The 41277-nt window shown below is 41.2% G+C and carries 25 protein-coding genes and 1 pseudogene; 15 read left to right on the top strand and 11 right to left on the bottom strand.

Annotated features, from left to right (window positions below):
• Nucleotides 1-345: 345 nt before the first annotated feature.
• Complete coding sequence (locus ACRD69_RS23095) at nt 346-846, bottom strand: DUF6155 family protein (RefSeq protein WP_430817526.1); 501 nt, start codon at nt 844-846, stop codon at nt 346-348.
• A gap of 137 nt (nt 847-983) precedes the next feature.
• On the opposite strand from ACRD69_RS23095, the gene ACRD69_RS23090 reads away from it, so the two are divergent.
• From ACRD69_RS23090 to ACRD69_RS23060, 7 genes are all read left to right on the top strand, one after another.
• A complete protein-coding gene (locus ACRD69_RS23090) occupies nt 984-1868 on the top strand; it encodes a M90 family metallopeptidase (protein ID WP_430817525.1) in 885 nt (294 codons plus the stop codon).
• Between the two features lie 81 nt (nt 1869-1949).
• Nucleotides 1950-2633, top strand: coding sequence for a M50 family metallopeptidase (locus ACRD69_RS23085; RefSeq protein WP_430817524.1), 684 nt, complete (start codon nt 1950-1952; stop codon nt 2631-2633).
• Between the two features lie 426 nt (nt 2634-3059).
• Entirely contained in the window at nt 3060-3758 is a 699-nt protein-coding gene (locus ACRD69_RS23080) for an NUDIX hydrolase (RefSeq protein WP_430817523.1), read from the top strand.
• A gap of 24 nt (nt 3759-3782) precedes the next feature.
• The gene (locus ACRD69_RS23075) at nt 3783-4829 is read left to right on the top strand and encodes a UDP-glucose--hexose-1-phosphate uridylyltransferase (protein WP_430817522.1); all 1047 of its coding nucleotides are present in this window, start codon (nt 3783-3785) and stop codon (nt 4827-4829) included.
• Nucleotides 4830-4901: 72 nt separating this feature from the next.
• Nucleotides 4902-6176, top strand: coding sequence for a galactokinase (locus tag ACRD69_RS23070; protein WP_430817521.1), 1275 nt, complete (start codon nt 4902-4904; stop codon nt 6174-6176).
• A gap of 191 nt (nt 6177-6367) precedes the next feature.
• Nucleotides 6368-7603, top strand: coding sequence for an MFS transporter (locus tag ACRD69_RS23065; protein ID WP_430817520.1), 1236 nt, complete (start codon nt 6368-6370; stop codon nt 7601-7603).
• Between the two features lie 31 nt (nt 7604-7634).
• Complete coding sequence (locus tag ACRD69_RS23060) at nt 7635-8657, top strand: aldose epimerase family protein (RefSeq protein WP_430817519.1); 1023 nt, start codon at nt 7635-7637, stop codon at nt 8655-8657.
• Nucleotides 8658-9062: 405 nt separating this feature from the next.
• Here ACRD69_RS23060 and ACRD69_RS23055 read toward each other — a convergent pair whose 3' ends face one another.
• The 3 genes from ACRD69_RS23055 to ACRD69_RS23045 form a co-directional block, all read right to left on the bottom strand.
• Entirely contained in the window at nt 9063-10607 is a 1545-nt protein-coding gene (locus tag ACRD69_RS23055; RefSeq protein ID WP_430817518.1) for a chondroitinase-B domain-containing protein, read from the bottom strand.
• A 9-nt stretch (nt 10608-10616) separates the two neighbouring features.
• The gene (locus tag ACRD69_RS23050; protein WP_430817517.1) at nt 10617-13778 is read right to left on the bottom strand and encodes a chondroitinase family polysaccharide lyase; all 3162 of its coding nucleotides are present in this window, start codon (nt 13776-13778) and stop codon (nt 10617-10619) included.
• A 101-nt stretch (nt 13779-13879) separates the two neighbouring features.
• Complete coding sequence (locus ACRD69_RS23045) at nt 13880-15403, bottom strand: T9SS type A sorting domain-containing protein (protein ID WP_430817516.1); 1524 nt, start codon at nt 15401-15403, stop codon at nt 13880-13882.
• Between the two features lie 56 nt (nt 15404-15459).
• Here ACRD69_RS23045 and ACRD69_RS23040 point away from each other — a divergent pair, with 56 nt between their 5' ends.
• Nucleotides 15460-15603, top strand: a complete 144-nt coding sequence (locus tag ACRD69_RS23040) for a hypothetical protein (protein WP_430817515.1) — start codon at nt 15460-15462, stop codon at nt 15601-15603.
• A gap of 455 nt (nt 15604-16058) precedes the next feature.
• Here the strand turns inward: ACRD69_RS23040 and ACRD69_RS23035 are convergent, their stop codons facing one another.
• The 3 genes from ACRD69_RS23035 to ACRD69_RS23025 are packed head-to-tail and all read right to left on the bottom strand — an operon-like array spanning nt 16059 to nt 22434.
• The gene (locus ACRD69_RS23035) at nt 16059-17723 is read right to left on the bottom strand and encodes a RagB/SusD family nutrient uptake outer membrane protein (protein WP_430817514.1); all 1665 of its coding nucleotides are present in this window, start codon (nt 17721-17723) and stop codon (nt 16059-16061) included.
• 34 nt (nt 17724-17757) lie between these two features.
• On the bottom strand, nt 17758-20883 hold the full coding sequence (locus ACRD69_RS23030) for a SusC/RagA family TonB-linked outer membrane protein (protein WP_430817513.1): 3126 nt from the start codon (nt 20881-20883) through the stop codon (nt 17758-17760).
• Between the two features lie 48 nt (nt 20884-20931).
• Nucleotides 20932-22434 (bottom strand): hypothetical protein, encoded by a 1503-nt coding sequence (locus ACRD69_RS23025; RefSeq protein ID WP_430817512.1) that lies wholly within the window; start codon nt 22432-22434, stop codon nt 20932-20934.
• A gap of 471 nt (nt 22435-22905) precedes the next feature.
• Between ACRD69_RS23025 and ACRD69_RS23020 the strand changes: the two genes are divergently transcribed.
• Nucleotides 22906-23634: a DUF6250 domain-containing protein gene (locus tag ACRD69_RS23020; protein WP_430817511.1), complete on the top strand. Its 729-nt coding sequence runs from the start codon at nt 22906-22908 to the stop codon at nt 23632-23634.
• 138 nt (nt 23635-23772) lie between these two features.
• Nucleotides 23773-25308, top strand: a complete 1536-nt coding sequence (locus ACRD69_RS23015; RefSeq protein ID WP_430817510.1) for a sulfatase family protein — start codon at nt 23773-23775, stop codon at nt 25306-25308.
• 492 nt (nt 25309-25800) lie between these two features.
• On the opposite strand, the gene ACRD69_RS23010 is transcribed toward ACRD69_RS23015, so the two are convergent.
• The 4 genes from ACRD69_RS23010 to ACRD69_RS22995 all read right to left on the bottom strand — a co-directional run bounded on the left by ACRD69_RS23010 (nt 25801) and on the right by ACRD69_RS22995 (nt 35615).
• Nucleotides 25801-28854 (bottom strand): chondroitinase family polysaccharide lyase, encoded by a 3054-nt coding sequence (locus ACRD69_RS23010; RefSeq protein ID WP_430817509.1) that lies wholly within the window; start codon nt 28852-28854, stop codon nt 25801-25803.
• A gap of 344 nt (nt 28855-29198) precedes the next feature.
• On the bottom strand, nt 29199-29810 hold the full coding sequence (locus ACRD69_RS23005; protein WP_430817508.1) for a CBM96 family carbohydrate-binding protein: 612 nt from the start codon (nt 29808-29810) through the stop codon (nt 29199-29201).
• A 17-nt stretch (nt 29811-29827) separates the two neighbouring features.
• Entirely contained in the window at nt 29828-31384 is a 1557-nt protein-coding gene (locus ACRD69_RS23000; RefSeq protein ID WP_430817507.1) for a DUF4955 domain-containing protein, read from the bottom strand.
• A 184-nt stretch (nt 31385-31568) separates the two neighbouring features.
• The gene (locus ACRD69_RS22995; protein ID WP_430817506.1) at nt 31569-35615 is read right to left on the bottom strand and encodes a hybrid sensor histidine kinase/response regulator transcription factor; all 4047 of its coding nucleotides are present in this window, start codon (nt 35613-35615) and stop codon (nt 31569-31571) included.
• A 296-nt stretch (nt 35616-35911) separates the two neighbouring features.
• Here ACRD69_RS22995 and ACRD69_RS22990 point away from each other — a divergent pair, with 296 nt between their 5' ends.
• The 5 genes and pseudogenes from ACRD69_RS22990 to ACRD69_RS22970 form a co-directional block, all read left to right on the top strand.
• On the top strand, nt 35912-37135 hold the full coding sequence (locus ACRD69_RS22990; protein ID WP_430817505.1) for a glycoside hydrolase family 88 protein: 1224 nt from the start codon (nt 35912-35914) through the stop codon (nt 37133-37135).
• Nucleotides 37136-37145: 10 nt separating this feature from the next.
• Nucleotides 37146-38693 (top strand): sulfatase family protein, encoded by a 1548-nt coding sequence (locus ACRD69_RS22985; protein ID WP_430817504.1) that lies wholly within the window; start codon nt 37146-37148, stop codon nt 38691-38693.
• Complete coding sequence (locus tag ACRD69_RS22980; RefSeq protein ID WP_430817503.1) at nt 38683-40083, top strand: sulfatase family protein; 1401 nt, start codon at nt 38683-38685, stop codon at nt 40081-40083. Before ACRD69_RS22985 ends, ACRD69_RS22980 begins: the two co-directional genes overlap by 11 nt.
• A 1-nt stretch (nt 40084) precedes the next feature.
• On the top strand, nt 40085-40708 hold the full coding sequence (locus ACRD69_RS22975; RefSeq protein ID WP_430817502.1) for a carbohydrate-binding family 9-like protein: 624 nt from the start codon (nt 40085-40087) through the stop codon (nt 40706-40708).
• Nucleotides 40709-41198: 490 nt separating this feature from the next.
• A pseudogene (locus ACRD69_RS22970) lies at nt 41199-41277 on the top strand (DUF559 domain-containing protein); the annotation flags it as partial.

Raw genomic sequence — 41277 nt, 5'->3', positions numbered from 1 at the left:
TGAACAATAATAACAGTAAAGAGTAGCTTTTTGTAAGGAGGAGAGCTGATTTACATGATGCATAGATCTATACGTTTATAAAACTTCTTTTCGAACACTAAAAGGCGTTGCCCCTTGTTGTGATGTTAAAGACCTTCAGTCTTTTATATAGATCGAATTATCTTAACCTAATGACATTGCCTTCAGAACAAACTTCCATTATGAAATGTATAACTGCAATAGTTCATCAGGAAGTTCGTATAAAATTAATATTGCCGGAACAACTTCATTATAAGTGACCCCTACTCCGCCTAATCCCTGAATGGGCTGAGCTACATGTATAAGCCTGAAATCATGTATATAATATTAAAGCACCCGCTCAAACCCCTGCCGGTTCATCCAGCGCTGCTCATTGGCCATATGGACAACCTGCTGAATACGCTCCATAAATTCTTTTCGTATTCCATGCTCATCGACGTACTGAAGCGCTTCTGTAAAGGCCTTAAGCATGGCTTTGTAAAATGCTTCCTGCCTGACAAATTGCTCTGATGAGTAGGTTTGTGCAATTTCAATGTGGTAAAACATTACATCAGCCACTAAAGATGGCTCAACACCCAGTCGATTAAAATGGCGAATATACTTTTGAGCTACCGACCGCCTCATCTTGGCTTTGCGTCCGCTAACCGGAAAATACTCCTTTGAGATCTTCAGTTTACACTCCTCCATTAACTTGCTTTCCTTTGGGTTGAATGCAAAATCGTAATACTCTTTTACCTCCTTAAAACGTGTGTATAAATCGATAATCTGGTCTTCCAGCTGCTCCTTATCCAGTTCGCGAAGGTATAGTTTCAGGTCTTTTTTACTCATGGGGTAAAAATAGTGATTAATAATAAGCTGATATATAACAATAATTTTCGACTCTGTATCTGCTTTTTTCTTTACTCACTTTATGAGATCCATTTTATAGTTTGGACTTCCTCCATTGATTATTTATTTTTATCAACATGAATATGTACCTAACCTTCTTTGGAATTGTCGCTCTTTGCGCTTACTTACTATATCGTTTCTACTGGAAATCAGAAAAATGGATTAAACCCAAGGGGAAAATGAAGCTCGAATGGCGCAAGATCCTCACTGAAAAGGTGAACTTTTATAACAGCCTAAACCCGAAAGAAAAGGAGTTATTTGAATTTAAAGTACGTGAATTCCTGGCCAATTGCCGCATTACCGGCATAGGAGTTGGCATTGATGATGTTGATAAGGTACTGGTGGCCTCCAGTGCCATTATTCCCATTTTTTCGTTTCCCCACTGGCGTTATCAGAACCTGGCAGAAGTACTGCTATACCCTTCTTCATTCAACCATAAGTTTGAGACAAGCGGAGAAGATACCAATATACTGGGAATGGTAGGCAGTGGCATTATGGAAGGCAAAATGATTTTGTCGAAACCGGCCTTACTACATGGCTTTGCCAATGAATCGGATAAGAAAAATACGGCCATTCATGAATTCGTTCACCTGATTGACAAATCAGATGGACAAGTAGATGGCGTTCCGGCTTTGCTCCTCGAAAAGCAATATACCATTCCATGGATTGACATGATCAATAAAAAGATTGATGACATCTATGAAGGTATGTCTGATATCAACCCATATGGAGCCACCAATAGAGCTGAATTCTTTTCAGTTATCAGCGAATATTTCTTTGAACGTCCTAAGTTGCTTTCTAAGAATCACCCTGAATTGTATAGCTTATTAGAAGAGATCTTTAATCATGATATGCATGATCGCGACCTGAATAAGAAGAATGGTAGAATCGGCAGGAATGATCCATGTCCGTGCAACAGTGGAAAGAAGTTCAAGAAATGCTGTGGAAAGGTCCATTTTTAGGAGGTTGATGCATTTTGAGCCGTATCGCCAAGGTTCTTTTTAAGGCAGATTTCGTTATTAATTCTAAAAGCTTGTATGAGAATGAGCAAAACCACAAAAGAAACATTGATCCTGATAGGCATGTTTATTATTGCCATATTACTATGGGATACTGTTGTTATCTACCCGATAAAGATCTTCGTGGTGATGTTGCACGAGATTAGTCATGGTTTAATGGCAGAGCTGATGGGTGGTGACATTGTTAAGATTGAGATCAACCATATGATTGGAGGGTCGTGCACCACTGCACACCCACCAGGTTTCTGGCCTGCATTTATGATTGCCAGCGCCGGTTATATAGGCAGTTTAATACTGGGGGCCATTATCTTTCTGACAGCCGCCCGCACAAACTATATAAAATTCCTTGCCGGAGTGATTGGCGTTGGATCTTTGATTATCACCTATTACGTTATTAAGTCGGGTGAACTATTTGGCATTTTATTCTGTGCCGGCTTTACGCTTTTTATGTTTGCATCTATTAAATACCTGCCCCTGAATATCCTCCAGTTCTTACTAAAATTCATTGGTTTAACCAGCTGCCTTTATGTGATACTTGATATTAAATCGGACTTAATCTCAAGGACTGGTATTGGCAGTGATGCCGACCAAATTGCCCAAATGACAGGCATCCCGTCCATCACCATCGGTATTTTGTGGCTTGTAATCGCAATAGTGGTTGTTTATTATATGTTGAAAAAGAGTGTGGCGAAAGGGAAGTCTTATTAATTAAATAACCTGGTAAAACAAATGTGCCACTATAGAGTGTAGCTTTATTCAAAATTTTCTTCTGCACTGCCGATTGATTCTTCAGTAAACAAACCCATACAATTGTCCATTCGTAACAAGTCGTTAAGCAATAATACCTTCGTAAGAACCTTTAAGCGGCTCTGGCTTGCTCTGCAGTTACATCACAAATTAAAATTATTGATCAAGCGCATTTTTCCAATCGTCTGTGGCTTCTTCAAGGCTTTTCATATAACCCGATTGCTGATAATCCCAGCTAATGTCTAAAATTTCAAATCCTATTTATAGACTTCCAACCACAATACACTTTCAACTTACTAACAATAAATTATAGACGCAGGTAATAAAAAGTAAATTTTACCTTTAAAATGCTTTAAAAGTAAAATTTACTTTTATATTTGTAGCGCTATGAACACAAATATTTACGATCAATACCAGGAAAATAAGCGCTTTGTATCAGTTGACTGCGTTATTTTTGGTTATGAAGAAGAAAAGCTAAAATTGCTGGTTTTTCAACGTGCCATTGAGCCTGCCAAAGGTGAATGGTCCTTACTGGGTGGTTGGGTTAACCACAATGAATCATCAGAAGATGCGGCACGGAGAGTATTGAATAAATTAACCGGCCTGCAAGATATTTTTCTTGAGCAGGTTCATACTTTTTCAGATCCTGAACGTGATCCGGGTGGTAGTGTAATAACCGTAGAATATTATGCACTCATAAAGATTGATGAAAAAGCCAGTAATCTTCTTGAAGATTATGGCGCCAAATGGTACACCCTTGAAGAGTTACCTCCCCTTATTTTTGATCATGACATACTGGTAGAGAAAGCCCTGGAGAAACTGCGTCAGCGATCAAGCTATGAAATTATTGGCCGTAAGTTATTACCTGAGAAATTTACCATTACACGCCTTCGTAATCTATATGATCAGATTTTTCAGAAGCAATTTGACCCTGGCAACTTCCGCAAGAAAATACTCTCATTAAAAGTTCTGGAGCAACTGGATGAGAAAGATATGTCTGAATCGAAGAAAGGAGCTTTTTACTTCAAATTTAAACCGAAGCAAGAGGGGGAATTCAATCACCCGATATTTAAGCGAACGATATAAAATAACTACTGCACAAATACTATTATGGAACAATTTGAATTTACAGAACATTCACACAGGCGCTATAACGCATTGACAGGCGACTGGGTATTGGTATCACCACACAGAACAAAACGTCCCTGGCAAGGTAAGGTAGAGAAGCCAGCCATTGAACAGCGTCCTGAGTACGATGAAAAATGTTACTTATGCCCTGGTAATGAAAGAGCAGGAGGTCATAAAAATCCTGAGTACAAAGATGTTTTTGTATTTCAGAATGACTTTAGCGCATTGGTTCCTGATATTCCGGAGGGTAACTACACCAATGGCGAGCTATTCCGGGCTGAGAGTGAACGTGGTTTTTGTAAAGTTATCTGCTTCTCTCCACGCCACGATTTGACGATTCCTGAAATGGAAGTGGAGAATATTAAGAAGGTGGTGGACCTATGGTGCGAGCAATATGAAGAAATTGGCGCATTGGATTATATCAAGCATGTTCAGATCTTTGAGAACAAAGGTGATATCATGGGTTGTAGTAACCCTCACCCACACGGTCAGATCTGGGGACAATATTCTGTACCCGTTGAACCTGCCAAGGAAGCGCTTAAGCAGAAGGAGTATTTCGACAAGCACGGTAAAACCCTCCTGGAAGACTATGTGGCTGATGAGTTAAAATCAGGCGAGCGTATTTTAGTGGAGAACGAGCACTTTGTTGCATTGGTACCATTCTGGGCTACCTGGCCTTTTGAAGCTATGATCGTAAGTAAGCGTGCCGTATCTAACTTAACTCAGTTAAGTGACGATGAACGTACTGCCCTGGCTGATGCATACAAAAAGCTGACAGTGATGTATGATAACCTGTTTGAGGTATCATTCCCTTATTCGGCAGGTATTCACCAGGCACCAACCGATGGTGAAGAGCATCCGGAGTGGCACCTGCACATGCATTTTTACCCGCCATTGCTTCGTTCGGCAACGGTTAAGAAATTTATGGTAGGCTATGAAATGATGGCCAACGCACAACGCGATATCACAGCAGAACAAGCTGCGCAGCGTTTGCGTGATTTACCGACAACACATTATAAAGCTAAATAAAATATGATAAGGCTGTCGGCTGTCTTCTGATAGCTGGCAGCTCATAACAATAACACTTAATTCAGTTTAGATATGCAGATTACAAGTTTAATTGAAAAGATTAACGGTGGTAACAATCCGTTTTTCAAAGAGATTTATGGTACTGACGAAGTCGTTTTACAAGAACAGGCTGATCGTTATATCAAATATATGAACGAGTTCAAAAGCATCTATGGAACGGATGATGTAATGCTTTTAAGCTCACCTGGCCGTACTGAGGTTGGTGGTAACCACACTGATCACCAGTTAGGTCGTGTTTTAGCAGGTGCTGTTAACCTTGACAACATTGCTGTTGCTGCACCTAACGGAACAAACAAAGTTCGCATCACATCAGTAGGATTCGATCCTTTCGAAGTGGACCTAAGCGAATTGGAAGTAACAGAATTTAAGTTGACACCTGATAATATTGTAAGAACCATTGCCAAGGAAATCAAAGGTATCGGGTTGGAAGTTGCAGGATTCGATGCAGTTATCCACGGTTGTGTGCCAGAAGGTTCAGGTTTGAGCTCATCTGCTTCATTTGAGGTATTGGTTGGTGCTATTTTCAGCAACCTTTTCAACGATGGAAAATTAGATCCTGTTGACAATGCCAAGTTTGGTCAGAAAGCTGAGCACGCCTGTAAAAAATTCTGTGGTTTAATGGATCAGACAGCTTGTGCGGTTGGTGGTTTCATCACCATTGACTTTGCTGACAAAGCTAATCCGGTTGTAAAAGCATTGGATTTCGACTTTGCCAAAACAGGTTATTCATTGGTAATTACCAACACAGGTGGTAGCCACGGCGGATTGGATGAAGAGTACAACGCCTTACCGGGTGAGATGAAGTCGGTAGCTCAGGAGCTTGGTCAGGAAGTATTACGCCCCTTATCAATGGAAGATGTAGTGAAAGGTATTCCTGCTATTCGCGAGAAAGTAGGTGACCGTGCCTTATTACGTTCTATCCACTTCCAGGCTGATAACTCACGTGTCGTATACCAGGTAGATGCATTGGAATCGGGTAACTTCGACAAATTCCTGGAATTGGTTGTTGAGTCAGGATTTAGCTCATACATGTATAACCAGAATATTTTTGTTGGTGGTGAAACCAGGCACCAGAATGTGGCATTAGCATTGGCTCTTTCTGAATTAGTATTGAAAGGTAAAGGTGCATGGCGCGTTCATGGCGGTGGATTTGCAGGTACTATCCAGGCATTTGTACCAAATGATCTGTTGGATGACTATATCTCAACCTTAGAATCTGTATTCGGTAAAGGTAACTGTCACAAGTTATTTATCCGTTCTAAAGGTGCCGTACAGGTTGAATTATAATATGATTAAAGAGGATGTCCTGAATCAATGATATTTCTCGCCAGGAAAGCATCAACGCAAAGTGCGCAAAGTATTGAAGCATAAACCCATTTACTTTGTGTTCTTTGCGTAATTCTTAGCGGTCCTGGCATGAAACTTAGATTTTGGACAGACCCTTTTTCCTTTTACTAACTACACCAATTTTTATTAAAATGGGAAATTCAAAAACAAACTATACGGTACCCTTCGCTATTATGTCCTTCCTGCTTTTCCTGCTTGGATTTGTAACATGGATTAACAACATTCTGGTACCATTTATGAAAGTCCAGTTTTCTATCTCAGAAAGCCAGGCTCAATTGGTAAGTGCAGCCTTCTTTAGTGCTTACATCATCTCCATTCCGGTTGGCGGGGTGGTTAAGAAAATAGGATATAAAATGAGTGTTATCATCGGTTCTGTTATTACCGGAATAGGTTGCGCCATTTTTGTTCCTGCACTAAGCATTGGCTATTCAATGGTGCTGGCAGGTTTATTTGTAACCGCTATTGGCGTTGTTGTATTGCAGGTTGCCGCCAATCCTTATGTTATTGCATTAGGCACACCTGAAACATCAGCGTCACGATTAACATTGGCTATGGCCATTAACTCACTGGCAGCTGTGTTAGCTCCGGTAATCGGAGGATATATTTTATCATCAAGTAATGGTGATGTATCGGTTAATGAAGGCCTGGCAAAAACGATGTTTATCGCACTGGCTGGTATTTCAATCGGTACAGCTGTTTTACTGGTATTTATGAACTTACCGGCTATTGAAGATGAGTCAGATGATGGCGCAAAGGGTGAAGGTCGAAGTGCGTGGAGTTATCCTCACTTGATTCTTGGCTTTATCGCCATTGGCATGTACATGGGACTTGAAGTTGGCGTTGGTAACTACTTCTTAAACTATGTCGAATACAATGTGGAAGGTAAGACGATGGATTTTGCTTCCAAGATTCTTGGATTCTATCCATTAGGCTTCTTTATTGGTCGATTGGCAGGTGCCGGATTATTAAAGAAATACGAGGCTTCAAAGGTGTTGCTTGTTAACTCGGTTATTTGTGTGGCTTTACTGGCAACATTCTTCTTAACTAAAGGATCTGCTTTCTCAATATGGCCATTGATCGCACAGGGTTTATTCTTATCTATTATGTGGTCTGTTTTATTCGACTTATCGATGAAAGATATCCCTGCCTCTGCTGCTAAATTGGGTTCAGGAATTATTTGTACAGGTGTTGTATTCACAGGCATGTGGATGTTCATTATGGGTAAAGTTGTTGATTCAACAGCTACCGTTACCAATGGAGTTGCCGATCCTGCTACGGCCAACTATGGTATTGCCTATGCGTTCTTCTTTTTCTTTTACGCCTACATTATATTCTTTGCTCTAAAAGGATCGAAGATCAGAAGATAAGTACAATCTATTAACCTTATATTTTACAGAGATGACAAAAGCATCTGATGTTTTTACATTAAAAAATAGCAAAGGCGTTGAAGTAACGTTTATTGCACGCGGCGGTCAGGTGACCGGCATAAAAGTACCAAATACGAAAGGTGAAATTGCTGATGTTGTGATCGGATACGAAACAACGGAAGGAGCATTGGCAGGTGATGCCTATTTTGGCGCATTGTGTGGCCGTTATGCTAACCGAATTGTTAAAGGTCAGTTTGAGTTAAACGGAGAAACAATTCAATTGGACGTTAACAATGGTCCTAACCACCTACATGGTGGTAATGATGGTTTTAACATGCGCACATGGGAGGTAGAAGAAGTTGAGCTTCCTCAATTTGCACAAGCCTATAACCTTTCTTTGGTCAGCCCTGATGGCGATCAGAATTACCCTGGTGAGCTGACAACTATTGTTACCTATGGTTTAACAGAAGACAATGAATTTGTTATTGAATATGATGCTGTATCAACAAAAGATACCATCATTAACCTGACTTCTCATGCCTACTTCAACCTTGAAGGTGCAGGAACAGGTACTGTGGCAGAGCACGAGTTGTTATTAAATGCAGAGAAGTTCACTCCTATTGATGGTGAGATTGGTACCGTAACAGGTGAAATAAGCGAGGTAAAAGGAACTGGTATGGATTTTACTTCTGCAAAGAAAATTGGTGAGACTTTAACAGCCGATTGTCCACAAGTGAAGTTGGTTGATGGTATCGACCACAACTTTGTGATCAACGGTTATGATGGTTCATTGAAGCTGGCAGCCCGCTTGGAGCACAAAGGAGCAGGACGTACCATGGAAGTGTACACCGATCAGCCGGGTGTTCAGATATACACCGGTAGCCATTTTGATGGTTCAGAGAAAGGAAAACTGGGTGCTCCCATTGAAAAATGGGCTGGTGTTGCATTAGAAACACAGATCTTCCCTGATTCACCAAACAAAGCGAACTTTCCGAATGCCACACTGAAGGCAGAAGAGCATTATAAGCATACATGCGTTTATAAGTTTATTTAAGAGCTTGTATGGATGAAAGCAAAAAGCTGCGATCAAAAAATTGATCGCAGCTTTTTTTTGTGATTAACTCACCGGATGAGTTGTTCAAATTAATTATGTATTTGTCACGATCGGGCATTTGCCCATCGCTACCCTTTGCCCCGGGCTATTATATGGCAGACCTACAGCCTGCTATTGACAGCTTGGTAATTAATAATGGCGCAGTCATTATAATCCGTAAATTAAAAATCAGCAAAGCTAAATTTGTGGATTAAATACTGACTGACAATCATCTCTTTCATCAGTTCAACGATTCGACAAATCGACAAATCGACCAATAGATCATTAGATCATTAGGTCGTTATACCATTCAACTAATAAACTCTTCAACGATTTAACAATTCGACGATTCGACAAATAGACAAATCAGCGTTTCTTATTCGTTCTTTTACTTATCACTTCCTTAAAGCGTTGCTGTACATCCTTGCTTAGTTTGCCGGTTTGAGCATAGGTACCTGGAATCTCAGTCAACCAATGTGGTCCTACCTCTTCAAACGTCAGGGGTTTATTATCTATAAAGCTATTTGCTTTCATAAAAACGTATTCGGGGATACCCGGGATATCAAATGTTCCTCCCTTTTCATAAACTACATAAGGCTGCTTATGCACCTTTCCTTTCTTGCATACCATTATGCCGTCCTTGACAGACATGCCAAAATTCTTTGTTGTGCTTATGTTACCGCTCCATTGAAGGGCATTCTTTTCCAGGTCATCATTTTTAAACAAGGTATATTCTCCTGTTGTCTTTGCAAAAGCATTGCTATATAAGCGTATATCGGAGGGGTATTCAAACTTCAGTTGTTTTGCGCTACAGGTTTCCATACGACGGTCTGTCAGGGGCTGAAAATGAATGGCATGGCCGTTTACAGGCCCAAAGGTATTATTACAAATACTAATATTAAAAGCCAATGCATGCTCTGAGGCCCTGGCACCTGGGTTTAAGTACAATGCCGCGTTACCTCTTGACTTAATGGTAGTGGGCAATTCAAAGTAATTAGCCGCAATCAGGTGTTCACTGCCCCATACAAACATACCACCATACTCGTACTTCGTATCGTCGCCTATAAAAAAGTTATTGATGGCCACCTGCTTATCCCCATGTCGAAAATTAAGTGTACCCCGGCAGTTTAGAAAGGTATTGGCGTAATAGACATTTTCGCGCGATTTACTGGTGATTATCTCCGGTTCTGAATCCTGTCGCATAAACAGGTTGGAGTCAACCAGGCAACGCCCATCATCCTTGCGCCAGTAGCCAATGCGGATACCACCTCCGGCATTGCCAGGTTTCTTTGGATTAGCAAAAAAACAGTGATCGATTCGATGGTACATGGGACCAGCAGCCTTAGCCCCTGGTGTTTTATCTGCTTTGGCCGTATTATTCAGGTTAATAACCTGGTCAAAGGTAATCTTCTCGGTAAATGAACAGTGATCAATGCGGCAATGCGTTGGGAAAGTACCATCCTCTCTGACGGAAGTGGTAACATATGCCGAATTGGCCGTATCAAAACAATGAAATGCACATTGGGTAACACGATTGTAACTACCGTATATGGCAACCAGCCCCGGTCCATGAGATCGCCACTCTTTTGCATCACGTGCCCCATCCCTGAAGTAAATGCCGCTCAAAGTGATATGATCACCTTTTAATTCCACCTTTACATCACCACAAAAAACCACCTGCCCCGGCTGCTTTGCTTTAATGACAACAGGGTTCTCTTCGGTGCCTGACTGCTCTACAATAAGTTGAATATCTTTGTACTCCCCACGGCTCAGACTAAAGGTTGTACCTGGTTGGGCCTCTCTTATTTTTAACTCTAATTCGCGCGTATTATTGACTTCAATTGTCTGGGCCATTCCTGAGGTACAGGTTAAAATCCATATCAGCAATACACATATCTGTTTGTTAAACATGCCTCTCATTTACTTTTTAATAAACTTAAACACCTTGTTTTTACCACTGCCAAAATTAAGATCCAGAAAATATAAGCCATTGCTAAGGTGTGCCACATCCAACTCATCCGTGTGCCCGGCTGAAGATAATACTAACTGCCCCGCCTGGTTGCACACCTTCAATGAAGTACAGGGCTGAACTGATTCTATGAATAAGCTATTTTCAACAGGGTTGGGGTACACATAAATCGTGTACCCCAGATCATCACTGTCAATATCGGTGGTTTGTGCTTTGCTCAGGCTTACCTCGACCACCAAGCCATGTATGGCTGTAAATTCAAGCACTGTAAAGTCATTATCAGAGCTGATCAAACGACATTTTTCATTGCTTTCATTGAGCGAATATTTGCCATTCAGTGTCACCCTGACCTTACGTTCTTTTGCCTCATCTGCTCCTGTCAATCCGGCGGGAACATTCATATTAATGGCCGGGTCGGCAAAGGCCAGTCGGACAGTTTCATCTGTTTCATCCTTAGCCATGACAAGACATGGGTATGAAACGCCTTTAATATGTTTTGATGAAATGGCTTCATCGGCACTAAACATCACATAAGCTGTTGTATAACTTGTCCTATCTGATACGATATGCGCGACATTATCTTTTCTGATCACCTCATATGGCTTGTCGACACCCTGCATGTTTTGACTAAACGTTGCAAGCTCAGACGCATTGGTCTGGACTAAAATTGCATATTCATAAGCTGCAGCCTGCGGTGCCAGACCATGGTCAATCCATGCCGTTGCAAAATCACCATAATTGACTGTCTTCTTCTTTTCATCGCGCGACTCCTGGTTCGTTCTTGTCACATGAATTTTACCGCCAGGCAGATAATACCCATTGCCTTTTGCATCCATCAGGTTAACAGGATCATTTACTTCCAAGTCATTACTATAAGGAAACTGGCTTATTTCATTTTCATCAATAATGATCTTCTCACTTTGAGAGGCCAGGGCTGTTTGGAAAAGTGTTGTTTCGGTACGATAGTCAGTATTGCTGTTGGATATACCACTTCCAAGGCAGATAACACGGTTATCAAATGAAAAGACAGACTTTCTGGCCACAAAGTCATCTGTATAATTGGTATAATCATTTTCATCCAGGTACATCCCGAATACTCCGTTACCATTGAGGGAACAAGCGCCGGCAAACTCCGAATTTTTGGAACGTTCATTCAGGTTTCCACCACTGTAATTAAGTTCATCGTATGGCAGGTGAATGGTAGTAGCCCCGGGAAAACGATTCCAGTCCCATCCTGGTAGTTTAAAACCACTTTGTGCGGCGTCAACGGTTGTTCCGGTTCCCAGTATCTGCACAGTACCATAACTCTGGTACCTGCCATATCTGTTGTTTGAAGTATATATCTCTGTTCCGGTCACTATTTTGTTAAAGCCTTTAATGGCCACCAACCAGTTATCGCGACGATGCAGGTTAAGTGCTCCATAATTGAGGCTAATATTGCCGCCTGGAGCATTGCCCGCCTCAATTCCTAAAGCCTTAAACTCATTATACAGCTCTTTCTTGTATTTTGTCAGGCGCATATATTCTGCTGCGCACTCTGTATCGATGGGATCACTTGCTTTCGCCAGGTAAGCGAAGGCATTGATAGAGCCCGTTCCCAGGTTCTGTGTCATCGGTTTACGACCGCATACACTGTTAACAATAGAGCGCAGGTTGGCATAAGAAGAATGTACAAACAAGGCTTTTTTAAAATTGCCCCGGGCTTCTTCAGATAAATTAAAAGGTGTATTGCCAACATAATTTAGCACCTCTCCCAGTCCTGCATAGCCGCCATTCATGTACCCTGCGTAAAGCATTCCATGGTGAAAGCCTGAACCATCTGGTTTAAAACCTCCCATTGTTCCAACACTGTATTGCATAACTGCATTCATCCACTCTGTGTATGATCGCATGTCGCGAAGCAATTCAGGTGAATCATCACGAAGCATAATGGCCATTAATCGTCCTGCCACAATGGTATTCCAGGCATCAACTATTCCCTGGAAGTTTTCAGTTTCCGGCAGCTGTCTTATTTCAGGCACTCCTGTCCAATACTGTATCATATCAAAGGCCTCCTGGAACTTACCGGCGTCTTTCAACACATCCTGCATTAACCATATAGCTTTAGGAACACCTCTGAAATCATATCCATAGTGATGGTTGGTACCTAAACCACTTCCTACAACCAGTCCCTGATCATACAACCAGTCAAGTACATCAATAAACATCTGATCAAAACCACTTTGCCTGTTATGATGCCAGGCTTTTGCCATATCATACAACAGTAGTTCAATGTCTTCAAATGATTTATCGTTATTTGAATTCAGCGCTTCATCTTTCACAACAAAAGCAGCACCTGTAATAACACCCCCGTTTCTTTGGATGTTAAGCTCGTTATATTCGTTTTGAAGTTCGGTAATGCGTGATGATGAAGGTGCACTTCCATCCACTTCATTGGTAATACGTTGACGTATGTCTGCTGCTGCCAAGTTTTCATCATCACTCATTGTTGCCGGCAAGACCTTTTCATACACGTAAGAGCTATGCCAATGCCAAAGGGCAGCCCAATGATTGGCATTCATTTCGGGATTAATAAAATCCAGTTGTGCATCAGGTGTCACTCTGTCGTTAATACGCGATGAAGGGAACTTCATACGGTCAAAAAACAACTTTCCTCCTCCTTTACCAACAGGGGCGATAATAGTCATAGTTGTCAGGTTCTTGTCAACCTTGCTACCCAACATATCCTCATCGAAGCGAATCCAGCAGGCGCGCCAACCAGAGAAGTTTATATGGTAATTAAAATGATACTGCACCTGAGCTGCGGCATTTTTAAACTGGAAAGTCAAATCTGCATCTTTCGGATCCTCATTATATATCCAAAGCATCATGCCACCTTTGTATTCTTTACAAGCATCAGCCATACCAGCCGGAGAAGTAATTGTGATCTGAGCCCCTTCGCTCCAATCCCACATAAGCGACTCAGATCCCATTTTAAAGTGCTTGCCTGAGATGCTTAATCCATTGTCTGAAGCCGACCAGTCAGAAGGAACACTGCCTTCGAGCCCCAGGTAGTTTTGGCCAACTGTACTCAATGATGCAATGATGCTTAATATGATTAAGACTAAACGCATTGAAACAATTTTATGAAGTTGTTTATAAAAAGAACGATTCTCAACATGTAAAATGCCAGAGAATCGTTCTGTTTTTTACAGGGTAATATAATTTACTACCCTTATTTGATAATTACTTTACTCGCTTTAACCTGTTTGTTGGTCAATACCATTCTTATCAGGTAAACACCTGGTGAAAGAGAGGCTACATTTACCTGGCCACCACCATTGTAATTAACATTTACTTTTTGCCCACCTAAATTATAGAACTCAACCTGCCCAACCTCTGAACTTAACATTAAATGGTCATGTGCCGGATTAGGATAGAAAAGAGGTGCTTTGAATTCATAGGTATCACCAATGGCTGTTGCCAAAGGATCAACCATTGCTTTAACATCGCCAATCTTCCATGTTGAAGCTCTGTAGTCCACATTGGCTCCATTAACATCACTATAGGTATCTGTACAGGTATAAACAAAGGCAAACGTAATATTTGGATTTGCAGCATCAACATCAACTCCACCGATACTATTCACCCAAACCTGGTCATACCCTAGTGATTCATCAAGATTGAAGGCTGCTGTTACATCAAGCCATGTTGCAGCTGTTACTGCCCCTGCCTGATCGGCCAGATCAGCGACATAATCTGTTGACATTTTAATTCTAAGTTCTGAATCGCCACCTTTTTTATATTGGCTGATTCCCCAGAACGACAGATAGGCTTTTGAATATCCGGTAAAATCGACAGCTTTAAGCACTGTCCATGTCTCTGTTGGTGAAACACTTTTCAGAGCTCCATCTTCGTAAACGGCACTGGCCTGAATAGATTTGTAATCTTCCCCTTGTGGCTCAACCAATCCTGTTCGTAAGGTCTCGGTACGCTTCCAGCCCTGTGCGTTTGTGCTTGTAAGGTTGATCATCTCAAACATGTTAAAGTCATCAAACTGCCATTCTGTAAGTGTATTAAGTGTTTTTGCAGTTGTTGTAAACCTTACTTCGCAAACCCGCCATGCTCCCGGACGGTCAAGATCTGGCTCTGTTTTATCAACAACTCCCGATGCTGTTACCTGGTAACGAAAAGCTAAAACCAAATTAGTAGCACCTTTCCATTGGTTAAGGTCAAGCGTCGATTTAGTCCATTTTCCATCATAGTTTACATCATCATCAATCTGATCCAGCTGGCTTGTTACATCGGTCCAGGCAGTGGTGGTCGGATCATCGGTGTAATTATCAGTTACAAGCACTGAAAATTCAGAGAAATTACCCAGTGCATATTCTGCCAGGGTAAAGAATGTTACCTGAAAATCCTGATGCTGTGGGTAGGCTGTTAAATCAACACCATCAACAACGGCATATGTATCTGTAATATCATAGGCTTCGCCAACCCCGCCATAACCTTTAGCTGTTATGCTTGTCGCCTCCGCATTTCTTGTATACCCCAGTTCTGCGTCAGTAGGCATTTTATCCAAATTAGTAGATCTACTCCACAGATTACTTTCCACCGACCCTACTGTGATGTTATGCTTGGTAAATCCCCTGTTATTATCGTATCTGAAATCAGGGTAAAATATAACTGTTTCCTGGGCCAGCAGATTAGCTGAAATCGCCATAATCATGGCTGTTAATAGTAGTAATTGTTTCTTCATAATACATTAGTTTTTCTATCTGATTATGAGTGCTAAACTACTTGCAATTACATAATATGAAGGGCTTATTTGTACAGATGTATGTACTGGATCGTACGGTTATTTTTCGATATATAACTGAAATACAAACCATTGGATACAGAGATATGAAAAAGTACGATGTGGAGATGTACAATTTGGATGGCATCAATGTATGTTAACCCAGGGCGTTGCTGCACTTTGCAGGGGCTATAAATATGACAGACCTAAGGCCTGCTATTGACAGCTTTCTATCAACTCGACGATTAGACAATTCATCAACTCTTAAACTTTTAAACTAATCAGCAAATTGCCATAAATCTCTCTGCATCTAAGTGGTTAAATAATTAAGTCCCATAGCTTCCGCTGCAAGTGACTCCCTGCATTAATAAACCCGCGGTTGCGGCAGGGGGTATGAATGCATCTTAAATCAAGGCATTGCTGCACTTTGCACTCGGCTATAAATATGGCAGACCTAAGGCCTGCTATTGACAGTTTTCTATCAATTCGACGATTAGACAATTCATCAACTCTTAAACTGATAAACAAATCAACAAATATTCCCTCTGCTTTAATGAAAAAAAACCGAAGCCTAAATAAATAAGCTTCGGTTTCTATTCTTAATACACAAACTTTATTACCAATTATCTTTTTGGTCAAGTAAGTTATTGATACTCACTTCCTGCAATGGATATGGCAGAGTATTATGCTTAGTTTCATCATAGTTATTACCGGCACGAAGGTAACTTTGATCTTGTTCTTTCCTTGCATCAAAATTAGGATCTCCCTTAATGGTTTCATTCATGAAAGCCAGGCGCTCTCCTAAAATACCCCAGCGAATCAGGTCTTGCTTACGAAGGCCTTCAAAGCAAAGCTCTCGCATACGTTCATCCTGTATTTCTTTTAAAAATGCATGTTTAGAAGCAATGGCAGCGGGAGCTGCTTCTTCAATATTTGCAAGTCCTGCCCTGTTACGCACCTTATTGAGACAGGCGATCGCTTTCTCACTTGGCATACCTTCTTCGGCATTGGCAGCTTCGGCATACATCAGCAGCACGTCAGAATAGCGTAAGATTGGGAAATTGATACCTGTATAATTCTTATTAGGTGATGACACGGGCTCTAATATCACATATGATTCAATGGTTCCAGGGGCAGGTTTCGCAGCCGGATCAAGGTCATCCCAGTTGGAAGGTTCCCAACGGCGGTATTTTGTCGGACAATATTGTCCACTCATGGTGGATGTTACTTCAATTGCATTGCCATTACTGTACCTATACCCTCTCAGGTTCCATTCAAGACGACTATCAATATCGCTGTACATATTTTTTACTACTGGAGATGCATTTAACATGGCATAACCAAATGGGTAGCCTTCACCGCCATAGTTCCATGAGATACCGTTGATATTACCGATCTTACCATCTACCTGAAGTCCCATATCACGCATATTGGTAAATGATATCTCGAATAAAGACTCCTCAAGGTCGTGTTCATTTCTGATGTATGAAAGGAATAAATTACGGTACCCCTGGTTATCATTGTCCACACGCAAACCATGCCAGTCATCAAGAATAACAGAATCACAATGAGCCTTGGCCAACGCATACTTTTCAGTATCCATCAGAGGCTGTCCGGCCATGCGAAGATATACACGTGCCAACAATCCGTGAGCAGCCATTTTATTGGCATGGCCAGGAATATAATCAGCATCGCTGGCATGAGGTAAATGCTGATAAGCAAAGGTAAAGTCTTCAATGATCTGCTTATAAACATCTGCTTGAGAAGAAGCCGCCACATGGTTTGATGACTGATCTTTTGCATAAGTCAATCGCAATGGAATATCGCCATACCAGCTTACCAACTGAAAATATGAAAAGGCTCTCATAAATTTTGCTTCACCAATAAGCGAATTGTAGCTGTCTTCGTCAAAGGCATTTTTATCTAATAGTTCAATAAACATATTGGCTGCATTGACACAACCGTATAATTGCACCCATAGTCTTTCAACCATCAGATCGGCTGATGTATGGCGGTATAAACCAACCGTCCAGTTTTCGTTATAGCGCCTGTTATAATATCCTTCATCTGATCCTGAATCAAATATCACATAATCTGATCCGTATACTCGTGTGCTGGCCAGGAATGAATAGATACCTGCCAGTCCCAGTTGTGCCTCTGTGTTATTAGAATAGAAATCTTCTACCTTCCAATTCGATTCGGGTTTCTTGTCTAGAATATCTGAACAAGCAAAACCCACAAGCACCAAAAGGCTTAATATTATTTTATTTATAGGATTCATCTTCATTTTATTTTGTGTTTAAGCCAATTTCTTTTTAGAAAACCAATTCAATTCCACCTGATACAATTGAACTTTGAGGATAAGCCGAGTAATCAAGGTTTGGTGTTAATGCTCCATACTTACCAACTGATACATCCGGATCATAACCCGAATAGTTGGTCCATGTGATCAGGTTCTGACCTGACACATAAATACGACAGCGCTTGATTCCCCATCTTGTTAACAGGTTCTGAGGCAGTGTATAACCCAGTGCTACAGTCTTTAGCTTAAGGTATGTACCATCTTCAACATAGCGATCATCAACATTATTTCCTTTTGGCGCCTTACCATACACTGTCTGGTAACGTATTGTATTAACAGTTGTATTGGTATTGTATGGAGTCCATAAATCTTTCAGTGCAGTAAGACCACTGTTTGTTTTAGCTTGCGGTTGTTCAAAATCAATGCGGTTGGCGTTTAAGATGTCATGCCCAACTGACCATTGCAGGAACACCTGACAGTCAAAGTTCTTCCATCTGAAATCGTTGGTCAAACCACCAAAGTGATCAGGATGCGGGTTTCCTATAATGACACGGTCTTCTTCATTGATGGTACCGTCACCATTCTGGTCTTTAAACATGATACTTCCAGGCGCGACAGGCAGAGCACCGTTATCGGCCACACCTTCTTTCAATGAGTAGGTTTGTGATTCGTTGTTCCAGCTAAAATCTTCAAACTGGTATAAACGTTCAAACTCCAGTCCATAGATCATACCCACCGGTTGTCCAACCTGTGTAATGTATTGATACTCATTGTATTGACTTGACCAGTCCGGATTAGTATAAATGGCATCCTGTCCGTCATTCAGTTTGATCGTTTTATTTTTATTGAAAGAGATGTTAAATGAAGTCGTCCATTCAAAATCGCTATTCTTAACGTTAACCGTATTGATACTGATCTCAAGACCCTGGTTCTCTACTTCTCCAACATTCTGCTGTACCCGGTTAAACCCTGTACTTAAAGCCATTTCAGCATCAAGCAACAAGTCTTGCGTGTTTTTCTTGTAATAGTCAACTGTAGCCTGTACACGCTGGTTAAAGAAGCCCATATCAATACCCAGGTTTACCTGTGCTGTTGTTTCCCAACGCAGATCAGGTACACCCATATTACTTTGGTATGTTCCGGGCACATAAGCCTCATTAAAAGTATAACCACTTGAAGAATTTACATTCAGCAAGTTATACGCCTCATAGTCTCCAATACGGTTGTTACCTGTCATTCCCCAACCACCACGTACTTTAAGGTTTGAGAATGCACCTAAGTTTTTAACAAAAGTTTCTTCACCAATTCGCCATGCTGCTGAGAATGATGGGAAATACCCCCAACGGTTCTTTTCACTGAACTTTGAAGAACCATCGGCACGGAAGTTACCTGTAAAAAGGTATTTCTGTTTAAAGCTGTAGCTCACACGACCAAAATAAGACTCAAGAGCATTGCTTGATTTCCAGGTATCGGGGATACCGGGAGCTGTACCAATGCTTAACTTATCAATACCAAAGGCATCGGTTGGGATTTGTGAGTTTTTCATTCTTCCATATTCCGACACTCTGTCCTGAATTTCAAAACCGGCTAATGCACCTACTTTGTGTTTACGATTGAAGGTTTTATTATAGTTTAAAGTATTGGAAGTAGACAGCGTCTGGTAACGGCGTGTGGTCAAGGTACCATTTATTCCATCGGTTCCGCGGGATCCCTGGTAGGTCTCTTTTCCGTAGAACAGACTTTCTCTTCTTGAATCAACCTGATAGGTTCCTGTTAATTTTAAAGTTAAGGCAGGTGCCAGCTTATAGTTCAGGTACAGGTTACCACGAACAACATCCTGACGGTTGGAACGGTCAGTATTACTTAAGGTCTTCACTGGATTGAAACGGCGATCATTGGGATCATTAGGATCGATACCGCCAACAATACCATCACTGTTAATTGGTTCTACCGGACGGAAAGTAATAGCATCCTTAATAATACTGGTGTAGTTGTTTCCGGCAATATTGATCCCTTTACGATCAATGTATGAATACTGTATATAACCACCCGCCTGGGCTTTTTTATTAATGCGGTGTGAAAACTTAAGACGGTTAAGAATTTTAGTAAAACCTGTATTTATTAATGTTCCTTCCTGATCAAGGTACTCTCCCGAATAATAAAGCGTTGATGTTTTATTACCTGTACTTAATGACAAGTTATAGTTTTGGATGGTTGAAACCCTGAATATCTCATCCTGCCAGCTTGTACCTTCCGCATCACGGTATAACTCCGGATCAACCCAGTGCTTATAAAAACTACCTACATTATCCGATGGGTTATAACCATCTTTCGCATATGCAATCTCCTCCTGGTACTTAACATACTCATAAGGCGATAATACCTCCAGTCGGTTGGGTATCCACTGTAAACCAGATGAGGCAGACACTGAAATATCTGTTTTACCATCCTGACGACCACTTTTTGTTGTGATAATGATTACACCATTGGCACCACGTGACCCGTAGATAGCTGTTGCAGAAGCATCTTTCAAAATATCGAAACTTTCAATATCATTTGAGCTGATACTGGCCGGATCAAAATCTTCCAAAGGAATACCATCAACCACATATAACGGTGAGTTATCACCTGTGATGGAGTTACCTCCACGAATAACGATATTAAGTCCCTGACCAGGTGTACCATCAGCTGAAGACACCTGCACCCCGGCTACCCTACCGGCTAATGCCTGGTCGTAGTTTGATGTTGGTGCTTTAATTAAGTCACTTGTTGTAACTTTTGCCACTGCACCGGTTACATCACGCTTAGTGGTAGTGCCGTATCCGATAGCTACAACTTCATTCAAACCAATTGATTCAGGTTTCAGGGTTACTGTCAGACTGCTTCTTCCCTTCAGTTCTTTTTCAACGGTTTTAAAACTGATAAAAGAGAAAACGATCACATCGTTATCTTTTACCTCTTTAAGGGTAAATTTACCGTTCATATCACTGATGGTACCATTGGTAGTACCTTTCACCACTATATTTACTCCTGGTAGAGGCAAGTTCGTTTCGTCCAGTACTACTCCGGTAACAGTTTGTTGAGCCCAAACAGTTACGGACATTAGCAAGAACATGAATAATATATGTATCTTTTTCATTTTAATATCTTTACAATAGAGCACTTTGCATGCTCCTGTTATCAATAATTATTCCTGTGGCAATTCTGTTGCCTGCATGTGAACATCTGAGATGTAATAACGTCCTCCTCTACCTGTATCACCCGAAATTGAACCTTCGAAGTATGATGCGAATTTGAAAGCCAGTGTAAAGTTTGACAATTCTTTGTAAGGAGACAGGTCCAGTGTACACTTCACCCATTTAGCATCGGCATTGGCTCCTGTATCTTTTCTGCCATCAGGATCATCACCTTTTTGATCACCAGGATAAGGCGTACCATCGATAATGGTACCTGAATTATTGATTTCACATTTTAGCTTCATATTAATTTTTTCCCAGGTAGCATCTTCTACGCTGCTGGCAAAATCAGATGAAACATAAACTTCAAGGTCTGTCGGTGTGCGGCCATCCGTCATGTACTCGACATACTGGTTCTTCATCCAGAATATAGCTGACAAATCATAGCCGAAGCTGTAATCCTCAAGATTCTGAGAATTCATCACTACCCATGATTCATGCGGTAAGGACTCACCGCCGATAACGATATTTGTAAATACTGATTTAGCGCCTGCTGCTTCATCCGGACGATCATCTGCTGCCAAAGGACACGCTCCGCTCTGTATCCATGTTTTATTGTCAGCCACTGCTCCTGCCTCAGTAACGATCTTACGGTATCCGTACATGGTATTTTCAGCTTCCATTGTTGGATAGAAGAACTTAAAGGTCTTAAGCGGAATTTCAACAGGCTCTGCTGAAACAATGATGGTAAGGAAACTCTCTCCCTGGAAAATTACCACTTCTTCACTGATAGTATTGATCACATTTACCTGTGGATAATAAGTACCTTCTTCAATTGCTGCACCTTCTTTTAAAGTAATTATACCGGTTGTGGCATCGATGGTGAAAATATCGGCATGCGTACCAAGTTCAAATATCACATCCGTATTGGCGCTCTTACCAAGAGAAGGCTTGCTGGTTTCTTTAGAGCCATCTAATAAAAGATTCTGCGTTTTTGGCATGTAATTCAAGTTATTAACCAAAACAGGACCAACCGCCAGTTTAAAGCCATCTTCAAATACTGTTTCAAGCCCCTTTGCTCCTTCAGTAGGATATGTTGTTACTTTAATATCGAATGAGTAAGTATCAATTGTCAGCAGATTACCATCAGCAACGGTGATACGACCTGCATTTTTATAATTAACAGCTGTTACATCTTCACCTGTTTCTTCTTCAACAAGTATTTCAACTTCAGGATTTTCAATGGATATAAATGCCATCTGATCATCCCCCAGTACATTACCGCTGCCATCTTTTACTTTTACAATTTCAAAGACAGGAATTAATCCACCTGTTTCAACCGCCGGAGGAAAGCTGATGATACGCTGACCTTCTCGGGCTCCGATCATATCCATATATTCTAATTCACTTGGTGGCGCATATTCCACTTGCGAATCTTCCATAAAGGTGTCTTCCTGACATGCCAAGAATAAACTTAACACTATTGTCATCGACAGAATTGCGATTTTTTTCATTACGCTTGATTTAATATTTAGATTTACTGCTTTATTTTTTGCGATGCATGTCGTGAACTTTCGACAATTATCAACATCACAAAAGTAGAGGCGCCTTCCAGATACAGTGTCTTCAATTGTTCGCAATAGGTTTAATATCATTCATCACAATCCTCACCCACGGACACTACAGCACTATATACCTGATCATTACAGGCATATGGAGGCAAAATAAATGGTAAAATTCCTTGACCATTCACAGAAATAACTACTTTGGCAGTAATCTTTATACTATACATTAATACGACAGGGATAGGAGACCTCAAACCTACTAAAAAAAACGTTTTAATCTAAAAACTAATGGTGCAGGTCAAGATGTTTTTGAACAGATACAAAGTACAATATTAGCCTTTGAATGAACGATTGTTTTACACGCCGGCATGGGTGAAAAGTATCTTTGCTGTGTAAATGAAATAAAAATCTGATACTAATATGATACGATTTTACAACCTGCAAATGGTATTTTTTGCATTTGTGTTGACAAGCACTTCATGCAATAACAGCAATATAACGGTTAAGGGTGCTGAATTGGAAATACAGCTCATATTGAATGAAGAATTTGAAGACCACATGAGCAACTGGACGGTTGAACAACGTGAAGGTGGCTCTGTTAAGGTGGAAAACGGTAAGATGGACATTGACGATGCCAGTGGCTGTACTGTATGGTTCAATAAAAAGCTCAGTGGCAATATTATGATAGAGTATGAGGCCGTTGTTATTGATGAGGGAGGTACAAACGACCGCGTATCTGATCTTAATTGTTTCTGGATGGCTACAGATATATCTACCGAGGATTTCTTTGCCACATCAGAACAGCGAGGCGGCAAGTTCCAGAACTATCATGATATGAAGTTGTATTACGTAGGTTTAGGCGGTCATAATAATACCAAAACAAGGTTCAGGCGATACGCAGGCGGTGGAGAAAGACCTTGTCTGCCCGGACACGACCTGAGTGATGCTGCTTTTCTTATTACTGCGAACGCCATCAACCACATTCGCATTGTTGTATACAACAAGCACATACAGTATTACCGTAACGGCCTGCTGATCTATGATTTTGAAGATCAGGATCCCTATAGCGAGGGGTATTTTGGTATCAGAACATTTAAAAACCATATGACAGTCGATAACTTTAAAGTATACAGCCTGCACGAGAACTAATGTGTAGTACTTCCTAATGGAAGATCCGGTAGCTAAGCTGTGAAATGATACATTACACGATCTTTGAACGATTTTATCCATTGGCCCTAAAACCAAAGCACTACATTGCTTCCGCAAATGAACGATAAATAATTAACAATGAAAAAACTCATAATGAACCCCTTAGCTATAGTCAGTATTTTACTGCTATGCAGCTATGGATGCCAGTCATCTCAAAAAAAGCAAGCACAAAAGCCCAATATACTCATGATCGTAACCGATGATCAGGGCTATGGTGATTTTAGTGCTTATGGAGGAAGCGCAGATGTTCAAACACCTCACCTGGATGCTCTGGCATCACAAGGAACACGTTTTACCAATGCCTATGTTTCCATGTCGGTTTGCAGTCCTTCTCGCATGGCCATGTTAACAGGTCGTCAGCAACAGAGATGGGGTGTATATAACTATGGTGCTAATTTCCCTGATAGCGAAATTACCCTGGCAGAGCAGTTACGGGCCAATGGCTATCAAACCGGAATGGTTGGAAAAACACATTATGGACCGGTAACAGGGCCCGGACACAAAGGCTTTCCAAGCTCGCATGGCTTTGATTATTTCTTTGGTAAAGAAGGTGGTACAATGGATTATATCCGACACAAAGCAGCCGATAGAAATGGTTATACCACCAAAATGGCCAATCACCTGGGTATCGGCCCGTTTTGGGATAATGACCAACAGGTCGACATGGAGGGTTATTCGACAGATATCATCCTTGACAAATCCCTTCAATACATCAATGACCATAAGAACGAACCATTCTTCCTGATGGTATCCTTCAATGCGGTTCATTTGTTTACTCACCAAATTCCTGATGAGGATTTAAAGCTTATGGGAATCGACAAGGTAGCAGACTGGGATCCTGCAACCGGCGACTGGGATGAATACCTTGAATGGTACGTCAATACTGTAGGTCCCAATACACCCGAGGGGCGTCAACGCTACCTATACCACCTTAACAAATTAGATGCTGCCATTGGTGCCTTAGGCAATAAATTAAAAGAAGAGAAGCTTAGTGAGAATACCATTGTGTTATTTATATCTGACAATGGTGGTTCGCCACGAACATATGCAGAAAACACTCCTCTTAAAGGTAACAAATACATATTGGAAGAAGGAGGCATAAGAGTTCCTTTTGTTATGAGCTGGCCCGGTCATTGGCCCGAAGGAAATATATACGATAAGACAGTGAGTGCTATGGATATCTTTCCAACACTGCATGATGTTTTGGGGATTGAACTTCCACAAAAGCAACTGGACGGTAAAAACCTTCTTCCTTATATTACGGGTGAAAACCAGGACAATCCGCACGAATGGTTGTTCTGGACCGGCTTTCATTTAAAAGGAGAGCCATTGGTGTATGATGATCCTAATAGTCCACTGGCACGCCATGACCGAACTTATAACGGAGATAACACTGGCTGGGCGGTGCGTTATAAGAACTGGAAATTACGCTACCAGGGACGTTCAGATAAATATGAGTTATATAACCTGCAAGAGGACGTTAGCGAAATTCATGACCTCTCTGCACAACATCCTGATTTGGTTGCAAAGATGAAGCAACGCTTTTTTGAATGGCACGATGAGATCAAAAAGGACCATAAAAACTATAAACTGCCTGAATCAAGTGAGTTTTAAGTCTTATAAATAGTAGTATTGTAAAAAGGCCGGTTAGTAAATATTCTAACCGGCCTTTTTATCTAATGTCCAAAGACGAAGAGGGAATTGTCGGTATTGATAAAGTGGCTGAATGTTTAACTATCAAAACGATAAGAAAGCTATAAGTGGCTGATTTTAAATAATAACGTAGCTGTTATTATTTGTATTCCTGGTGAAATTGGTGGTTTCAACTTGAGACGGCCAATTATTCTTCCATAGCTACCGGGCAGATCCTTCACTAGCGCGCATCCTTAGGCGTGGGCTAATTATACCATACGAAGGGATTCGTGCAGCAGCAGATGCTATTTTCAATTCAGTACACATTAAGACCTACTCCGCTTGCTTTAAATTGCTATTCATAACTTAAGTACAGAGCGACAGCCCAATAAAATCTATAAAAAACAGAGACTGTTCTCCAACCTAATTAAGTTTTTGAACAGCCTCTGCTCGCTTTAAATTGAAGTCTTTTCTTTAGAGAGTTTTCTCAAGGGTAATATCCTGTGTTAATCCATGCTGACAAGTAATAATAAGTAAGGTGTTCCCGTTGTCCAGAGTCTTAGTTGTTACACCTTCAGCCTCAGCTTTCCACAGACCATTCACTTCTATTTCCAGCTGCGTTTCCAAACTTGGACTTGAGCGCCACGGACGCGAATAAATACTTCGTTCTACACGTTTGCCATCCTTATAAATTTCATCAGCCTCTCCTTCATACAATGCCAGATCAGGGTTTACAACATTCAAATACACACTATTACCGTCCTGCTTTGACATGGCAATACATGGCAGGTTGGTATTTTTGATCAGCCCTTCTGAATTACCTTTGGCGGCTTCGTAAAATACATAGCCTGTTTCCATTGTAACGTTGTTGTAAACAATGTGTTTATCCACTGACTGACTCAGCACACGATAAGCTTGCTGTTTAGCTTTTTCCTTCACCTTCTCTGAAGTTGTTGACGGCAGTACACAATAATGGTAAGAAGCTTCCTTCGGAGCTTTGCCATGTTCTATAACTGCTAAAGAAAAAGTGCCTTTTGTTGGTTTTTCACTGCTTTCATCTCGTGAATATTGCAGGCCTTGCTGCACATAAATTTGTCCCTCAGGTAATAAATAACCATTTCCCTTGTTATCCATCATCCATGAGCCCTGCCCCTCAAAGCGGTTATTATCTGCAGTAAACCGCTCTCCATTGATCAGTAACGCAGCATCGGTCTTTGCCTGGTGATTCTGGAATAAAACAGTTTCGGTAGGTCGTTCGTCATTGGTGTTTTCAATACCAGATCCCAAACAAACAATAATATCATCGAAAAAGAAGTAGGATTTACGTGCTCTTAAACTTCCCTGGTACTTATCGTGTTCGTGCAAAATAAAGGCATAAACACCATTCTTTTTGTTAGTCACACCCCCTGCAAAAGCTTCATCGGAGAATAACATCTCTTCATAGCCCGAAAACTGATCAACATTACGAATATCAGCTCTCAGCTCATCAATTGGCAGGTTAATAACAGTTGTTCCGGGGAATCGATTCCAGTCCCATCCTTCTTGTACAAAGCCGCTTGATGTTTGGGTAACAGGTTTACCCGCTCCCATCACCTGCAGCTGTCCATGTGCCAGGTAGCGCCCATACAAATTGGCACCCAGATACTGCTCCGAGGCCCATAAATAGCGTGAATGTCCACGAACCGAAGCAGCCCAGTTATCACGACGGTGTATCGATGAGCAGGCATAAGGCATGGTAATATGTCCGTTTGGTGTTGCTTCTGCCTCAATACCTACTTTTGAAAAAGCTCTTGCATACTTAGGTTTTTTACCCCCCGACAATCGCAAGTAGGCAGCGGCTAATTCACTATCAAAGTCCTCTCGCCCATCGGGTGAACCAGCATTGGCTAATATGGCAAAATGATCAGGTACCAACTTACCTTTACCTTCAGGATGACGACCAGACATGGATGTTGGCCAATGCAGTTTATTACAATAAAACCTCATGGTCAACAATGCACGCTTAAGATTATAGTGCGCTTCTTGACTTACCTGAAACGGCGTGGAGCTCATAAAATACACCATACGAACCGCCCCTGTCATGCCGCCTGTTGCATAAGCCGGATAATGGTTGGCATGATGATAGGAAGAACCGTCGATCTTAAATGCATCATTTAAACCGGGTGCCGGCATCAGCCCATTATCGATCCATCGCGAGAAACATTGCAGGTATTGTACCTTTTCAGGACTGTCTTTCATGATCAGCACACTTGCCAAACGTCCCATCACCTGGGTATTAAAGGCGTCCATATCCATGCCGTAGGTTTCGGGCTGATGAAAAACTTCCCCCAGTGCGGCGAACCACTGCAGGCCCTCAACCGCATCATCAAGGCGATCGTTTTTAGCCAGAACATCGCGCATAATAAAAAGCGAACGGTAGTAATTACGCCAGTTATAGCCATAGTGATGAATGGTTCCCAGTCCACTTCCTGCGGCAATACCCTGATCAAGCATATGGTCAAACAGATCGATGAACATATTTTCCAATTCATCTCTATGTCTGAAATCTGTGCTATTGGCATGTGCACTTGCTACCTTCATCATAAAATCGAAGTAAGCTTTCACATTTTGATTGGTGGCATTGTAAAAGGTTTTAGCCTCTTTGTGTGTAATGTATGGCAAATACAATTCAGCATTGCGACCAAACCAAATCGGCAAACCAATAAGTCTGTCTCCATTGCGTTTTATATCATACAGTTCAAACTGTTTTTGCAGATCAGCCACCTTTTTATCGCTCACACTTTGCTTCTTAAGTATATCATGCTGGAAACGCTTTTCAATTGTTTTGAGCGCTTTCTGTGTTTCCTTATCAACAGCTGATGGTAAGGCCATATCAGGTGTAGCCAGACTAGCTTTTTGCTGGATCAACCAGTGGCTTTTGGTGCCTTTATTGACGAATGGCACCTGCTGGTCAGGTGTATGGTGACGACTATCAATAGCCTGACACAAAAACATATGGTCGATAAATAAACGTCCCTTTTGCAGACTTTTAGGTCCTTCAATACGCATTTGGTTCATGCTGCCAACAGGCTCTCCTTGCATATCGCGCTCAAAGGATACCCATGCTGCACGCCACCCTTTAAAATTAAGTCCAAAATCAAAATGGCAGTTATCGGTATCATCAGTAGCAAAAACAAAAGTTATATGATCATCAACCGGTTGTTCGTTATATACCCAAACAGCAAATGACGGAATGGATTTATCTTCCCCTTCGGGATCGAATGGCTCAAAACCAATGGTATGATTTAGTGTGATGCTGCCATTTTTCTTCCACGACCATAGTAAGGAATGTTTGCCATGCTTATAATGGGCATCACTGGTTTTAACGGTATTACCTTTGGTAACTGTCCATTGCTTTGGGTTGATCTGCTCAAAAGACCACAACTTCTCGTGCTGAAATTCCTGCGCATGCAATGACAGGCTAATGCCAATAAATAATAGGACGAAACTGATCTTCGATAAACAATCAGTTAGTTGACTTTTTCTCATTTTACTTTTCATTAATAATTTGCCATAAAACTATCGGCCAATTGGCAAAACACAGGTCACATCTGTACAGTCAGGAGCTAAATTTATTCAATTTAACCCGGATTACGAATTAGAATGTCGTCATGAAGATTAAAAGTGCAATACAACAAGGTTTCATCAAAACGAGGCATAACAACTTTCTGGTGAGTTGAAGTGAATCAACGAAGGGACTTGTTCTGAAGTAATTTCAATGTGTCATTAATTTTTCAACTCATATTGCGGGTTTAAAGAAGGGCTTGCACATTGGCGGCATAAAAAAAGGCTTACCCTTTCAGATAAGCCTTTAACTTGCTTAATTTATGCTTTTATCTCAGTTTTAGATAGGCCTCACGTTTTGCAGGCATACCATTGCTCCATGTACGTTCTTTCGAAACGATTTCAATGCTTGTACGGTTAAAATCATTGTTGGCCAGTACCAGTGTTATCTTTCCCTTTTTACTTGCCTTTTTCAAAGCCATGATCTTATCTTTTGGCAGGGTTACAGATACCCATTGGTTGTCTTCGTTGGCATTTAGAGTCTGTGAAGCTATCAGCTCACCCGGTTCAGGCTTATCGTTGAATGTAATAGTCGATTCACTCCACTTATTATCGTCACAGGCATAAATGTTAAGGGCAAACTGCGTGGCGTCATCTTTTTTACTGCGATAAACACGGACACAGATATTCAATTCAACGCTTTCGAAATCCTCTACTTTTTTAAGGTTAAACTGTAAATAAGCTGTACGTGAATATTTAGTATCAGCATCAGAGTTCATAACACGCAAACGACCGGCTGTACTTGTTCCCATTGCCTCATCGGCCGTTTCTCCACCTTGCACAAATGCATCTTGCGATACTTTTACTTTAACAGGTTTATTGGCTAAGGTAGTTGACAAACCAATAAAGAGAATGCCGATCAATACTATTAATTTCTTCATGATGATAGATTTATAAGTTATTGCTTGATTTCTTTTATCCATTGGGGCAGGTCCCCCAATCTTAATTTTAATTGTGCTTCGTATAATGACTCAGGTTCAACAGGTGTCCCCAATGATTCCAGCACTTTGATCTGATCCGCTTTAAATGTTGACCCGGCTCCATGGAATCCAACCACATAAGGAGGTATTATTTTCCAGAACCAGGTCTTTGATGACCAGAACTCAAATTCTTTTTCTGGTTCGCCTAACTCTTTATAGTTCCAGAGAACAAGGTGTTCCATGTGGTTTGGTAAATTGTGACGGGCACCTCCTCCACGGCCAAGAAAGAAACCACCTTCCACACAGTCAAACAAGGTGGCGCGAGGCTGTGAAGCATGAGTTTCAAAGCTGGTGTCTTCATTGTATTTTACCCGCCAGAGCACTGAACCTATAGAAGCTCCTGAAACACCTGGCGCATGCCACTGGGACGATTCATCGTTGATCATGCCGATTAATACACGTGTTGATGACGATGAACTGATAGAATTATGCCCCGGCGTACCTGTTACCAGGCAGTTGAGAACAGATACATTAGCCGAGGTAGTCATGGTTGCCACCCTGTTAACATCGGTAAAGCGGCAGTTACGTATCCAACTGTTTGCCAATCGTGAAAACTTGACCATTGAATGCCCTCCGTCGTGGATAGCATCCTTGTGGTGCACGAAATCATCATGCCAGTTACCTACAAAAGCTATATCTTCCACACCTACTTCTTCGTAGTGGGCATAACTTAAGACATCCCAATTATGTTTTGAGCTTATATTACGCATTAAGGGCTCCTTTAGCGTTATTGTTTTGCCTTTTACATTTTCAACCTGGTGATACTCTTTTACAAACACCCCTTTGTTTATGATCGAAGTCCAGGCAGGATCAACATGACAGCCACACATTTCATGTTCAACCAGATCAGGTGCATTATTCTTAACCTGTACCACTATCCAGTCACCGGCTTTGATTTTTGAACTGTTTTCTACTTTGATCTTAAAGGTTCCCCTTTTCGCATTGGCAGTAATACCGGTCAGTACTTTTTCTGCACCTCCGCCAGTGAACTGGAACATATACGGGCATGTCCACAGTTTATTCGGATCTTTGGCCGGCAGGTAATTTTTCATGTATAAAACTGTTCCATCCTCACCTGATCCGCTGCCACGAAACACGATATTATTACCTTTAATGATGATCGGTTTTCTGTCGTCGCTGTCCTCATTGACCAGGAACTTGCCCTTTGGAAAGAAGACAATACCTGATCCGTTCTTAACTGCAGCATTCACGGTAGCGCGAATAGCTTCCTTATCCGACTTCCCGTCGTTTGCTATGGCCCCAAAGTCGGTAACATCAAACACCTTATGCTTAACATCAGGGATCCCCTTTTCCCCATGATGGTATCCGGCATAAGAGAAATCAGGCAGTTCGGCTACCTTGCCCGACTGATGAGCCTCTTCAAAGTCGTTCCACAATTTACTTTCCTGACCATATCCTGTTAATCCCATGGATAAGGACAGTAAAAGCATTGCATATTTACAATTCTTTTTCATTACTTATTTATCTTCAGGCCTGGTGAGTTAATGAATGAAGGTTGTAACACTCTGATAAAAATTCATTATTAACCCACGAACCTATTACTAAAAGTTAACAGGATAAAAGTAGTCTCACTGTTACTGAAGCAAGGGTAATTTTGTACAAAACACCACTATTATCATCCGCTTCAACGCTTAACAGCTACTCCTCTTCCACCTGCTTATCAGATACTTCACCTTCTTCCGTATTATTTCCAACAATATATTTGGAAGGTGTCACCCCAAAATGCTCCCTAAAGCAGCGACTAAAATAACGTGGCGTGCTAAAGCCAACCGCATATGCTATTTCCGAAACATTCAGTTCTGGTTGCTTAAGTAACATATCGGCGGCCTTCTTTAAACGAATGGACAATATAAATTCATTGGGAGTCTGACCTGTTACCCCTTTTATTTTAGAGTATAATCGTGTTCGTCCTAATCCTACTTCACGGGCAAAATCATTCACATCAAAATCGGTGTCATCGATGTGCTGCTCTACTACCTCACGCGCCTTTTCAAGTAATTTGTGATCAATAGCATTGTTAACCACTTCCTTCACGTCAGCAGTTGGGTTATTCTTGAACTTCTGCTGCGTTAACCATCTGTTTTTAAGCAGGTTTTTAACCCTTGCCCGAAGCAACTTTACATTAAAGGGCTTGGTTACATAATCGTCAGCACCCGTTTCAATGCCTTCTATCTTGTATTCAAGAGCTGTGCGTGCCGTTAACAAAATAATGGGAATATGACTTGTCTGCACATTGCGCTTAAGCTTGGCGCACATCTGCGTTCCTGAAAGAACCGGCATCATCACATCTGACAAAATCAGATCAGGCTGCTTTTCAATGGCCATGTTCAGGCCCTTTTCGCCATTCTCAGCTTCCAGTATTTTGTACGATGATGCAAATATATCGATGATCATCTGTCGTGCTTCATGATTATCTTCCACGATCAGGATCGTAGGAGCATTATCACTGACAGGAGTTTCTTTTTCTATATTGAACTCATCTGCTGGCAGAACATGAGCAGCCTGTTCGGTCAGTACAAGCTCCTCAACAAGTTCACTGTCGTCAAAATGTTTATTCCCCTTTTTAAGTCTTACTGTAAAGCAGGTTCCCTCGCCTTCTTCACCACTTACCAGCACCTCACCATGATGCATCTCAATAATTCCTTTACAGAGGGCCAAACCAATACCACTACCGTGTCCCCGTGTTTTACCGGCCATTTTATCGATCTGATAAAAGCGGTCAAATATCTTCTCCTGGTCGGCTTTGGACATACCAGGACCGTTATCTGTTACTTTGATATCAATATAACTGGCCTGTTCCAGTACATCCAAACGAATACTTCCTTCCTTATTTTCAACCACTTTAAAGGCATTGGACAAAATGTTGTAAAATACCTTTTCCAGTTGCTTTTTATCAAACCATAAGGCCAGCGATTCTGAGGGAGCATTAAAGCCGTATTCTATTTTATGGTATTGTGAATACTCTACAAAAGATTGAAATATTTCATCGAGGAAACTCCTGACTTTGTACTCCGATACCTTTAAGCTCAAAAAGCCTTGCTCGAGCTTTCTGAAATCAAGTAACTCAGTAACCAGGCTGTTTAAACGGTTCGCATTGCCATTGATCGTTAAAAGCTTTTTATAAACACGGGCCGATGTTTTTGCATCTTCAAGTATTGACTCCAGGGTTCCTGTGATCAGTGTCAAAGGCGTTCGAAATTCGTGTGATATATTTGTAAAAAAGCGCAACTTTGACTGGTGTAATTCATTCATTTGCTCCTTCTCACGCTTTTCAGCTTTAAGACTGTCTTCCAATCGTACACGACTCAGGTAGAACTGGTTGATCCATATGATTATCAGAATAACAACAATAAAGTACCCGACAATGGCATACCAGGTTTTATAAAATGGCGGATGCACCACTAACCTAAGCTCTTTTCGATCAACAATTGAATTATCATTACTACTTCTCACTCTGACCTTAAAGGTATAGGCACCAGGGTCGAGGTTAGTATAGGTAACAGCCGTTTGATTACCCGCTTTGATCCATTTGTTATTAAAGCCCTCCAGCTGGTATTCATAACTGATATGATTAGTGGTAATATAGTTACAGGCCGAATAGTTGATCGTTATCACATCCTGATCAGGCCTCAGGTCAATTTCTTGTGTAAACGGCATATCGACTTTCAGCAAGGCACTTTCACCACCGGGCATTATGACTCTGTTATTGACCTCAATACCTGTTATCAACAGGTTGAAGCGCCCGACTGTCTTCAACAGATCCTGTTCGTTAAACGATACAAGTCCGTTGATACCACCAACAAAAATTTCACCGCTATTACTCAGGTACAAAGCTCCTTCGTTAAGCTCATGTAATGGGAAACCATTGTTTTGCTCATAGGTATAAAAGTGTTCATTATCTATATCATACCTTACCAGTCCCTTGCTTGTTGCCACCCACAGATACCCGAAACGCGACTCTTCAATACCGTATATAAAATCGCTTGGCAACTGATGCTTAGCCTGTGAGTAATTAATGAATCTGTTCTCATTGCGGATAAACTGATTCAGCCCCCCACCAAGGGTACCGATCCATAATCTGAACTGATGATCTTCCATTATACAATAAACAGAGTTACTGCTGAACGAACTGCTTGAGTGATCGTCAGAATACCTTGTTATATCCTTTGTTTTAGGATTATACGCAAAAAGACCGTTGCGTTCGGTTCCGATCCATAGTAATCCAAAACTATCTTCATAGAGACAGAAAATAACATCACCAATGGAGTTAGCTGTTTCAACATCGCTGATAAACGGTTCAAATGAGCGCGTCTTCAGGTCAAATTTCACTATCCCTTTATGCGTGCCCAGCAGGTAATAATCTTCGTATCGGATAATGGAAGTAATAATATCGGAAGGTAGAGATGTTGAGTCGTTTCTGATAGTACGATAATTACTGAATTCCATGGTATTAAGATCCAGAACATTCAAACCTCCAAGGTGTGTTCCTATCAGTAAGTACTGTTTATCTGCCATTAGCAGCGATTTAACATTATTGCTTGATAAACCTTTCGTTCCTTCCTGATGCAGGTAATGCTTAAAGCTTTGGGTCTCCTGATCAAAGTAGTCAAGTCCGCCGCCCTCTGTAGCGATCCACAGGTTTTTGGACTTGTCTTCCAGTATTGTACCAATAACGGGATAGTTAACCCCTCTACTGCTGTTTTTAGCCACCGGATATTGCTGATAAATATGATAATCGGGGTTATAATAACTAACACCTCCAAAATAGGTTCCTATCCATATGGTTCCCTGGTAATCTTTCAGAAAACAGTAGATACTGTTATGCGATAAGCTTTTAGGATTGGTATCAGATTGTTGATAATTGGAGATCTCCAGCGTTTCTCCATCAATAATGCTTAAGCCAAGGAAGGTTCCCACCCAGATATTACCTGCTGAATCTTCTGTTATATCACGAATGATATTGTTGACCAGTGATTTTTCATCATCAGTATGGCGATAGTGTCTGCTTATCTGGCTCTGACGATTCAGCAATATTAATCCGTCATTGGCCGTACCTACCCAGATGCGTTTTTCTGAATCGGTAAATACCTTTGTTACATTACCATCAAGCACTTTGGCCGACAACTCGCTTTTCTCATCATATCGATATAAACCTTCTTCAGAGCAAATCCATAAAACACCGGCATTATCCATAAACAAACTATGTACTGAACAGTTATTGTGGAATATCTTTTCTTTGAGGGTAAAACCTTTAGACACCGGATTCAATTCAAACAAGCCGCGACTGGTTCCCACCAGCAGACGGTCTCTATATGGCAGTATGGACAATACCCCATTAAATGGAAACTGTTCAAACTGTAAGGTAGTAACATCTAAACGTGATATACCGCGGTTAGTAGCCGCCCATATATTATTACCGTCTTTTTTAAGGCGTCGCACATTATGACCTAAAATCGTATTCTCATTGCCCCGTATTGGACGAAATGTACTTGTTTGTGTACCATCATATACATTTAAACCATCACGAGTTCCCATCCATATCCGCCCCTGGTCATCCTGCAGCAACGATGTAACCGATACCTGCGACAAGCCGCTCTCTATGCTTAAGTGCTCAAAAGCAATGCTCTGCGCCTGCCCTTTTATCACCATCAGAAACATCAGAATACTCATTACCCAATACTTCATCTTCATCCTTTTTGATCTGTTAATTACCCCTTGTTAATTCCAATTACAAAGGAATGCGACTGTACAAAATATGCATCCAATATAGTTCATTATAATGACCAAATCGTACACTTCCGCCCAGCAACATCGTTTCTTTTTGTTTGATATTCAAACACTAAAAGCCCGGCTGTACGATTATGCCCACACTTGCGTATTTAAGTGTATGTATAATAAGCAATTAGGTTGATTATATTTGTCTTTGTAAGCACTCTGAAACTACAAAAACAAATATAGTATTAAGTTGAAAATACCATCAAATGAAAAAGATTTATAAGAGCTTTATTGTATTATTTTCCGCATTGTTCATCCTTTATGGCTGTCAATCGGAAGATACAGGATCAAAGCATAAAGAACTTGACTTTGCAGTAAAACAAACACAGTTATTATTAGACGTATCATATAAAGCAAATAAAATTCCACGTACTATTGACGCCAGCGGACATTTACACTGGACACGCGATGGTTTTGACTGGACTGAAGGTTTCTTTCCGGGCACATGCTGGTATCTATATGAATACACCAAAGATGAAAAATGGCAGCAGGGAGCTCAGTTCTTTCAAAAGAAATATGAAGATCATCGCTTTCTTCCTTTTTACCACGACTTAGGTTTTGTATTTAATTGTTCATATGGTAACGGTTATCGCTTAACGGGTGATGAACACTATAAACAAGTATTGATCGATGCAGGTAATACTTTGATCGGTCGTTTTAACCCGCAGGTTGGATGCATTAAGTCTTGGGATGTTGATAAGGGCTGGCAATCAAAAAGAGGTTGGGAATACCCGGTTATTATTGACAATATGATGAACCTGGAGATGCTATTTGAACTGTCGGAAATAACTGGTGACTCTAAGTATAAAGAAGTGGCCATTGCTCATGCCAATACCACCATGAAAAACCATTTCAGGGATGACATGAGTTCATACCACGTTATTGACTATGACAGCATCAGTGGTGAGGTGCGAAATAAGCACACTGCACAGGGGTATGCTCATGAATCGGAATGGGCTCGCGGACAAGCATGGGGAATCTATGGATATACCATTTGCTATCGCTACACAAAGGACCCATCCTATTTGAAACAAGCTGAAAAAATTGCTGATTATATCATTAATCACCCAGTGCTGCCAGAGGATAAAGTGCCATACTGGGATTACGACGCGGCTAAAATACCCAATGAACCAAGGGATGCATCAGCAGCTGCCATTACAGCTTCGGCTTTGATCGAATTAGATGCCTACTCTGATAACAATTACCTGGATGAGGCTAAATTGATCATCAATAACTTATCATCAAAAGAATACCTGGCTGAAATAGGAACCAACCATCATTTCATATTAAAACACAGTGTTGGCAGTATTCCGCATAACAATGAAATTGATGTACCTTTGAATTATGCAGATTACTACTATATTGAAGCACTGCTTAGGTTAAAAGCTTTAAACAATGAAGAGGCCGGACAACTGGCTCAGTCAAAATAACAGTAACACCATGACTATACCTAAATATATATACTATGCCATTGTTTTTACAATGGCATTTGCTTCTTGCTCCAGGGCAGCTAAAAAAGAACCAAAGAAGCCCAATCTGGTTTATGTATTTCCAGACCAGATGCGTAAACAGGCCATGAACTTTTGGGATACACCTGAATTCAAAGGAGCCATCAGAACTAAAGCCGACCCGGTTAAAACACCTCAACTGGATGCTTTTGCCAGGGAAGCGGTTGTATTAACCAATGCGGTCAGTAACTGTCCCTTATGCAGTCCTCACCGAGGCAGTTTGTTTTCGGGCTTATACCCTGGCACTTCGGGCGTTTCACTTAATTGCAATGCCGATCGTCCTATCAGTTCACTTCGCGAAGATGCCATCTGCATCAGCGATGTATTAGCCAAAGAGAATTATAACCTGGCTTACTTTGGTAAGTGGCACCTCGATTTCCCAACACCCAATGATCCGGTTAACCCGGGTAATTATGTTGATCCACGACGCCCTGCCTGGGATACTTATTCACCTAAAGAAAAACGTCATGGCTTTGATTACTGGTATTCATACGGCACCTGGGATGTGCATAAAGACCCGCACTACTACGATAATGACGGTAATCGTTACGATCCGAAAGAATGGTCACCAAAGCATGAGGCAGACCAGGTCATATCCTACCTGAAAAACGAAAAAGGCCAGCGTGACAACAATAAACCCTTTGCCATTTTTGTATCAATGAATCCTCCTCATAATCCATACAATTCGATTGACGACTGTTTGGAGGAAGATTATAAGCATTACAAAAACATACCGCTCAATGAGCTTTTACATCGTGACAATGCCGATCCGGATATGCCCAAAGCTCAGTCGGCACCTTTTTACTTTGCCAATGTAACGGGTGTGGACCGTGAATTTGGACGTATTGTGCAACAATTAAAGGATATGGGTGAATATGAAAATACCATTGTAGTATTTTCATCTGACCATGGCGAAACAATGTGCAGTCATGGCATTAAAGATCCTAAAAACAACATTTATACTGAAGCCTTTGACATACCCTTTTTAATTAAATGGCCAGAGTTAAAAGAAGGTTTTACTGATAACCTCTTGCTGGGAACACCAGATATTATGCCAACACTCCTTGGCCTGATGGGATATGAAGATAAAATACCTGCAGAGGTACAGGGAAGCAATTATGCTGATGTATTACAGAAAAAGGAAGAAGTTACCCGCCCCCGATCGGCCTTGTATATCAGAAACGTCAATGGCGAAAAAGATAGTGACGGACTTGTCCAAAGTTATTTTCCGGTGGCCAGAGGCATAAAGTCACACCAGTATACGCTGGAGCTGGTTATTGATAAAAACAAACAACTGAAGAAAACACGTTTATATAATGATGACGCCGACCCTTATCAGATGACTAACCTGGCTGTTGATAAAAATGATCCGCTTGTTAAGGAACTGTTGCAGGAGATGGCATACTGGCTTAAGAAAAGCAATGACCCGTGGTATAATGAACGAATTTTAAGCGATTGGATCAGTTATGATGACAAATAAAGTAAATAGTTTATACAAGCTGGGACTGGTTGCTACTATACTGTTGGCAATCATTACCATTGGCACAGCCCAAAGCAAGCGCCCTAACATAGTGGTGATAATGACCGACCAGCAGACAGCCAATGCCATGAGTTGTGCAGGAAACACAGACCTGGAAACTCCGGCCATGGATTTACTGGCTGCCAATGGCACGCGTTTTACCAAAGCCTATTGCCCACAGCCTTTATGTGGCCCAAGCCGCTCATCAATGCTGACCGGTCAGTACCCGCACCAACTGGATGCCTCCATTAACCTGCGCGAAAAGAGTGGTTACTGGAACGATAAGAACGTTGATTTGATGGGCAAAGTGTTTCTTGATAATGGCTATAGCACCGGATACATCGGAAAATGGCACTTGCCCATATCAATTCATGACATTGATAAACATGGATTTGAGTTAATTACCAATACTAAGGAACGGGACTGGCAGGATGCTTCTATCCCGGCAGATTGTTACGAGTTCATAAAGAAGCAAAGCGATGATAAGCCTTTTCTGATGGTGGCTTCGTTTATTAATCCGCATGATATTTGTGAATGGGCGCGTAAGCAAAGTTTACGCATGGAACCCATAGCAGATGCTCCGGCTCCAACAGATTGCCCAGAGGTACCAGCTAATTACGACATACCTGAGGGACAACCCGATATATTGGATCATGTACAAAGCTTATCGTGGAAAACATACCCTACCAATGGCTGGGGTAAAGACAAGTGGCGCCAGTACCGCTGGGCCTATTACCAGTTGGTGGAGCGGGTTGATACCTACGTTGGCAATGTTATTCATACGCTGGATAAGTTAAAAGTACTGGATAATACAGTTATCATCTTTTTAAGCGACCATGGCGACGGGGTCGGCAGCCACCAGTGGAACCAAAAGCAGGTATTGTACCAGGAGTCTGTTAACGTGCCGTTTATTGTGGCTGATTTCAGAGACGGACAGCATGGCACCAATACCAAACAACTGGTTAACATTGGTCTGGACTTAATTCCAACCATGTGCGATTATGCAGGCATAGAGCAAGCGCAAACAATGAAAGGACAAAGTCAGAAAGATTATACATCAGATCCTGACTTATGCGATGATGAAAAGGTGCTTGTATTGGAAACAACCTTTGCCAACGGCATCAATACCTCGGGAGTATCGGGGCGCTGCATCATAAAAGGCGATTGGAAGTACATCATTTACAATAAAGGTGAAAAGCGCGATCAATTATTCAACCTGGCCGATGATCCGGGAGAGATGAATGACATGACTGATGACAAGAGTGCAAGAAAAATCAAAAAGGAATTAGTTTCTTTACTCAAAGAATGGAGCGAAAAAACAAATGATAAATTAGTAAAAGACCTTTTTTGAGATGAACCAACTTGTAATAAACGAAATCAGGACTTCGGCGTCAGGCGAAATACTATTTCCTGATGCTGAAATAGCCATAGCGCAGGATAACTGGAATTATCCTGCTGAGGTACAGGTGATGTTTGGCATGGCCTATGACAAGCAAAATTTTTATCTGAAATACCTGGTGGAAGAAGCACACCCCAAAGCAGTGTGCACCGAAACCAACGGCCCTGTATGGGAAGATAGTTGCGTGGAGTTTTTCATAGCCTTTAATGACAAGGAATATTACAACCTTGAGTTTAACTGCATAGGCACCAGGCTGGCAGGTTTAGGCACAAGCAATACCGATCGTGAGTGGTTAAAACCTGAAGTAGTTGAAACCATTATAACAAAGTCTTCATTGGGCAATGCACCTATTAACAAGGAGAACACCCCCACAAAATGGGAAATGGATATTATTATTCCAAAAACTGTTTTTGGTGCTAACCTTGATGGCTTAGAAGCCGGAAACAGCTTTAATGTAAACTTTTATAAGTGCGGCGATAAGCAAAAGCAAATGCATTTTCTATCATGGAATGCCATTGACAATGAACAACCCAACTTTCACCTTCCTCAATACTTTGGCAGGTTGATATTGGAGTAAAAACCTCATCGGATGAGTTAATTCCCAGGATGAAGTTAATGGTGCTTGACAGCCAAAGTTTAATCCACAAATTTAGCTTTGCTGATTTCAATTCACAGCTTATAATGACTGGGGAATGTTAATTTTTTAACCACGCCCCGATAATTATCGGGGTACACGGATTAAATCCTTCGGATTTGATTACCAAGATGTAAATAACAGGCTGTAGGCCTGCCATATCATAGCCCGGGGCAAAGCGCACGAGTGTTCGAAAAGATTCAAACATTCACATATATAGTGTTTTGCAAGCTGTAAATCAGCTCTCCTCCTGGCAAGGAGGAGTACCTCGACGAAGGAGAGGGGAGGTGGTTTTAAGTCTTTTTTATAAATTAGTTTTCAACAATATAAGAAAGATATGAAAAGTAACCGGCCAGAAATGATTTATAGGAGAAAACTATTGAGAAACAGAGCAACTCCAGCGGAATCTGAACTTTAGAATTACCTTAAAGGAAAAAGAATATGCGATCTGAAGTTTAGGCGACAACATTCTATTGGGCAATACATTCTGGATTTTTATTGTCCTCAATTAA

Origin of the sequence: Carboxylicivirga agarovorans, from assembly GCF_050589845.1 — a bacterium.
GTDB classification, from domain to species: domain Bacteria; phylum Bacteroidota; class Bacteroidia; order Bacteroidales; family Marinilabiliaceae; genus Carboxylicivirga; species Carboxylicivirga agarovorans.
The sequence above is the reverse complement of the archived record's forward strand: the minus strand, read 5'-3'. Positions and strand labels throughout refer to the sequence as shown.

What these genes read in the sequence shown, in the direction of transcription:
- ACRD69_RS23050 (WP_430817517.1), bottom strand. Translation starts at nt 13,778, where the DNA reads ATGCGTTTAGTCTTAATCATATTAAGCATCATTGCATCATTGAGTACA.
- ACRD69_RS23095 (WP_430817526.1), bottom strand. Translation starts at nt 846, where the DNA reads ATGAGTAAAAAAGACCTGAAACTATACCTTCGCGAACTGGATAAGGAG.
- ACRD69_RS22995 (WP_430817506.1), bottom strand. Translation starts at nt 35,615, where the DNA reads ATGAAGTATTGGGTAATGAGTATTCTGATGTTTCTGATGGTGATAAAA.
- ACRD69_RS23000 (WP_430817507.1), bottom strand. Translation starts at nt 31,384, where the DNA reads ATGAAAAAGAATTGTAAATATGCAATGCTTTTACTGTCCTTATCCATG.
- ACRD69_RS23045 (WP_430817516.1), bottom strand. Translation starts at nt 15,403, where the DNA reads ATGAAGAAACAATTACTACTATTAACAGCCATGATTATGGCGATTTCA.
- ACRD69_RS23090 (WP_430817525.1), top strand. Translation starts at nt 984, where the DNA reads ATGAATATGTACCTAACCTTCTTTGGAATTGTCGCTCTTTGCGCTTAC.
- ACRD69_RS23005 (WP_430817508.1), bottom strand. Translation starts at nt 29,810, where the DNA reads ATGAAGAAATTAATAGTATTGATCGGCATTCTCTTTATTGGTTTGTCA.
- ACRD69_RS23025 (WP_430817512.1), bottom strand. Translation starts at nt 22,434, where the DNA reads ATGAAAAAAATCGCAATTCTGTCGATGACAATAGTGTTAAGTTTATTC.
- ACRD69_RS23030 (WP_430817513.1), bottom strand. Translation starts at nt 20,883, where the DNA reads ATGAAAAAGATACATATATTATTCATGTTCTTGCTAATGTCCGTAACT.
- ACRD69_RS23075 (WP_430817522.1), top strand. Translation starts at nt 3,783, where the DNA reads ATGGAACAATTTGAATTTACAGAACATTCACACAGGCGCTATAACGCA.
- ACRD69_RS23015 (WP_430817510.1), top strand. Translation starts at nt 23,773, where the DNA reads ATGAAAAAACTCATAATGAACCCCTTAGCTATAGTCAGTATTTTACTG.
- ACRD69_RS23020 (WP_430817511.1), top strand. Translation starts at nt 22,906, where the DNA reads ATGATACGATTTTACAACCTGCAAATGGTATTTTTTGCATTTGTGTTG.
- ACRD69_RS23065 (WP_430817520.1), top strand. Translation starts at nt 6,368, where the DNA reads ATGGGAAATTCAAAAACAAACTATACGGTACCCTTCGCTATTATGTCC.
- ACRD69_RS23035 (WP_430817514.1), bottom strand. Translation starts at nt 17,723, where the DNA reads ATGAATCCTATAAATAAAATAATATTAAGCCTTTTGGTGCTTGTGGGT.
- ACRD69_RS22975 (WP_430817502.1), top strand. Translation starts at nt 40,085, where the DNA reads ATGAACCAACTTGTAATAAACGAAATCAGGACTTCGGCGTCAGGCGAA.
- ACRD69_RS23055 (WP_430817518.1), bottom strand. Translation starts at nt 10,607, where the DNA reads ATGTTTAACAAACAGATATGTGTATTGCTGATATGGATTTTAACCTGT.
- ACRD69_RS22990 (WP_430817505.1), top strand. Translation starts at nt 35,912, where the DNA reads ATGAAAAAGATTTATAAGAGCTTTATTGTATTATTTTCCGCATTGTTC.
- ACRD69_RS23080 (WP_430817523.1), top strand. Translation starts at nt 3,060, where the DNA reads ATGAACACAAATATTTACGATCAATACCAGGAAAATAAGCGCTTTGTA.
- ACRD69_RS23040 (WP_430817515.1), top strand. Translation starts at nt 15,460, where the DNA reads ATGAAGGGCTTATTTGTACAGATGTATGTACTGGATCGTACGGTTATT.
- ACRD69_RS22985 (WP_430817504.1), top strand. Translation starts at nt 37,146, where the DNA reads ATGACTATACCTAAATATATATACTATGCCATTGTTTTTACAATGGCA.
- ACRD69_RS23010 (WP_430817509.1), bottom strand. Translation starts at nt 28,854, where the DNA reads ATGAGAAAAAGTCAACTAACTGATTGTTTATCGAAGATCAGTTTCGTC.
- ACRD69_RS22980 (WP_430817503.1), top strand. Translation starts at nt 38,683, where the DNA reads ATGACAAATAAAGTAAATAGTTTATACAAGCTGGGACTGGTTGCTACT.
- ACRD69_RS23070 (WP_430817521.1), top strand. Translation starts at nt 4,902, where the DNA reads ATGCAGATTACAAGTTTAATTGAAAAGATTAACGGTGGTAACAATCCG.
- ACRD69_RS23085 (WP_430817524.1), top strand. Translation starts at nt 1,950, where the DNA reads ATGAGCAAAACCACAAAAGAAACATTGATCCTGATAGGCATGTTTATT.
- ACRD69_RS23060 (WP_430817519.1), top strand. Translation starts at nt 7,635, where the DNA reads ATGACAAAAGCATCTGATGTTTTTACATTAAAAAATAGCAAAGGCGTT.